At 67.4% G+C, this 55,306-nt stretch carries 41 protein-coding genes, 1 pseudogene and 1 riboswitch (1 of these 43 running past the window's edge); of the genes and pseudogenes, 13 read left to right on the top strand and 29 right to left on the bottom strand.

Going from position 1 to position 55,306, the window contains the following annotated elements; translation table 11 throughout:
- Positions 1-856: 856 nt before the first annotated feature.
- On the top strand, positions 857-2,755 hold the full coding sequence (locus ASE79_RS15475) for a putative bifunctional diguanylate cyclase/phosphodiesterase (protein WP_162237048.1): 1,899 nt from the start codon (positions 857-859) through the stop codon (positions 2,753-2,755).
- A 9-nt stretch (positions 2,756-2,764) separates the two neighbouring features.
- Here the strand turns inward: ASE79_RS15475 and ASE79_RS15470 are convergent, their stop codons facing one another.
- Positions 2,765-3,682: a crotonase/enoyl-CoA hydratase family protein gene (locus ASE79_RS15470; protein WP_082445364.1), complete on the bottom strand. Its 918-nt coding sequence runs from the start codon at positions 3,680-3,682 to the stop codon at positions 2,765-2,767.
- Between the two features lie 142 nt (positions 3,683-3,824).
- Positions 3,825-4,304, bottom strand: coding sequence for a DUF3617 domain-containing protein (locus ASE79_RS15465; protein WP_082445343.1), 480 nt, complete (start codon positions 4,302-4,304; stop codon positions 3,825-3,827).
- A gap of 143 nt (positions 4,305-4,447) precedes the next feature.
- On the opposite strand from ASE79_RS15465, the gene ASE79_RS15460 reads away from it, so the two are divergent.
- Positions 4,448-5,770 carry an MFS transporter gene (locus tag ASE79_RS15460; RefSeq protein WP_235516961.1) on the top strand — a complete coding sequence of 441 codons (1,323 nt, stop codon included), beginning with the start codon at positions 4,448-4,450 and terminating at the stop codon, positions 5,768-5,770.
- Here the strand turns inward: ASE79_RS15460 and ASE79_RS15455 are convergent.
- Positions 5,757-8,021 carry a glycoside hydrolase family 3 N-terminal domain-containing protein gene (locus ASE79_RS15455; RefSeq protein WP_082445363.1) on the bottom strand — a complete coding sequence of 755 codons (2,265 nt, stop codon included), beginning with the start codon at positions 8,019-8,021 and terminating at the stop codon, positions 5,757-5,759. The genes ASE79_RS15460 and ASE79_RS15455 overlap by 14 nt on opposite strands.
- A 200-nt stretch (positions 8,022-8,221) precedes the next feature.
- Between ASE79_RS15455 and ASE79_RS15450 the strand changes: the two genes are divergently transcribed.
- From ASE79_RS15450 to ASE79_RS15440, 3 genes are all read left to right on the top strand, one after another.
- A complete protein-coding gene (locus tag ASE79_RS15450; RefSeq protein WP_056418427.1) occupies positions 8,222-9,280 on the top strand; it encodes a LacI family DNA-binding transcriptional regulator in 1,059 nt (352 codons plus the stop codon).
- Positions 9,277-12,333 carry a TonB-dependent receptor gene (locus tag ASE79_RS15445; RefSeq protein ID WP_235516960.1) on the top strand — a complete coding sequence of 1,019 codons (3,057 nt, stop codon included), beginning with the start codon at positions 9,277-9,279 and terminating at the stop codon, positions 12,331-12,333. Before ASE79_RS15450 ends, ASE79_RS15445 begins: the two co-directional genes overlap by 4 nt.
- 66 nt (positions 12,334-12,399) lie before the next feature.
- Positions 12,400-13,845 carry a glucoamylase family protein gene (locus ASE79_RS15440; RefSeq protein ID WP_056418423.1) on the top strand — a complete coding sequence of 482 codons (1,446 nt, stop codon included), beginning with the start codon at positions 12,400-12,402 and terminating at the stop codon, positions 13,843-13,845.
- Positions 13,846-13,854: 9 nt separating this feature from the next.
- Here the strand turns inward: ASE79_RS15440 and ASE79_RS15435 are convergent, their stop codons facing one another.
- The 3 genes from ASE79_RS15435 to ASE79_RS15430 all read right to left on the bottom strand — a co-directional run bounded on the left by ASE79_RS15435 (position 13,855) and on the right by ASE79_RS15430 (position 16,932).
- Complete coding sequence (locus ASE79_RS15435) at positions 13,855-15,120, bottom strand: NAD(P)/FAD-dependent oxidoreductase (protein WP_056418420.1); 1,266 nt, start codon at positions 15,118-15,120, stop codon at positions 13,855-13,857.
- 167 nt (positions 15,121-15,287) lie between these two features.
- The gene (locus ASE79_RS21060) at positions 15,288-15,449 is read right to left on the bottom strand and encodes a hypothetical protein (RefSeq protein ID WP_156359718.1); all 162 of its coding nucleotides are present in this window, start codon (positions 15,447-15,449) and stop codon (positions 15,288-15,290) included.
- A gap of 100 nt (positions 15,450-15,549) precedes the next feature.
- Positions 15,550-16,932 carry a helix-turn-helix domain-containing protein gene (locus ASE79_RS15430; RefSeq protein ID WP_056418417.1) on the bottom strand — a complete coding sequence of 461 codons (1,383 nt, stop codon included), beginning with the start codon at positions 16,930-16,932 and terminating at the stop codon, positions 15,550-15,552.
- 244 nt (positions 16,933-17,176) lie between these two features.
- Between ASE79_RS15430 and ASE79_RS21460 the strand changes: the two genes are divergently transcribed.
- From ASE79_RS21460 to ASE79_RS15420, 3 genes are all read left to right on the top strand, one after another.
- Positions 17,177-17,341 carry a hypothetical protein gene (locus ASE79_RS21460; RefSeq protein WP_167398800.1) on the top strand — a complete coding sequence of 55 codons (165 nt, stop codon included), beginning with the start codon at positions 17,177-17,179 and terminating at the stop codon, positions 17,339-17,341.
- A 293-nt stretch (positions 17,342-17,634) separates the two neighbouring features.
- Positions 17,635-18,621: a cation diffusion facilitator family transporter gene (locus ASE79_RS15425; RefSeq protein ID WP_056418414.1), complete on the top strand. Its 987-nt coding sequence runs from the start codon at positions 17,635-17,637 to the stop codon at positions 18,619-18,621.
- 56 nt (positions 18,622-18,677) lie between these two features.
- On the top strand, positions 18,678-19,331 hold the full coding sequence (locus ASE79_RS15420) for a hypothetical protein (protein WP_056418411.1): 654 nt from the start codon (positions 18,678-18,680) through the stop codon (positions 19,329-19,331).
- Here ASE79_RS15420 and ASE79_RS15415 read toward each other — a convergent pair.
- Both ASE79_RS15415 and ASE79_RS15410 read right to left on the bottom strand, forming a co-directional pair.
- Positions 19,328-19,975: a DUF4893 domain-containing protein gene (locus ASE79_RS15415; protein ID WP_082445342.1), complete on the bottom strand. Its 648-nt coding sequence runs from the start codon at positions 19,973-19,975 to the stop codon at positions 19,328-19,330. The genes ASE79_RS15420 and ASE79_RS15415 overlap by 4 nt on opposite strands.
- 33 nt (positions 19,976-20,008) lie before the next feature.
- Entirely contained in the window at positions 20,009-20,794 is a 786-nt protein-coding gene (locus tag ASE79_RS15410; protein ID WP_056418647.1) for a 3-hydroxybutyrate dehydrogenase, read from the bottom strand.
- A 104-nt stretch (positions 20,795-20,898) separates the two neighbouring features.
- On the opposite strand from ASE79_RS15410, the gene ASE79_RS15405 reads away from it, so the two are divergent.
- Positions 20,899-21,813, top strand: a complete 915-nt coding sequence (locus ASE79_RS15405; protein WP_056418409.1) for a neutral zinc metallopeptidase — start codon at positions 20,899-20,901, stop codon at positions 21,811-21,813.
- Positions 21,814-21,866: 53 nt separating this feature from the next.
- Here the strand turns inward: ASE79_RS15405 and ASE79_RS15400 are convergent, their stop codons facing one another.
- The 9 genes and pseudogenes from ASE79_RS15400 to ASE79_RS15365 all read right to left on the bottom strand — a co-directional run bounded on the left by ASE79_RS15400 (position 21,867) and on the right by ASE79_RS15365 (position 32,559).
- A complete protein-coding gene (locus ASE79_RS15400; protein ID WP_056418405.1) occupies positions 21,867-22,148 on the bottom strand; it encodes a DUF427 domain-containing protein in 282 nt (93 codons plus the stop codon).
- Positions 22,149-22,159: 11 nt separating this feature from the next.
- Positions 22,160-22,516 carry an ArsC family reductase gene (locus tag ASE79_RS15395; protein ID WP_056418644.1) on the bottom strand — a complete coding sequence of 119 codons (357 nt, stop codon included), beginning with the start codon at positions 22,514-22,516 and terminating at the stop codon, positions 22,160-22,162.
- Between the two features lie 70 nt (positions 22,517-22,586).
- Positions 22,587-23,696 carry a Ca2+-dependent phosphoinositide-specific phospholipase C gene (locus ASE79_RS15390; RefSeq protein WP_056418403.1) on the bottom strand — a complete coding sequence of 370 codons (1,110 nt, stop codon included), beginning with the start codon at positions 23,694-23,696 and terminating at the stop codon, positions 22,587-22,589.
- A complete protein-coding gene (locus ASE79_RS15385) occupies positions 23,696-26,368 on the bottom strand; it encodes a TonB-dependent receptor (RefSeq protein WP_200910391.1) in 2,673 nt (890 codons plus the stop codon). Before ASE79_RS15385 ends, ASE79_RS15390 begins: the two co-directional genes overlap by 1 nt.
- A gap of 133 nt (positions 26,369-26,501) precedes the next feature.
- Positions 26,502-27,176: a hypothetical protein gene (locus ASE79_RS21980; protein ID WP_323755140.1), complete on the bottom strand. Its 675-nt coding sequence runs from the start codon at positions 27,174-27,176 to the stop codon at positions 26,502-26,504.
- Positions 27,165-28,379, bottom strand: a pseudogene (locus ASE79_RS21975) (beta-L-arabinofuranosidase domain-containing protein); the annotation flags it as partial. The gene ASE79_RS21980 and the pseudogene ASE79_RS21975, both read right to left, overlap by 12 nt.
- Before the next feature lie 133 nt (positions 28,380-28,512).
- Positions 28,513-29,103 (bottom strand): nicotinamide riboside transporter PnuC, encoded by a 591-nt coding sequence (gene pnuC, locus ASE79_RS15375; protein WP_056418400.1) that lies wholly within the window; start codon positions 29,101-29,103, stop codon positions 28,513-28,515.
- Positions 29,100-30,254: a phosphotransferase enzyme family protein gene (locus ASE79_RS15370; protein WP_056418397.1), complete on the bottom strand. Its 1,155-nt coding sequence runs from the start codon at positions 30,252-30,254 to the stop codon at positions 29,100-29,102. Before ASE79_RS15370 ends, pnuC begins: the two co-directional genes overlap by 4 nt.
- Before the next feature lies 1 nt (position 30,255).
- The gene (locus ASE79_RS15365) at positions 30,256-32,559 is read right to left on the bottom strand and encodes a TonB-dependent receptor (RefSeq protein ID WP_056418394.1); all 2,304 of its coding nucleotides are present in this window, start codon (positions 32,557-32,559) and stop codon (positions 30,256-30,258) included.
- Between the two features lie 56 nt (positions 32,560-32,615).
- Positions 32,616-32,725: riboswitch (TPP riboswitch) on the bottom strand.
- Positions 32,726-32,849: 124 nt separating this feature from the next.
- Between ASE79_RS15365 and ASE79_RS15360 the strand changes: the two genes are divergently transcribed.
- Positions 32,850-34,064 (top strand): histidine-type phosphatase, encoded by a 1,215-nt coding sequence (locus tag ASE79_RS15360; protein ID WP_056418391.1) that lies wholly within the window; start codon positions 32,850-32,852, stop codon positions 34,062-34,064.
- A gap of 49 nt (positions 34,065-34,113) precedes the next feature.
- Here the strand turns inward: ASE79_RS15360 and ASE79_RS15355 are convergent, their stop codons facing one another.
- The 4 genes from ASE79_RS15355 to ASE79_RS20445 all read right to left on the bottom strand — a co-directional run bounded on the left by ASE79_RS15355 (position 34,114) and on the right by ASE79_RS20445 (position 38,269).
- Positions 34,114-34,335, bottom strand: coding sequence for a hypothetical protein (locus ASE79_RS15355; protein WP_056418389.1), 222 nt, complete (start codon positions 34,333-34,335; stop codon positions 34,114-34,116).
- A 167-nt stretch (positions 34,336-34,502) separates the two neighbouring features.
- On the bottom strand, positions 34,503-37,241 hold the full coding sequence (gene secA, locus ASE79_RS15350) for a preprotein translocase subunit SecA (protein ID WP_056418387.1): 2,739 nt from the start codon (positions 37,239-37,241) through the stop codon (positions 34,503-34,505).
- 98 nt (positions 37,242-37,339) lie between these two features.
- Positions 37,340-37,591, bottom strand: a complete 252-nt coding sequence (locus ASE79_RS15345) for a hypothetical protein (protein ID WP_056418384.1) — start codon at positions 37,589-37,591, stop codon at positions 37,340-37,342.
- 63 nt (positions 37,592-37,654) lie between these two features.
- Positions 37,655-38,269 carry an energy transducer TonB gene (locus ASE79_RS20445; protein ID WP_162237047.1) on the bottom strand — a complete coding sequence of 205 codons (615 nt, stop codon included), beginning with the start codon at positions 38,267-38,269 and terminating at the stop codon, positions 37,655-37,657.
- A gap of 46 nt (positions 38,270-38,315) precedes the next feature.
- Between ASE79_RS20445 and argJ the strand changes: the two genes are divergently transcribed.
- Positions 38,316-39,533 carry a bifunctional glutamate N-acetyltransferase/amino-acid acetyltransferase ArgJ gene (gene argJ / locus ASE79_RS15335; protein ID WP_056418379.1) on the top strand — a complete coding sequence of 406 codons (1,218 nt, stop codon included), beginning with the start codon at positions 38,316-38,318 and terminating at the stop codon, positions 39,531-39,533.
- A 105-nt stretch (positions 39,534-39,638) separates the two neighbouring features.
- Here the strand turns inward: argJ and trxA are convergent, their stop codons facing one another.
- The 7 genes from trxA to ASE79_RS15300 all read right to left on the bottom strand — a co-directional run bounded on the left by trxA (position 39,639) and on the right by ASE79_RS15300 (position 51,067).
- A complete protein-coding gene (trxA, locus tag ASE79_RS15330) occupies positions 39,639-39,962 on the bottom strand; it encodes a thioredoxin TrxA (RefSeq protein ID WP_055877560.1) in 324 nt (107 codons plus the stop codon).
- A 64-nt stretch (positions 39,963-40,026) separates the two neighbouring features.
- Entirely contained in the window at positions 40,027-43,470 is a 3,444-nt protein-coding gene (gene addA, locus ASE79_RS15325; RefSeq protein WP_056418376.1) for a double-strand break repair helicase AddA, read from the bottom strand.
- Positions 43,454-46,414 carry a double-strand break repair protein AddB gene (gene addB / locus ASE79_RS15320; RefSeq protein ID WP_056418373.1) on the bottom strand — a complete coding sequence of 987 codons (2,961 nt, stop codon included), beginning with the start codon at positions 46,412-46,414 and terminating at the stop codon, positions 43,454-43,456. The genes addA and addB overlap by 17 nt, the downstream gene beginning before the upstream one ends.
- Positions 46,407-47,162 carry a nucleotidyltransferase family protein gene (locus ASE79_RS15315; RefSeq protein ID WP_056418370.1) on the bottom strand — a complete coding sequence of 252 codons (756 nt, stop codon included), beginning with the start codon at positions 47,160-47,162 and terminating at the stop codon, positions 46,407-46,409. The genes addB and ASE79_RS15315 overlap by 8 nt, the downstream gene beginning before the upstream one ends.
- Positions 47,159-48,127: an aminoglycoside phosphotransferase family protein gene (locus ASE79_RS15310; RefSeq protein WP_200910396.1), complete on the bottom strand. Its 969-nt coding sequence runs from the start codon at positions 48,125-48,127 to the stop codon at positions 47,159-47,161. The genes ASE79_RS15315 and ASE79_RS15310 overlap by 4 nt, the downstream gene beginning before the upstream one ends.
- Positions 48,124-48,567 carry a tRNA (adenosine(37)-N6)-threonylcarbamoyltransferase complex ATPase subunit type 1 TsaE gene (gene tsaE, locus ASE79_RS15305; RefSeq protein WP_056418365.1) on the bottom strand — a complete coding sequence of 148 codons (444 nt, stop codon included), beginning with the start codon at positions 48,565-48,567 and terminating at the stop codon, positions 48,124-48,126. The genes ASE79_RS15310 and tsaE overlap by 4 nt, the downstream gene beginning before the upstream one ends.
- A 124-nt stretch (positions 48,568-48,691) precedes the next feature.
- On the bottom strand, positions 48,692-51,067 hold the full coding sequence (locus ASE79_RS15300; RefSeq protein WP_082445341.1) for a PAS domain-containing sensor histidine kinase: 2,376 nt from the start codon (positions 51,065-51,067) through the stop codon (positions 48,692-48,694).
- A 313-nt stretch (positions 51,068-51,380) separates the two neighbouring features.
- Here ASE79_RS15300 and ASE79_RS15295 point away from each other — a divergent pair, with 313 nt between their 5' ends.
- Positions 51,381-54,320: a TonB-dependent receptor domain-containing protein gene (locus tag ASE79_RS15295; RefSeq protein WP_162237046.1), complete on the top strand. Its 2,940-nt coding sequence runs from the start codon at positions 51,381-51,383 to the stop codon at positions 54,318-54,320.
- A gap of 213 nt (positions 54,321-54,533) precedes the next feature.
- On the opposite strand, the gene ASE79_RS21895 is transcribed toward ASE79_RS15295, so the two are convergent.
- Positions 54,534-54,656: a hypothetical protein gene (locus tag ASE79_RS21895; RefSeq protein WP_268796170.1), complete on the bottom strand. Its 123-nt coding sequence runs from the start codon at positions 54,654-54,656 to the stop codon at positions 54,534-54,536.
- Positions 54,657-54,874: 218 nt separating this feature from the next.
- Between ASE79_RS21895 and ASE79_RS15290 the strand changes: the two genes are divergently transcribed.
- On the top strand, positions 54,875-55,306 hold the 5' portion of the coding sequence (locus tag ASE79_RS15290) for an acyloxyacyl hydrolase (RefSeq protein ID WP_056418359.1). 207 nt of this gene lie beyond the right edge of the window; the window shows 432 of its 639 coding nt (coding positions 1-432); the start codon lies at positions 54,875-54,877; its stop codon lies beyond the right edge, outside the window.

The following is a 55,306-nucleotide window of genomic DNA, read 5'->3' as shown; positions in this document are numbered from 1 at the left end:
GTCACCATCACGTCGCAGTGGAATTCCACGACACGACAGCTCATCTCAAGGAGCCGCTCTGCACAATATTCTTTACGTATGGATACGTGAAGGACATATGAAAGGCCCCCTTCGAAGTAATACTTCGAAGGAAACCCAGAGCGACTTAGCTTTAAACGATTACCCGAACCCTTGAGGAGCCCGGAAACCGCAAGCCGCCGCCCACATGTCCCTTCATCTAAACCTACAATGTCAAAGAGCCGACAAAAATACCGACACTCGCATAACCTCCCTTGCAGGAAGCTTGGAGAGCTTGGAGCATCTGGTTTTTTGCGACCGCTGCAGAAGCCGGTGAGGCACTCCGCTGCGGTGACACCCCTCTACGGCCACCCCRCASACCCGTCAAACACTTTCTTGCATATTTGTGGCAATTTTTGCCCGCCCACGCGTTCTGCGCCCCCAACCCACCCACGCGGGCGCCAGCCAAGCGCTTGGAATGGCCTAGTCCCGGACCTTGCGCACGGAGTCGGGTCAGCGGTCGTCGACCCGACCGCGCAGATGACGCCATAGCCTTCATGCCCACGACGTATGACGCCTGGCGTTCGCGGTGGAAGCACCGACCCGGAAACGCGGACCGGCGATACGCAAACCTTATGTCTGACCCGTCTGTTCGCGTCCGCCGTTCAGCTTGCCAAAGCGTTCGTGCCGTTATGCGACCGATATCACGGGCCGAGCGTTTGGAATTGCGACCATTTGATCAGCTTTCAGGATTTTGTTTGTTGCTTATACACTTGTGTCGTTCATGGCGGTGGTCATGACTGGTCTGATATCCCGCCTGACGCAGCTCCGGCACTCTGATCACGCTATCGCCGCCTCTGTGCGCGAGACGCTTGTCGGCTCGCTCTACGCGTCCCCGCAATCGCTCGTGATCGGTGCGATCACCTCAAGCGGAATGATGGGCGTGGTCGCGCTCGTCAGCGGCAGTCGATCGATGATCCTGTGCGCGGTGGCGATCCTGATCGTCGCCGGCATCCGGGTTAGCGATGCGATCGGGATATGGCCGAGATCGGCGCGGCGCGGCGCCGCCACCGCCTCGCAGCTTGCCGACAAGGAGATGCTCTATCGGTTCGGCGCGCTGTCCTACTCCGCGCTACTCGGCGTGTTCGGGCTGCTGGCACTGGTCTATACCGACGAGGCGGTGCTCCAGCTGCTCGCGGTAACCACGACGATCGGCTATGCGGCGGGTATCGCGGGACGCAATGCGGGCCGCCCCTGGATCGCGCTGTCGCAATTATGCTTTGCCTCGTTGCCGCTGTCCTTTGGGCTGATCCTGTCGTTCGACCCGCTGAAGATCGCGCTTGCCGTGGTGATCATGCTGTTCGTCGTGGCGATGATGGACATCACGCTGCAGACCTATGGCGTGATCCTGCAGGCGACCACGGTCTCCCGGGAGAAGGTCGCGCTGGCGGAATATCATGCCGCGGTCGCGCGCCGCGACGATCTGACGGGCGTCGCCAACCGTACCGCGTTCCGCGAGCAATTCGAGGCGCGGCTGCGAACGCTGTGCACCGCGGAGCGATGGCTGACGATCCACTGGATCGATCTGGATCGCTTCAAGGAGATCAACGACTCGTTCGGGCATCTTGCGGGCAATGCGCTGCTGGCCGGAGTCGCACGCCGGCTGAACGAGGCGTTCGGCAGCACGGGGATTGTCGCGCGGCTGGGCGGCGACGAGTTCGCGGTTGTCTGCGACGTCGAGCACCGCGACGGCGCGGCCTCGATCGGGCGCAGAATCATCGATCTCGTCGAGCAGCCGGTTCATTATGACGGCCGCCTGCTGCATGTCGGTGCGTCGCTGGGCATCGCGATCGCGCCGGTCGACGGCACCGATGCTGACACGTTGCTCAAGAATGCCGACCTCGCGCTGTACCGTGCGAAGGACAGCGGGCGCGGCCAGATGTGCTTCTACGAACCCCTGATGGACGAAAAGGTCGAGCGCAGCCGCGATCTTGCCAGCGAACTCCAGGGCGCACTGGAACGCGGGGAGTTTCAGCTGGTGTTTCAGCCGATCTTCGACCTTGCGGGCCAGCGCATCCTGTCTTGCGAGGCGCTGTTGCGCTGGACCAATCGCCGCCACGGATCGATCTCGCCGGCCGAATTCATTCCGATCGCCGAAGACAATGGATTGATCGTACCGATCGGCAGCTGGGTCATTCGCGAGGCGTGCCGGACGGCGAGCAGCTGGCCGGCCGATGTGAAGATCGCGGTCAACCTGTCGCCGGTCCAGTTGCGCGCGACCAACCTGCCGATGGTCATCATGAGCGCGCTGGCCTCGAGCGGGCTGGAGGCGGAGCGGCTCGAACTCGAAGTGACCGAGTCTGTGCTGCTCGACGATATCGAGGCATCGCTCGCGGCGCTCGACGCGATCAACCGCCTCCATGTCCGCACGACGCTCGACGATTTTGGCACCGGCTATTCGTCGCTCAGCTATTTGACCAAATTCCCGTTCCAGACGCTCAAGATCGACCGGTCGTTCATCGCCGATCTCGAGCAGAGCCCGGCGTCGGTGGCGATCGTGCAGACGGTCATCGATCTGGCCGCCAAGCTCGGCATGCGGACGGTGGCCGAGGGAATCGAGACGCAAGCGCAGCTCGACCAGTTGCGGCGGACGCGCTGCGATGCGGTGCAGGGCTATCTCCTCGCACGGCCGATGCCGGCGACCATGGTCGCAACCATGCTCGCCGGCGACGGTATCAAAGTACAAGGGCGATCATGACCGCAGCGATCAGGCCGCCTTGTCGAGCAACCTGGTCTGCGCGCCGACCAGCCGCCGCATGAGCTTCAGGTCCGCGTCGCTCAGCCGCAACGCCGCGTCCGCCCACAGGTCGACGACCGCCTGAAGCTCGGACAGGGGCAGCGGGTTGACCGAGCGCGACGCCTCGTAGATCGCGCAGTGCCCGCTGTGACGGCGCCGGTTCTGGCGGATATACGTCTCGACTTCGGCGCGCCCCTGGCCGGGATGGGCGAGCGCGTGGACGATGCCCAGGTCATACAGCTCTTCGGCACTGTACGATCGCCCGCTCAGGATCATGTGCTCCGCCCGCGCCGCACCGAGCCGGCGCGACAGGAAGCAGTGCGCGCCCATCCCGGGGAACAGCCCGAAATTGGTCTCGGGCAGCCCGAATTGCGTGCCGCGCTCGGCAATGACGACGTTGAACGATAACAGCGCTTCGAAGCCGCCGCCGAGCGCATCGCCCTCGACAAGTCCGATCGTGATGATCGGCCGGTCGAGGCTGCGCATGTTGCGATGCAGGATCTCGACGCAGGCCCGACCGTAGCGGACCAGCGCGTCGCGGTCCCCGTTGCGGATATGCGCAGCGAACAGGTCCAGATCGCCACCCAGCGAGAAGACGCCGGGAAACCGCGATCCAAGGACGACATACCGGATCGGCATCGATCCCGACGATTGCGCGGTCACGATATCGTCCTGCCACTGGCGGAATTCGGCGAGCAGCCCCGGGTTGAAGCTCGGGCGGCTGCGTTGGCGCATATACGTCCAGAGCGTGTCGGTGATGGAATCGAACTGGGAGTCGAGGTCGATGGCTTCGAAGGGCCGGCGCGGCGTTGCACGATGTGCTGGCGGCGAATCGCTGTGGATTTCGTGGCGGTCGGCCGGCACGGCGGCGGGGTATTCGAGGGTCATTACGACGTCCTTCTGCACACGCAGCAAAGGTGCTGCGGGCGAAGTCTAGTTTGAACTGAACGCAGGACCGATCACGCGATGCGCGGACGCCGCGAAAACTTCGCCGCGCGCTGATTTCGTTCCGCCCGACCTTGGCCGAGTCCTAGTCGCCGATGCGCGCCGCGCGCTGGTTCAGCACGATCCGCATCCCGCCCTTGGGTGTCGTGCCGGTAACGGTCGCCTGCCCGACGAACCCGGTCGCGTCATAGCTGCCCGCGCGCACGATCTGCATCGGTTCGCCGCGCTTTTGCGGACAGCTCAGCGTCTGCGCGTAGCGTCCGTCGGCAATCCGCTGACTGTCGACCCGGCATCCTGCCTTCGGATCGGGGACGAGCAACGCCTCGACGCCCTGCGCCGCGGGCAGCCGCTTGTGCTCCGCCTTCGACTTGCCGCGCATCATCCGCAGGATGAACCCGGGCGCGCCAGGAACGGCGATATCGGTGACGGTGGAGGTGACGTCCCAGCGTCCGGCGGCCAGCACCGGCCCCGCCGCCATCGCCGCAGACGGCAGCAGGACGAGCGCAACACCAAGTGCCGCAGCACAGGACGGGGCGAGGGATTTGGACGCGGGGGATCGGGGCATGCACTTGTTTATACGCCGATCTTTGCAGGCGCCAGCGCCGAGTGGCGCGGTGTATCGTTGCCTTGGACGTGACAAGCCGCGAGAACGCGCCATGGTTCCGAGTACCCGACGTCCCTCACCTCCTCCCTCCGCTCTCACGGTCCATGTCCATGCGTGACGTGCCGCCCGAAGCGCCTGCCCCGCTGGCCCAGCCCCCCGCCCGCGCCACGCTGGTTCTGTTCAGCGCGGGGGACTTCGCGTTCAATCTCTACTGGCAGGCGATCAGCCTCTATCTGCTGTTCTTCTACATGGATGCGTTGGCGTTGCCGCCCGCCACCGCCGGGCTGATCTTCATGATCGGCGCGATCTGGGATGGTGCCGCCGACTTTCTTGCGGGTGCGGCGGCGGAGCGGATGCGGCTGTCGTATCGGCGGATGGTCGGATGGGGCGCGCTGCCGCTGGGGCTGGCATTCGCCGCGATGTTCGCCGTGCCCGCGGGTGCGGCACTGTGGGCGCTTGCGACGCAGATCCTGTTCCGGACGCTCTACGCGTTCACCAACATACCCTATGCGGCGTGGACGACGCGCGTGGCGCAGACGAGCCGGGACCGGTCGCTGGTGGCCGGGCTTCGCATGGGGTTCGGATCGGCCGCCGCGGCGCTGGTGGCGCTGGCGCTGCCGGGGTTGGCGGAGAAGACCGGCAGCTATGGCGCGGCTAGCGCGCTGCTCGCCATACTGGGCGTGCCGCTGCTCGCGATCATGGCGTGGCGCGTCCCCGAACCGAGCCTCCCTGCCCCGCGCACCGAGGCTCCTGCGATCTTCGCCGGCCTCGTGACGCTCGCGCGCAACCGGGCGTTTGTCGCGCTTAACGTCGCGGCGGCACTGGGTGGCGCCGCGACCGCGCTGACGACGCAGTCGGTGCTCTATTATTTCCGCTACGTGCTGCTCGATACCCCCGGCGGCCCGCGCGCGTTGGCCGGTATGGCGCTCGGCAGCCTCGTCGCGGTGCCGGTCTGGACCGCGCTTGCCCGTGCGCAGGGCGCGCGTGTCGCGTGGATCGGCGCGGGCGCGCTGGCGCTGGCGGTGCCCGCCGTCTTCGCGCTGATCCGCGCCCCCGGCAGCACGGGGACGGTTGCATTCCTGCTGGCGATGCAGGCGGCGTTCGTCGGGTTCGCGCTCGCCGCGTGGACATTGCTGCCCGACGCGGTCGACTGGGACGAAGCGCGGACCGGCAAGCGCGTCGAGGCGCTCGCGTTCGGCACGTTCGCGCTGGTGCAGAAGATCGCGCTGGCCGGCGCGGGGTTTGCGATCGGCGCGATCTACCAGGCGAGCGGGTTCGTCGCGGGCGCCGTGCAGGGCGCGACCAGCCTGCGCGCGATACGGTGGCTGATGCTGGCCTGCCCCGCGGTGCTGATCGCGGCGATGCTGGTGGCGGTGATCGCCATCCCGCTTCGCCGCGATACATTGCTGCGGCTCAGGCGAGCGTAAACGCGCCCGAGACGCCTTCGGCCTGCGCCGAGGGGGCGATCCAGATCTGGAACCGGCCGGGCTCCACCGTCGGCCGCAGATCGCGGCCGACGAACAGCAGGTCGCTGCGGCGGAGCGTGAACGACACGCGCTGGCGCTCGCCGGGCTTCAGCGCGACCTTCCGGAACGCTTTCAGCTCGCGCACCGGGCGGGTGATGCTCGCTGCGAGATCGCGGATGTAGAGCTGCACCACCTCCTCGGCGGGGCGCGTGCCCGTGTTGGCGATCGTCGCGTGTACGGTAAGCGCCCCGTCGCTCGCCATCCGTCCAGTCCCGACATCGAGATCGGTATAGCCGATCGTGCCGTAGGTCAGGCCGTGCCCGAACGCGAACAGCGCGTCGTTGGCGAACTCGCGGTAATGCGCCTTGTATTCGGTGAGCGGGCCCGGCGCATTGGGACGCCCGGTGCTCTTGTGATCATAATGATAGGGCGCCTGCCCGGTGGCATGCGGGAACGAGACCGGCAGGCGCGCCGAGGGGCCTGTCTTGCCGAACAGCACGTCGGCGATCGCGGGGCCGTCCTGCGATCCGAGGAACCAGGTGACGAGGATCGCGGGGACGTCGAGCAAGGCCCCGTGCAGCGCGAGCGCGCGGCCGGTGCGGAGCAGGACGACGATCGGCGTGCCGGTCGCGGCGACCGCGTCGACCAGCGCCATCTGCGCGGGCGGAACGACGATGTCGACGCGCGACTGCGCCTCGCCCGACATGCGCTGGCTTTCGCCGATCGCGAGCACGACGATATCCGCCGCGCGCGCTGCGGCGACCGCGGCGGCAATGCCCCCGGCCAGCGGTTCGTCGATGCCCGAGCCGGGCGAGACGCTGATCAGCGACGGATCGGCGACGGTCCCGCGGACTCCCGTCGCGAGGTCGACCGCCTCGGCGTCGGTGCCATAGACGTTCCATGGACCGATCAGGTCATGCTGCCCCGCCGCGAACGGGCCGATCAGCGCGATCCGCTTGCCCTGGCGCGGCAGAGGCAGGAGACCGCCGTCGTTCTTGAGCATCACGATCGATTTCGCGCCCGCTTCCCGCGCGAGCGCCAGACTCTCGCGCGTGCGGATCCGCGTCTTCTCACGGCGGGGATCGATCCGGCGGAACGGGTCGTCGAACAGCCCGAGCTGGACTTTTAGCGCCAGCACGCGGCGGACCGCCTCGTCGAGCCGCGCCATCGGCACGTCGCCCGACGCGACCAGGTCGGGCAGGTGCTTGAGGTAGAAGCCGCTCTGCATGCTCATGTCGACGCCGGCCATGAAGGCCAGCTTGGTAGCCTCGCGGGCGTCGGCGGCGAACCCGTGCGCGATCAGCTCCTCGTCGCCGGTGTAATCGGACACGACCAGCCCGCCGAACCCCCATTCGCGGCGCAGCACGTCGGTCAGCAGCCAGGGATTGGCGGTCGCGGGCACGCCGTTGATCTCGTTAAACGACGCCATCACGGTCGGCGACCCCGCCGCGAACGCGGACTGGAATGCCGGGAAATAGGTCTCGCGCAGCGTGCGCTCCGAAATGTCGACCGAATTATAGTCGAGCCCAGCTTCCGCCGCGCCATAGGCGGCGAAATGCTTGGCGCAGGACGCGACCGCGTCGGGCGCCGCGAGGCCGCGTTCGCCCTGGAACCCGCGGACTCGCGCCGCGGCCATCATCCGGCCGAGCAGCACGTCCTCGCCCGCCCCCTCGACGCCGCGGCCCCAGCGCGCATCGCGGGCGATGTCGACCATCGGCGCAAAGGTCCAGTCGATCCCCGACGCCGCCGCCTCTGCCCCCGCCGCCCGCGCGGTGCGCCGGGCCAGCTCGGGATCGAAGCTCGCCGCCTCGGCCAGCGGCACCGGAAAGACGGTGCGCAGGCCGTGGATGACGTCGGCGGCGAACAGCAGCGGAATCCGGAGCCTCGACTCGCGCATCGCGCTGGTCTGCATCCGGTGCGCCATGACCGCGCCATTGCCGTTGAACACGCCGCCGAGCCGGCCGGCACGCACGTCGCCAAGCTGACCGTCGAAGCTGGCCGAGCCGCCCGCGGGATTGAGCGACGTGGCAGCCCCCCCTGCCCAGGCCGCCGCCATCAGCGTCAGCTGGCCGGCCTTCTCGATCGCCGTCATCCGGCCGATCAACGCCTCGACCGACGCGGGCAGCGCGGTCGCCGCGCCGCCCGCCTGCTGGAGCAGCGCGCGCGCGGGACTGGCCGCCCAGGCCGTCACCGCCGCCGCGCCCATCATCATCGCGCGCCGCGACACATCCCGTCGTGAATTCGTTGCCACCGTCATCCGCTCACCCTTGTCCATGCCTGTAGCGATCCCCCGAAAGGACGGTCGTCGCAAGGTTCTTGATCACCGCTTCTGGATCATGTAACCGGTTACATCAAGAATAAGATGCCGGTTGCAGTGAGCAACACCGGTGCCAGAGGGGACCCTGACGCTTCATGCCGCACGCCACGATCCGTGATATCGCCCGCGAAGCCGCGGTGTCGGTTGCGACCGTGTCGCGGGCGATGAACGGGCACAGCAACGTCCGCCCCGAACTGCGCGCGCACATCGAAAGCGTCGCGGCGCGGCTCGGCTACGTCCCTCACGCCGCCGCGCGCCACCTCAGTTCGGCGCGGTCGGGTATGATCGGCGTCGTCGTCCCCGATTTGCACGGCGAGTTCTTCTCCGAATTGCTGCGCGGCATGGACCGCGAGGCGTCCGAGCGCGGGCTGTATTGCATGATGATGGTGATGCACGGCGATGCGCAACGCGGCGTCGCGGCGCTGCACGCGATGCGCGGCCGCGTCGACGGGCTGGTCGTGATGGCGCCGCAGGTTTCGGCGGACGAGTTGCTCGCGCATCTGCCGCGCGACATGCCCGCGGTCCTCCTGAACTGCGCGCCGGGACAGCCGGGTCGCGCCGAACTGCGGATCGACAATGTCGCGGGCGCATCGGCGGTGGTCGAGCACCTGATCGCGAGCGGGCGGCGCCGGCTTGTCCATATCGCCGGGCCGGCGGGCAATATCGATGCCGACGAGCGACTTCGCGGCGCGCAGGATGCGTGCGCGCGCGCGGGCCTGTCGCTTCGCGTGCTGCCCGGCGATTTCAGGGAGCCATCGGGCGCCGCCGCCGCCGCGACGCTGATCGCGGAAGGCACCGACATCGACGCGATCTTCGCCGCGAACGACATGATGGCGATCGGCGCGATGATGGCGTTCCGGCGCGCGGGGATCGTCGTCCCCGACCAGATTGCGATTGCGGGCTTCGACGATATTCCGCTGACCCGGCTCATCTCGCCGTCGCTGACATCGGCCAGCATCGACATTGCCAGCTTCGGCGCCAGCGCGGTCGCGCGGCTGGTGAAGGCGATCGCCGGCGAGGACGATGGCAGCATCGAGCAGCGCGTCCCGGTCGTGATGGTGCGCGAGTCCACCGGCCCAGCGCGCACCGACCACACTCTTTCCAACGTCCACAACAACACACCCGAACAATCGGGAAAAGGGGAATATTCATGACCAGGATGATGTTGCGCGCGGCGGTCGTCTCGATGACGGCGCTGTCGAGCGGGCTGCTGTTCGCGCCGACGCCGGCGGTGGCGCAGGTCGGCCAGGCGTCGCTGCGCGGCACGATCACCGCACCCGCCGACAACCCGATCGTCGAGGTGACGGCGGTCGAGATCTCGACCGGCTTGCGGCGCACCGTGCCCGCCGAGGCGAACGGCGCGTACAACTTCGCGTCGCTGCGCGCGGGCACCTATCGCCTCGAGATGAAGCAACGCAACGGCACGCGCAATTCGGACGCGTTCACGCTGCGCGTCGGTCAGGTCGCCGGGCTCGATCTCGACCTGTCGGCGCCAACGGCACCCGCGGCGACCACCGGCGCCGAACCCGCTGCCACGCCCGATGCCGATGCGCCCGCGACGGGCGCGGCCCCCGCCGGCGACGAGATCGTCGTCACCGGCAACCGTATCCGCTCGCTCGCCGGTGGCCAGGTCGGCAGCGTCATTTCGTCGCGGCTGATCGAGCAGCTGCCGCAGAACAACCGCAACTTCCTCGCCTTCGCCGATCTGGCGCCGGGCGTGCGCTTCATCGAGGACGCGAGCGGCGCATCGCGCATCCAGGGCGGCGCGCAGGACAGCCGCACCGTCAACGTCTTCATCGATGGCGTCAGCCAGAAGGATTACGTCCTCAAGAACGGGATCACCGGCCAGGATTCCTCGCCCGGCAACCCGTTCCCGCAGCTCGGCATCGGCGAGTATCAGGTGCTGTCGTCGAACTACAAGGCGGAGTTCGACCAGGTCAGCTCGGTCGCGATCACCGCGGTGACGAAGTCGGGGACGAACGAATTCCACGGCGAGGGCTTTTACGACTTCACCAACCAGAATCTGCGCGACCGTCGCCCGAGCGAGATCTTCCCGACCACGATCCCCAAGGTCGACACCAGCAACAAGCAGTTCGGCGCGGCGCTGGGTGGCCCGATCATCAAGGACAAGGCGCACTTCTTCGCCACCTACGAAGGCAAGCGCATCTCCAGCCCGTACGACGTGCGGCCCGAGAACGGCTATCCGATCTCGTCCATCCCGCAGCAATACCAGGATAATTTCGGCACGTTCGCGCAGCGGTTCAAGCAGGACCTGTATTTCGCCAAGATCGACATCGTGCCGACCGACAATGACCTGATCGAATTGTCGGGCAAGTATCGCAACGAATCCGGCTTGCAGAACGCGACCGGAATCAACGCGGCCAGCACGTCGACGCTGAACAAGGTCGTCGACAAGCGCGGCCTGCTCCGCTGGCAGCATACCGGCGACAAGTGGATCAACGACGCGCGCCTCTCCTACGAGGATGCGCTGTTTGCGCCGACCCCTTCGACCGACGGCAACACGCAGTTCTTCCAGGCCACGCAGCGCATCGGCAACGGCATCCAGCGCACCGACCTGCTCCGCGCCGGTGGCGGCGGCAACTTCCAGACCAAGGGCCAGAAGGGCTGGACGATCCAGGACGATTTCACGTTCACCGGATTCCAGGGGCACACGATCAAGGTCGGCGCCAAGGCCAAGTGGGTCAAGCTCAACACGCTCGAGCAGAACCTGACCAACCCGGAATACACCTATGACGTAAACGCGATCCCGGGCGTCGCGTTCAACGATACGCTCCCGTACAAGCTTCAGTTCGGTGCGACGGGGGCGGCGGGCCAGGCCAATGTCCGGTCGAACAATTTCCAGATCGGTTTCTATGCGCAGGACGACTGGGACGTCACCAGCCACCTGACGCTGAACCTTGGCCTGCGCTGGGATTACGAGCGCACGCCGTCCTATCTGAACTACGTCACGTCGGCCGAGAACATCACGGCGGTATCACCCGAAAACTATCCCAACCTCAACGGCGCCGACTACGACATCAACGACTATATCTCGAACGGCAACAACCGGAAGGCGTTCAAGGGCGCGTGGCAGCCGCGGCTTGGTTTCACCTACCGCTTCGACGATGCAGGTCGCTTCTCGATGTTCGGTGGCTATGGCCGGTCGTATGACCGCAACCAGTTCGACTTCCTCCAGCAGGAAGCCAGCCAGGGCGCGTACCAGGTCCGCACGTTCAACTTCATCGGCAACGACTCGCTCAACCCCTGCGTGCCGAGCCAGACGTGTATCGCGTGGGATCCGGTCTATCTGACCGCGGCGGGACGCCAGCAGCTGGCCAGCACGGCCATTGGCGGCGGGCGCGAGTTCCGTTTCCTCAAGAACGACCTCAAGGTGCCGTATTCGGACCAGTTCAGCCTCGGCCTGCGCGGTCGGTTCTCGCCGGTCGAACTCGAGGTCGGCTATACGCATATCGAGAGCAAGGACGGGTTCGCCTTCCTGCTCGGCAATCGCCGGCCCGACGGATCGTTCTTCTTCAACGATCCTGCCGATCCGGGTGACGTGCCGCAGTCGCCCTTCTCGTTCTCGCCAAACGGCTATGGCTCGATCATCCTTGGCACCAACGGCCTCAAGACCAACTCCGACGCGGTCTATTTCAAGCTGACCAAGACCTATTCGGCAGCGTCGCCGTGGAGCATCGATGCGACCTACACCTACACGCAGGCCGACGAGACGGGGAAGTTCGGCGACACGTACCTGCTCGATTATGCGCAGCTCTCGGATTACCCGATGCTGCGCTCGTCGGGCGTGCCGCGGCACCGGTTCGTGATCGCGGGCAGCGTCGACACGCCGATCGGCGTGACGATCTCGACCAAGTTCCAGATCGAATCGCCCATCTATCTTAAGGCGTTCGTCGACCGGTCCGATCCGTTCTCACGCGAGCTGGTCGGCCGGCAGGCGGATAGCCTCGGCGATCTCTGGGGTCGACGCCAGCTGGACTTCGCGTTCACCAAATACGTCCCGCTCGGCTTCATCACCGATCAGACGCGCGTCCGCATGCGGCTCGATATCCTGAACGTCATGAACGACCGCAACTACACCGACTTCAACAACAGCCCGCTCGATCCGAATTACGGCCAGCGATCGACCTACAGCACGGGCGGCAATGCGCCGCGCACGGTCAAGCTGTCGGCGGGCTTCTCGTTCTAGCATGCTTGCGGGACGCAGCCCGGCTGCGTCCCGCGTCCCTTCGCGTATCAGTAACCAAAGGACGTCATGATCGATCGCAGGCAGTTGCTGGGCCACACGACGCTGGGCCTGGCGGGACTCATGGCCGGTTGTGCCATGCCTTCGCCCATCCGGCTCGGCGGCCCGACCGGCAGTACCGGGACCAGCAGTGGCACCGCGCTGCCGACCGCGCTGCTCACCGATCTCCACCAGCGCAGTTTCCGCTTCTTCTGGGAGACGACTGACCCCGCGACCGGGCTTGCCCCGGATCGCTGGCCGACGCCGTCCTTCGCATCGATCGCCGCGGTCGGGTTCGCGCTGACCGCCTATCCGATCGGCGTGGTCAATGGCTGGATCACGCGCGACGAGGCACGCACGCGGACGCTCGCCACGCTCGAATTCTTCGCCGCGGCGCCGCAGGGCGACAGCAAGAGCGACGACAGCGGCTATAAGGGCCTGTTTTACCATTTCCTCGGCACGACCAAGGGCCACCGGTTCGCGCGCGCGGAACTGTCGACGATCGACACCGCGCTGCTGATCGGCGGCGTGCTGTTCGCGCAGAGCTGGTTCGATTCGGATCACCCGGGCGAACTTCGGATCCGCACGCTCGCGGACCAGCTCTATGCGGCGATCGACTGGGCCTGGATCATGCCGCGCCCGCCGTTCCTGTCGATGGGCTGGCACCCGGAGAGCGGGTTCATCCCGCACGACTGGAACATCTATAACGAGGCGCTGCTGCTGTACGTCTTGGCGCTGGGATCGCCGACGCATGCCTTGCCCGCGGAAACCTGGGACGCGTGGACCGATCGCTTCGACCGGCAGTGGACCGACAAATGGGGCGAGCCCCATATCCATTTCGCGCCGCTGTTCGTCCATCAATACAGCCATTGCTGGATCGATTTCCGCGGCATCCGCGATCGCTACATGGCGAAGAAGGGCATCGATTATTTCGAGAACAGCCGCCGTGCGGTGCGTGCGCAGCGGGCTTATTCGATCGCCAATCCGGGCGGGTGGACGGGCTATGGCCCCGACATCTGGGGCCTGACCGCCTGCGACGGCCCGGGCGACTTCACCACCGATATCGGCGGCCGCAAGCGTGAGTTCTTCAGCTATGCCGCGCGCGGGCCGGACGACCGCGACGACGGCACGCTGGCGCCGACCGCCGCGGCCGCCTCGATCGCGTTCGAGCCCGAGCTGGCGCGGCGCGCGATCGAGACGATGCACAGCCAGTACGGCGCGCAGATCTACGGTAAATACGGCTTTCTCGACTCGTTCAACCCGACGCTGACGACCGCGTCGGCGCCGCTGAAGCATGGCAGCATCGACCCCCGCCTGGGCTGGGTCGACACGGATTATCTCGGGATCGACCAGGGCGCGATCGTCGTCATGATGGAGAATTGGCGGACCGGCCTCGTCTGGTCGACGATGCAGCGCAACCCGCATATCCGCCGCGGCCTGCAACGCGCGGGGTTCACGGGGGGCTGGATGGCCTGAACGCTGACGTCAGCGTTCGACTGCGGGAGTGCCGAGCGTCTTGAGGTCGATCGACAGATCCGCGAGCAGCGCCGGCTCGACCGCGACCGCTCCGGCGACCAGCGCACGACCCTGCACGTAATCGCGGACCCGGTTGACGCAGTCCAGCGCGATGACCCGGCCCTCTTTGAGATACACGACCGAGAAGCTGCGGCTGTCCGGATCGCCGCGCACGACCGCGTGGTCATATCCCGACAATAGCCCGACGGTCTGAAGCTTCAGATCATATTGGTTCGACCAGAACCACGGCACCGCGTGATAGGCCTCGGACGTCCCGGTGAGCAGTTTCGCGACGATCGTCGCCTGATCGTTGGCGTTCTGCACCGATTCCAGGCGGATCACGCGCCCGCCCGCAAACGCATTGGCGTGCGCGGCGCAATCGCCGATCGCCAAGACGTCGGGCAGCGTCGTGCGACACCGATCATCGACACGCACGCCGCCGCCGCTGTCCGCACCGACGCACGCCGCGCCGGCCGCCAGCAGCGGCGCGACCGCGGGGACGATACCGATCCCGACGATCACCATCTGGCACGCCAAGACCTCGCCATCGCCGAGACGGACGCCGCTGACCACGCCGGCGGCGTCCTCGACTCCCGCCACCGCGACACCCGTCCGGATCTCGACGCCGTGCGCGCGGTGCTCCGCCTCGTAGAATCGCGAGAGCGCCTCGCCCGTGACGCGCGACAGCACGCGGTCCTGCGCCTCCAGCACCGTGACCTGCTTGCCGAGCTTGGTGAGCACGGCCGCCGCCTCGAGCCCGATATACCCGCCACCGATCACGACGACCCGATCGACCGTGGGCATCTCCGCGATCATCCGATCGACATCGGCGCGCGTGCGGACACTGTGTACGCCGGTGAGCGCAGGCGGCATGCACGAGAGGCGCCGCGGCACGCCGCCGGTCGCCCAGATCAGCGTGCCATAGTCGATGGCGTGCCCCGTGGCGGTCGTCACCCGATGCGCGGCGGGGTCGACCGCGACGACGGCGCACCCCGGCAGCAGCGTGATCAGGCGATCGTTCCAGAACGAAGCCGGGCGCAGCAGGGTACGCTCGAACGGCTTGTCCCCCGCCAGATACTCCTTCGACAAGGGCGGGCGCTCATAAGGCAATGACGCCTCGTCGCCGAGCAGCGCGATCGTCCCCTCGAACCCGCGCTGCCGCAACGCGATCGCCGCCTGCGCGCCGGCATGGCCCGCACCGACGATCAGCACGTCGTACCGATCAGGCTGCGGCATGCGCTATCCTTGCGAAAGCGTAGCGTCGCGTCGTACGTTCAAAGGCGGGCCGAAAAGCAACCATCATCGCCATGGGCTATTGCGAAGCCATGGGCCCGTCAACGCACGCCGCACCACGGCGCCCGCCGGCAGTCGCGACCGACCGCCGGCCGCGCCGACCATCCCGCCTAGTCGATGATCTCATGCAGGTGGCGCGCGGCGCGTCGCCGCTTGTCTCGCTTCTTGGGAAACAGCTTTTCGAGCATGATCAGCGTCGTCGCGATGACAACAAACATAGTGATCAGGAAGATCGCCGAGTCCGATGTCCAGTCTATGTTGATCAGGCGCATGTTCTTTGCTTACCATTTCTGCATCGCGAGCCGAAGATATAGCGGAAAGGGGGCACCGCGCCAACCGATGCTTCGCGCGATACGGGCCTGCCGCCCGGTATCAGTCGCCGGCGAACGTCAGCGCCGATGTCCGCCGCTCGCGTTCGTTGATCAGCAGCGCGCGGCCGGCGGGGGCGATCGAGCGCTGCGGGCAGTCGTTGCGGAAACAGGCGCGACAGCCAAGGCCGATCGGCATCGCCCGCCCCGCCAGATCGAACCCGCTCGCCGCCGCCAGTTCGCCCGCCTGCGACGCCGCGACGCCCAGGCCGATCGCGAATTCGGCATGGACCGCGCCGTAGCGGCTGCCCTGCGGCGTCACGGTGCGCGCCATCGTCAGCCAGCGCGCGCCGTCCTCGAGTTCGACGAGCTGGACGACCAGGCTGCCGGGCCGGTCGAACGCGTGATGCAGCCGCCACAAGGGGCAGCGCCCGTCGGCCTCGACCAGCGCGGCGCCGCTCGCGCCGGGATAGCGCTTCGACGCCTGCCCCGCGCGGTCGATCCGGATCATGAAGAAGGGCAGACCGCGCGCGCCGACTCGTTGAAGCGTCGTCAGCCGGTGCGCGACCTGCTCGAACCCTGCGCCGAACCGGCGTTGCAGCAGCTCGATGTCGTAGCCGGTCGTCTCGCAGCCGCGCAGGAACCGCGCATAGGGCATCATCAGCGCGGCGGCGAAATAGCCGAGCAGGTGGCGGCGATACAGCCGTTCGGCGGCGCGATCGGTGAAGCCCGCGCCTTTCGCCAGCGCGTCGATCTCCGCCTTCGCCTCGATCTGCCCGAGCTGGAACGCGACCGCGAAGGTTCGCGAGGCGGGGTCGAGCATCTCGCTCAGCTGCAACTGGCGCGCATGCAGATCGAGCCGGCGCAACATATCGGGCAGCACGTCGGCGGGCAGGACCCGGATCGTCAGGCCGTGCTTGGCGCGCAACCGCTCGGCGATCGCGCCGTACAGGTCGCCCGCGCCCAGCCGCAATTCATCCGCCAGCGCCTCGGCCGCCGCGTCGAGATCGGCGAAATGGTTGCGCCAACGCTCGATCTCGCGGCGGACGAGAGTCACCGGGTCGTCGCCCGCCTCGACCACCGCGCCGCCGTCGATCCGGTCAAACACGCGCGCGAAGGCCGCGGCGCCGCCGGGCGCGCTGGCGAGCCATTCCTCGACCTCGTTGCGGTCGATCTCGAGATCCGCGAACATCGGGTCCGCCAGCCGCCGGCGCAGCGCGTCGGCGCCACCACCGGGTTCGGCCGCGGTCAGCGAGCGCGGATCGAAGTCGAAGCTTTCCGCCAGCTTGATCAGCAACGTCGCCGAGACAGGCCGCTGGTTGCGCTCGACGAGGTTGAGATAGCTCGGGCTGATCGCGAGCCGGTCGGCCATCGCCGCCTGCGTGAGCCCCGCCCCGCGCCGCAACCGCCGGATCGCATGCCCCGCCAGCAATTTCCGTTCCGCCATCGCAAAGCCTCCTGTCACGATGTTTACAGTTCGACACGCGATATACAAGGAGGGTGGACATCGCGACGCTGGTGCAGTGCGATGCCGCCTTCCAACCCCGCGGCATCGCCCGCTATTGATCGTGCATCGCCTCTCTCGGCACACCGATACTGTAAAGAGAGAGACAAAGTGATCTTGCCGGTGCCTTGGAGGCAACCGCGCGAGCCCTGCCGATCCACCGGCCCTATATCGAAGGAGGCAAGCCATGCAGACGACCACCGAACAACCCCGCGCCCGCGCCGTCTTCTCCACCAACGATTTCGCGCTGATGAAGGAAGTGCTCGGCGAGATGATCAGCAAGACCTCGATCGACGACGCCCGGCTGATGCGGATGAGTGCGCTGTACCACCGCCTCGGCCGGCTTGGCTGACCGTTTCACACCGTTTCCTGGGGAGGAAAGAGGTCCTCCGGTGGTTCGTCCACCGGCGGGCTTTCTCGTTTTCCGGCAGGGCGCCCTGCCCGCCTCTTCCGTCATCCTGACGCAAGTCAGGCCCCAGGGTTACGAGCGCCAGCGTTTGTGGCTCTGGGTCCTGACTTTCGTCAGGATGACGGGGGGGTAAAGCGATCGACCCGAATGATCGTGATCTTCGCGCCCGACCACGTACCCCAACCCGTTACGAAACCGCCCCTTTCCAACCGGGCCCTCTCGTGTAGGACGGCGCGATGGCCAAGACACTGACCGCTCGCATCAAGGACGACATCGTCCTGTACGGCGCCCTCGCCGCCAATCTCGGGATCGGCGTGGCGAAATTCGTCGCCGCCGGGCTGACCGGATCGTCGTCGATGCTCACCGAAGGATTTCACTCGGTGGTCGACAGCGGCAACCAGGTGCTGCTGCTCTACGGCCAGAAAAAGGCCAAGCGCCCCGCCGACGAGGCGCACCCGTTCGGCTATGGCCGCGAGCTGTATTTCTGGGCGTTCGTCGTCGCGCTCCTGATCTTCGCGATCGGCGCGGGCGTCTCGATCTTCGAAGGCTGGCGGCATATCCAGGAGCCCGAACCGCTGACCAGCCCGACGATCAACTATGTCGTGCTGGCGATCTCGTTCGCGCTCGAGGGCAGCAGCTGGACGATCGCGGTCCGCGAGTTTGCGAAGGCCAAGGGCGACATGGGCTGGTGGGACGCGATCCACCGGTCGAAGGATCCCGCGGGCTTCATCGTGCTGTTCGAGGATTCGGCGGCGCTGGCAGGGCTGGTGATCGCCGGGATCGGCATCTGGGCGAGCCACGCCTTCAACGAGCCGCGGATCGACGGCGCCGCCTCGATCGCGATCGGCGTGATCCTCGCGCTCGTCGCAGTGCTGCTCGCGCGTGAATCGAAGGGCTTGCTGATCGGGGAGCGCGCGGATCCCGCAATCATCGCCACGATCCGCCGGATCGTCGCGGCGCATCCGGCGATCATCTCGGTCAACCATGTCCGCACGATCCATACCGCGCCCGACAGCATCTTCGCCGCGATCAGCGCGGATTTCGACGATGCGGTGACGATGGGCAATGGCGAGACGATGATCGAGACGATGGAGGACGAACTCCGCGCCGCGGTACCGACGCTGTCGTCCATCTATATCCGCCCCGAGAAGCGCGAAAACGCGACGCTCGCCCCGGTGACGACGGCGACGGGCGCTGCCGGCAAAACTACCACGCCAAGCTGATCCAAATCAGACGCATCCTACTGGCAAGATTGAAGATTCGGCGATAGCATCCGCGCATGAAACCGCTCCTACGCCTGATCGCCCTGCTCTGCCTTTGCGTCGGATACGCGCTGCCCGCGCAAGCGGCGGTGACGATCACATTCTGGAGCCACGAGCTCGGCAACAGCTTCCCGCACGCGTTCTTCACGTTGCGCGGCGTGCCCGATGCGGGCGGTGCACCGGTCGATGCGAATTTCGGCTTCACCGCGAAGTCGGTTTCACCCGCGTTGCTGATGGGCCCGGTCGCGGGGAAGCTCGACATCGCCCGGCCGACGTACATTGCGGGCAGCGACGCGCAGTTCTCGGTCGTGATGACCGACGCGCAATATACTGCGGTGCTGCAGCTCGTCGACGCGTGGAGCGAGGGGAAACCCGACAGCGTCTATCGGCTCGGCGACCATAATTGCGTGCATTTCGTCAAGGAGGCGGCGCGACTGGTCGGCTTGACCGCGCTCGATCAGCCCAAGCTGATGAAGAAGCCGCGATCCTATCTGAAGGCGGTCCTCGCCGACAATGCCGGGCGGGTCACCCCCGTCGAGATGCACGGCAAGGCCTATCTCGCGAGCCTGGGCCCCGTCGCACCGGCAATCGCGGCGGCGCAGGCCCCGTCGACCGTGCCCGGCATCGTGACGACGACCGCCACGCCACCGGTGCCGGTCACCACGCGCTAATCCGCGGGGACGAGCTCGACCACGTCGAGCACCGATTCGAAGCGCGGATAGGGTAGCACGACTCGCCAGCGCCGCTCGGCGATCCGCTCGATCAGCCCCGCCATGTCGCGGTTCGCATCGCGGCCATACGACATCGGCCGCTTTTCATCGCCGAGTTGCATCGTCCCGAGGAAGATCGCGCGCGCATCGGTGTCGGGATAGATCGTGCCGACCGGACGCTGCGACCCGTCGAGCTTGGTCAGACTGACCACCGACTCGCCTTGCGCCGTACCGATCCGGCAGGCGAACCAGCCCGACGCCATGAAGGTCGGGCCGATTCCCGAGCGCGCGCCGAGCTTGAACGTCCGGCACCGATAGGCACCCTCCGGCGGCAGCGGATCGACGAGCGAGCGATCGGGGTTGAACAGCACCGGATCGCGCGCGATCTCGCGTGGGTCGACCTGCGGCAGCGCCGCGACCCACGCCGCGCGCCAGCCGCGCAGCCGGCCACGATCCGCCTCGGTCGCGGCGCGCCGCCAGTTCATGTCGCGGTCGCGACTATCGCGAGCGGAAGCAGGCGCGGCCCCGACCGACCCGATGGCCACGGCGATCGATCCGTACGTCACGAGCCTCTTGCCCGCTACAGTCTTCAGCCAGGTCCGCATCGTCGCTGATCCTCTGTACAAAAACGCGGATATTCAGGCGGCCGTCCAGCCGCCGTCCATCGACAGGTTCGCGCCGGTGATCGCCTTGGCCTCGTCGCGGCACAGGAACAGCGCGAACGCCGCGACCTGCTCGGGCGTGACGAATGCCTTGGTCGGTTGCGCTGCGAGCAGCACGTCGTTCATCACCTGATCGCGAGTGAGGCCGCGCGCCGCCATCGTGTTGGGGATCTGGTTCTCGACCAGCGGCGTCCAGACATAGCCGGGCGAGATGCAGTTGACGGTGATGCCGTCGGTCGCGGTCTCGAGCGCGATCGTCTTGGTCAGCCCGGCGATCGCGTGCTTGGCCATGACATAGGCGGACTTGTTCGGGCTCGCGACCAGCGAATGCGCGGACGCGGTCGAGATGATCCGTCCCCAGCCCGCCGCGCGCATGTGCGGCACCGCCGCGCGCATCATGTGCCACGCCGAGGACAGGTTGATCGCGATGATCGCGTCGAACCGGTCGATCGGGAAGTCGGCAATCCCGGCGACATGCTGGATGCCGGCGTTGTTAACGACGATGTCGACGCTGCCGGTTTCCGACGCGGCGCGCGCGACCATCGCGGCGATCTCGTCGGGCTTCGTCATGTCGGCCGGATCGTACAGCGCCGCCGCACCGCTGGTCCGCGCGAGCGCCGCGCGATCGGCCTCGATCGCCGCTGCATCGCCGAAGCCGTTGAGCACCACCGCGGCGCCCTCGGCCGCGAACGCCCTGGCATAGGCCAGTCCGATCCCCGAGGTGGATCCGGTGATGACCGCGGTCTTGCCCTTCAGGAACATGCGCACTCCCCCCATCGCTTTGGCGCAGCTGATCGTGCTGCCGTGCAACTCTAGCGCCACCTTGCGCATTTCGTTCCCAAGCAGAAACGAAAAGGGGCATTTTCATGCGGCTCGACGATTACGATCCGAATATCAACGTCGAGGACCAGCGCGGCTCGGGCGGCGGCGGCGGCGGCTTTGGCGGTGGCGGCGGGCTGCTGATGGGGCTGTTGCCGATGATCGGGAGCCGCTTCGGGTGCGGCGGCATCGTCGTCGTGCTGATCCTGATGGCGGTGTTCGGCGGCATGGGCGGGCTCGGCGGCCTGCTCGGTGGCGGCCAGTCCTCCGCCCCGACCACGCAGAGCGGCTCGCCGCGCGCGGGCACCAACACGACATCGAGCTGCAACCTGACGCCCGAGAGCAAGGCCGCGTGCAACGCGTTCAGCTCGGCCGACAACACCTGGGAGGCGATCTTCCAGAAGAACGGCCAGCGTTTCGAAGCACCCAAGCTCGTCTTCTTCGACGGCAACGGCCAATCGGGTTGCGGCGCGGCGCAGTCGGCGATGGGGCCGTTTTATTGCCCGACCGACCAGGGCATCTATCTCGACACGAGCTTCTTCAACGAGCTCTCGACCCGCTTCAAGGCTAATGGCGACTTCGCGCAGGACTATGTGATCGCGCACGAGTTCGGCCATCATATCCAGAAGCTGCTTGGTACCAACGCACAGGTCCAGCAGGCGCAGCGCCAGGCCAGCGAGACCGAGGGCAATGCGCTGTCGGTGAAGCTTGAACTCCAGGCGGATTGCTATGCGGGCGTCTGGGCGGCGGCGAACCGGTCGCGGCTCGAGGCAGGCGATATCGAGGAGGGCATGACCGCCGCGCAGGCGATCGGCGACGATACGCTGCAGAAGCAATCGCAGGGCCGCGTGGTGCCCGACAGCTTCACGCACGGCTCGTCGGCGCAACGCCAGTCGTGGTTGAAGCGCGGGCTGGACAGTGGCGACCCTGCGCAGTGCGACACGTTCTCGGGCGCGGTCTGATCTGAGCCGACGATCCTCCCTCGAGTGGGGAGGATCGCCGGCCCGATAGCGGCCTAGGCGACCGTCACGCCCTTCCAGAACGCATAGCGTCCCTCGATCTCCGCCGCGGCGGATTTCGGCGTGGGATAATACCAGACCGCATCGACGTTGCGCTTTCCGTCGACGACCAGCGTCTTGTAACTCGCGACGCCCTTCCACGGGCAGTTCGAGTGAGTCGCGCTATCCTCCAGCAGCGCCGCATCGATGCTGTCCGCGGGGAAATAATGATTGCCCTCGACGACGACCGTATCGTCCGACCGGGCGATCTCGTGGCCATTCCATGTAGCGACAGGCATTCCAATCTCCTTCAAGCGTGACCCAGCCCCGCTGCGTCATACCGCTCGGGCGTGAAGCCTACCAGCAGCGTCTCCCCCGCTTCGAGCACCGGGCGCTTGATCATCGACGGCTGCGCCAGCATCAGCGCGACCGCACGATCGGCGTCCAGATCGATGCGCTCGGACTCGGGCAGCTTGCGGAACGTCGTGCCGCTGCGGTTGAGCACCACCTCCCAGCCGGCAATGCCAACCCAACGCCGCAGCCGATCCTCGGCGACGCCCTCTTTCTTGTAGTCATGAAAGACGTACGCGACGCCGTGCGCGTCGAGCCAGCTGCGCGCCTTCTTCATCGTGTCGCAGTTCGGAATTCCGTACAGTTCGACCGTCACGCGTTCATCCTCCATGATCGCCGACGCTTAGACGGTCATCGGAGGGGTGGCGAGAGCGCGGCAGCGGCAGTCAGGGTGCGACCGAGCACGGCGTCGCAACGAGCACCGGGTTGCACCGCGCCATCGCACCACCGGGCAGCGTGACCGCGAAGCCGAACGCCTGCGGATCGGGTGCGCCCGGATAATAATCGGTGCTGACCGCCTGCGCGCCGCTGTCCGCCGCCGCCTTCGCCTTGGTCAGGTCGTGCGTGCGCGCTTCGACGGTGTTGGCATCGGTCCGCGTCCGGACGATCACGCCGGCCTTCACCCAGGCGCGGATCCTGGCGGCGTCGACCAGCGGATCCTGGACGATCTGGATCGCGCTTTCGGGCTCGCCATCGGGATACCAGCCGAACATCGCGCGCCCGCGCAGCGATGGATGCCCCGCACGATAGACATTCGAGACCGCGGGACGGACGTCGAACAGGACGTAGATCCGCCCCCGTGCGGCCTCCAGCGTCGGCCATCCGGACTCGTGGACTGCGGCGGACAGCGTTGCCGCCCTGCCCCGGACCTCGTCCGGAACGATCAGCCGCCGCCCCGGTATCGCCTGCCGGATCTCGCGGTCCAGCGAGTCGAGCAGCGCTCCATCGTCGAGCGGCAACGGCGCCGCGACCTGCGCCGAGGCCTGCGTATCGGCGGCGTTGATCGTGATCATGATCGGCAAGTGCCGCGGATGTGCGCGCGACCACGCATCGACCACGCCGAGGCACCGCCGCAGCGTGACGCAGGTCGAGATGTAATCGATGTCGGGGACGTGGAACACCTTGTACCCCGGTCGCAGCATCGCCGCCCGGTCGAACGCGGTCGTCTCGCCTGCCGCCTGCGCGAGCCGTTCGCCCTTCGGATCGGCATAGCGCCCGCCCTTGGGATCGGCGAAGATGTCGATCTCGATCTGCCGCACGCCGCGGTCGAGCTGCGCGTCCAGCGGCAGATGATAATAATCGAGCGCCGCCGCGGTCTTCGGATCGCGCCGCCTGAGCTCGGCCATCACCGCATCCGGGATCCTGGCCTTGAAGCTGTTGTGCGAACCGACGACCTGGACGTCGTTCATCCGGGCCGGGGCGCGATCGGGTTTGGCGGCCTGGGTCGAGCCGCCGATCGACAGCGCGGCGAGCAGCGCGAGACGTGCGAACCGCATCAGAATTCCGCCCGCACGCCGAACAACACGGTCCGCCCCCAATAGTTGATCTCGCCGAACCGCACGTCCTTGTCGTTATAGGTGTAGAGATGCGCGCCCGACAGGTTGATCGCCTCCAGGCTGACCGTCACCCGATCGCTCGCCTTGACCGAGATGTTGCCGTCGAGCGATCCGAACGGCGCGGTATAGACCGGCGCCTGCGTCGTGCTGCCGGTGCCCGACAGATACCGGTCGCGCCACACATAGGACAGCCGGGTCGAGATCGGCCCCTTCTCGTAGAAGCCGGTGATGTTGGCGCTGTTCTTCGACAGCCCGATCAGCTCGTCGCGGATCGGCCGCGCGCCCGCCGTGTAGCTCGCCTTGACCGAGGTGTGCGTATAGGACGCCTGCACACCGAGCCCGTCGAACGGTGCGGGCAGGAAGGTGAGCACCTGGTTATACGCCGCCTCGACGCCGTAGACCTTCGCGTCGCCGCCGTTCACCTGCGTCGACAGCAGCACCGTGCCGCGACCGGGGATGTCGATATTGACGTTCTGCTGCGTGATGTAATCGTCCATCGCCTTGTAGAACACCGCACCCGTCAGCGACCCCGCGCGGTTGAAATACCATTCGAGCGATCCGTCGAACTGCGTGGCGAGGAACGGCACCAGCTGCGGGTTGCCGCCGCTCGCGGTCGGCGCGTCGGTCGACACGGTGATCCGCGGTGCGCTGTCGGTGACGTTGGGGCGCGTGAGCACCCGGCTCGCGGCGAGGCGCCCGACCAAGTCGTGCGTCAGCTCGGCGCGCAGGTTGAAGCTCGGCAGCCAGTTGTTGAACGTCTTGGGAAAGCTGGCCGGCGTCGCGACATTGCCCGTCGTCAGTGTGCCGCTCGCGACCTGATCGGTATGGACGTAGCGCACGCCGATATTGCCCGTGACCGGCACCGCGCCGACGTCGAAGCCGTAATCGGCGCGGGCATAGGCGCCCCAGATCTTCTCCTTCACGACGAACGACGAGCGGAGGTCGCCCGCGGTCAGCGGCGATCCCTGGACCGCAGGCGTGAAGAACGCGTCGAGATAGGCCTGCGTCACGGGGACGAGGAACTGGCGCACCGTGTTACCCGCCACGCCTTTCAGGAAGTCGTCGTACGGCAGCTGTTCATAGGCGCCCGCCCCCAGCGACGAGAGCGGCGTGTTGGCGGCCGGGGTGACGTTGAAATCGCGCCGGAAATAGTCGCGCTTGCGCCAGTGATATTCGCCCCCCGCCGCCAGCTTGGTGACGAACCCGACGAAATCACGCGACAGATCGGCACGCGTATAGAAGTCCCAGTCCTTGCTGTCCTTGGGCGCGATATTGAACTGGTATAGCTGGTAATTGGCAGGATTGGTCGCGTCGACCGGCGTCGTGAAGGTCGGGATCGTCTTGTACCCGGCCGATCCGTCATAGGTGAGCGGCGCGAAGAACATCGCGCGGCTGCGTACCGTGCCCTCGTTGTAGTTCGGGTGATAGCTGTGCGCGCTCGACCAGTTCACCGCGCCCGACGCATGCCAGGCATCCGAATCCCAGGTCTGCCGCAGCCCGATGTTGAGCAGGTCGTGGCGATTGAGGCTGTACTCGCGCGACGCCATGAAACGCACATCGTTGATCGTCGCAGCGACCACCGTATCGCCGTCGAGCTTGACGCTGCCGGGGACGATCACCGGGCGATGCCCCGCGACGCTCGCATCGTCGGGATAGATGTCGAGGCCGAATTCGTCATAGGCGACGTCGAGCCGGGTCGCGAGAATGTCGAGCGTCGTCTCGAACTCGGCGTTCGGCTTCCACTGCGCGGACACCATGCCCGAGATGCGCTTGCGATCCTCCGTCTCGATCGTCGGCCGCGTGCGAGTCGGCGTGTAGAGACCGGCGGCGAGCCCGCCCGAGGCGGGGGCGGTGAACTTGTTGAGGTTCCACCCGAAGTTTAGGAAGCGATCGTTGCGGACCGCCTTCTGCCAATATTGCGCGCCCGCCAGGATGCCGAACGTGCCGCTCGCGTTGGTCGCGCTGGTGATGACCGTCGCGTTGGGCTTCACCTTGTCGGTCTGGCTCGTATAGGTGCCGCGCAGGTTGAGCGTCGTCTTGTTGCCGACGTCGAGCGGGTGGAATGTCTTGACGTCGATATTGCCGCCCAGCGCGCCCTCGGTCATGTTCGCGGTCGGCGTCTTGACGACGTCGATGCTCGAGGTGAACTCGGCGGGCAGCATCTCGAACCGGAACTGGCGACCGTTCGCGCCGCCATTCTCGATCAGGTCGTTCAGCGCGACCGTGCTGCCGTTGAGCAACGTGCTCTGGAACTGCGGCCCCAGCCCGCGCACGCTGACATACAGCCCCTCGCCGCGCGGTCGCGTGATCGTCACGCCCGGGATCATCTGCAGTGCCTCCGCGACGTTCTGCGTCGGGAACTTGCCGATGTCGGTCGAGCTGATCGAGTCGACGCCGTACGCCGCGAGACGCTTGGTCTCGGTCGCGGCGCGCAGGCTGCGGGCGTAGCTGCCCGTGACGACGATCTCGCCGGTCTCGTCGGTGGTCGCGGTCGTAGCGGGAGCGGACGTCGCTGGGGTCGTTGTAGGGCGATCCTGCGCCTGCACGGCGATGCCGCCGGATGTCAGAACAAGCGAAACCGAGGCCAGCAACAGACCTTTACCCATATGCATCGATGATATTCCCCGGTGGCAACGCCGCCACTCCCGGCGCCACTAGGTCTCATCCGCGTCATTTGGACGAACGTTCCAAGACAGTCGGGTTACGTAGCGTAATATTGTGATCCAGCCGGTCCGCCGCGGGAGATCAAGTCGCCGCGGGCGCGACGTCCCAATAGGTCGCATAGCGGTCATGCGCGATGCGGTGATACGGGATCAGCCGCACCGGCTGTCCGCTGGCAGAGGGGATGGTGAACTCGAGCGGCCGGTCGCCTGCGCGGATCGCGCCGGCCAGCGTCTCCGGATCGCCCGCCAGCTTGGGCGCCGCGAACGGCTCCGCATTATACTCGCCATATTTGCGTTCGTTGACGATGATGTCCGCACCCGGCGCCAGCCCGTCCCGCCCGAACGCGCCCGCCAGCACCAGCGGCCCCACCGTGAACGCCACGATGTTGGGCGCCCCCGGCAGGCGCTCGGCGACCGGATGCATGTCCAGGCGGAGTTCCACCACATCGTCGTTCCGCCAGACGCGCGCGATATCGAGGTAACGGCCGGGCGCGGTCGACCGCAGCACCTCGACCCCGTTGACCAGCACGATCGCCGCACGGCTCCAGCCGGGATGCCGCAGCTTGAGCACGATGTCGGTCGGCCGCTTCACCGTCCAGCGCAGCCGCGTCACGGGCTCATCGGGGAACGTCGTCGTCTGCGTCAGCACCGCGTCGCGCTCCCTCCACCGGACGGCCGAGGGCACGAACGCGTTGACGTACAGCGCGCGATCGTCGTGGAAATAGATCGAGTCGCGATATTTGACGTGGTTCTCCATCCCCGTGCCGGTGCAGCACCAGAACGCCGTCTCGGGGGTGTGGTACAGCTTCATATAGCCGGGCCGCGCGCCCTGGAAATAGGTCGCCATGCCCGTATCCGGATCCTGCGACGCGAGGATGCCGTTATACAGCGTCCGCTCGTAGTAATCGGCATAGTGCGCCTGCGGATCGTGCAGGAACAGCGCGCGCGTGAGCTTGAGCATGTTGTGCTGGCAGCAGGTCTCGGATCCCTTCGCCGAGAAGACGTGGCTGGCAAACTCCGCGACCGGAAAGAAATGCTCGTTGTCGCCGTGCCCGCCGGTCGCGAACGACCGGGTCAGCGCCACCGTCTTCCAGAAGAACGCGGCGGCATCGCGATAGTCCGCCTTTCCCGTAATCTCCCACACGCGCTGGAAGCCGATGATCTTGGGGACCTGCGTATTGGCGTGCAGCCCGTCGAGATGATCGCGGCTCCGCGCCAGCGGCGCGAGGATCGCCTTGTGCGAAAACCGCTCCGCCATGACGGCATAGTCGGCGCTGCCGGTCATCGCGTACAGGTCCGCGAACACCTCGTTCATGCCGCCATGCTCGGTATCGAGCATCGACTCGAACTGCGCCGCGTCGAGCGGCCGGCTCGCGACCACCGCCCAGTCGGCGAGCCGCAGCAGGACGGTGCGCGCGGTGTCGCTGTCCGCCAGCAGCGTGGCATCGCGCAGACCCGCAAAGACCTTGTGCAGCGTGTACCAGGGAACCCCGGTGATCGGCGCGCCGCGCAGATGCGCCGCCACCACGGCCGGCCCGTCGGGAAACGCACAGACCAGCCCGCTACCCGACGCCGCCTGGCACGCGGCGAGCTAGCGCGCGATATGCTCGATCCTCGCCTTGAACCGCCGGTCCCCCGTCGAGCGATAGGCGAGCGCACAGGCGGACAGATAATGGCCGAGCGTATGCCCCTGGCAGTTGATGTCCGCCCAGACCGGATCCGACTCCCAGCCGCCATAGACGCTGGCCTTGGGCGGCAACCCGGCATTCACGCGAAAATTGTGCAGCATCCGGTCGGGTTCGAGCGAGAGCAGATAGGCTGACGTCTTGCGCTCCGCCTGCAGGAACGGCCCCTCGCCCAGCGTCACGTCGGCCAGGTCGAAGGGCTTGAGCGCCGCGACCGGGATCCGCGGGGCAGCGTCGGGCGCTGCGGCATAGGTTCCCGCAGACCCGGCCAGCATGCCCGTGAGCAACGCCGCCTTGCCAACGCCGGTCAGGACATGACGACGCGAGGGGCCGCACTGGCAAGGGTCGGTCATCGCGGCATCCTCTTCGACGTCTTATATTTGTCGGAGTCGAGCATGCTCGCCGCTGTCAGGCAACCGTGTCGCCAGCCCCTGTTCGCCCGGCATCGATCGATGCGCGTCGCCATTGCCGATAGCCGATCACCGCCAGCACGATCATCGCCGCATACAGCCCCGCGGTGAGCGCGAGCCCTTTGACCAGGAACATCCCGACATACAGCGTATCGACGCCGATCCACAGCAGCCAGCTCTCGGCATGCCGGCGCGCGGTCCAATATTGCGCGACGAGACTGCAGCTGCTGAGCCCCGCATCCATCCAGGGCAGCGCGGCATCGGTATAGTGGCTGGTGAACCAGCCGATGGCCACCGCCCCCGCCGCGCCCGCCGCCAGTCCCAGCAGCGCCCGCATCGGCCGCAGCGGCGCGACGACGACCTCGCCCGCATCGTCCTTGCCGCGCGCCCAGGCGATCCAGCCATAGAGGATGGCGATCCCGAACAGCGCCTGCAGCACCATGTCGGCGTAGAGCCGGACGTCGAGGAACAGCTTGAAGTACAGCGCGCAGGCGACGAGGCTGACCGGCCAGCACAGCATCCGCCGCGATGCCGTCAGCCAGATTCCGGCGAAACTGACGACGACGGCGACGATCTCGAACGGCGTCATGCGCGCTCGATCCCGCGCAGGAAGCGCCGCCCGGGGGGTGCGAAGAACCAGTCGGCATGCGCGATCAGATAGCCATCCCACGCCATCGCAGCCGAGGCCGGATCGGCGACGACGGCAGTGAAATAATCGACCTCCGACAGCGCGAATTCGAGATGGACGAGCGGCAGCAGCCGGACGATCGCGTCGATATCGGCCCGCCCCAGCGGCACGATCGTCGCATAGCCGTCGAGCAGCGACAGCGCCGACACGGGATCGCCGATCGCATCGTCGTTGCCCTGCCCCAGGTCCAGCCAGCGGATCGCGGTCCGCTCGATCGCGGTCGCGATGTCGTGGGCCGCGGTCGTGCGATCCGCGAGCCCGAAGTCGATCGCGGTCCGCACCGTCCCGTCGTCGCTCCAGAGCAGATTGGACGGATGCCAGTCGTTGTGCGTCCAGAGCGGCGGTTGCTGCGCCATCAGCGCCGGCAGGTCCGCGCCCGCCTGATCAAACAGCCTCGCACACGCCGCCTGCCACGGCCGACCCGCGAGAAACGCGCGCACTGCCGGCCGCGCGGCGACATAGGCGCTCATCGCCGCGATGGAGTCCGCCGCCGGAACGATGCCGAAGCTTGCGACCAGTGGCTGCTGGCGACGCGCCGGTGCATCGAAACCGCGAGCCGCCATGTGCAATTCCGCGAGTGCCACGCCGGCCGCATGCGCGTGATCGCGCGACAGGAACGGCGTCCACGACAGCCGGTCGCGGTACAGGTCCGCGCCGGGCGACTGGCGATGCAGTTCGTACGACCAGTCGCCAACCTTCACGGCGCTCGCCCCGTCGGCCGCGCGCAGGACGTCGGGCACCGACAGCCCCGATGCGGCAAGGTGGGCGATGAACGCATGCTCCTCGCCCAGCCCCTCGCGCGTGCGGACGTGATGATGGTGACGCTTGAGCAGGAAAGGCCCGCGCGTTGTCTGGACCAGCGTGGCGGCGGAAAACGGCCGCGGCGAATGCCAGTGCAGCCCGGTCACCGCCCCCGCCGCCGGAAAGCGCGCGAGCACCGCAGCGGCCTCGTCCGGCGTGATCGCCGGCCAGGTGGGCGCCTCCCACTCCGTGCCCATGCCGTGGACTCGGTGGTCTTCGGGCTCAGGGACGCGCGCGGGGTTCGCTACCATCTCAGAACGCCCGCGAGATCGTCGCCATCACCGCCGCGCCGCTGCCGACATAATAAGCGGGCGCGGTGCCGACGATGACGGTGCCGTTGCGCCCGATCGTGTCCTGCGCGTTGGTGCTGACCGACTGTACGCCGGCGAGGACGTGCGGATCGGTGACGTTGATCGCGTTGACTCGCAGGTCGGTGCGCTTGCCGTCGAGCCAGTCCGCCAGGTGCATGCCGACCGACAGATCGAGCGTCGCATAGCCCTTGATCCGCTCGTCGTTCATGAAGCTCGCATATTGCGCACCGATAGTTTTCGACGCGACGCTGCCGAAGAACCGGCCGTCGTCATAGGTGCCGCCCGCGCCGAACTGGACGGTCGGGCTGGACACCGCGCGGCGGCCGCGGGTCGGCAGGAAGTCCGCACCGACGGGCAGATCGTCGTCGATCCGCGCACGCAGATATTCGCCCGACAAATAGAGACTGACCCCCGCCGCCGGGCGGTAATCGATCTCCGCATCCACCCCGTACGAGGTCTGCCCGCCGGCGTTGATCGTCGTGTTGACCTGCGCCCCGCCATTATCGATCACCGTCGCAAGCTGTCGGTTGCGGAACTTGTAGTGGAAGCCGGTCACCGAGGCGGAGAGCTGCTCGCCGATGAAGCGATAGCCGATCTCCTGCGAGACCGAATATTCGTTCTTGAGGTCGTTGGTCCCCTGCACCACGACCGCGCCGCCATAATAGCTGTTGTAGAGCGTGAATTCGTTGGGCGTGCGGAAGTTGGTGGTAATGTTGGCGAACAGCTGCTGGCGATCGTCGAGCCGGTAGTGGATCGCGGCGCGGGGCAGCGCGGCGAAGCTGTCCTTGCGCACCGCGTCCTGCGGTCCGGGCAGATAGGTCCGGCCGTTGCGCAGCACGCTCACGCCCTTGAACCCCGCCTCGATCGTCAGCCGCGGCGTCAGCGCGATGCTGTCGGCGAGGAAGACGCTCTTGGTCACCGTGACGGTACGCTGGTTCTCATAGGCGAGCAGGCGGCCGTCGGCGGTGCGGATCGCCTTTGCGCGGTACCCCCATCGGTCGGTCGGCTGCCCCTCGGCATCGATCGACGTGTAGGACTGCGTGACGCGGTCGGTGCCGTAATCGAACCAGAGGCCAGCGGTGAGCGTGTGAACGCCTGTCTTCAGCGTGAGCTTGGCGACGGTGCCCGCGCGCATCTGGTCGCCGGTATAGTTGCCGAGCACGGTCGCGACGCCATCGACCGCGCCGGGCAGCGCGATCGGCTGGGCCAGTGCCTCGGTGCCGAGGAAATTCCCCTCCGTGGTCAGCTGAGTCCCATAAGGCGCGTTGCCATAGCCGAACTGGAGATAGCTGGTGGTGTCGAACGCGAGCCGGTCGCTCAGCGCGAGATGCACCGGTGCCGAGGCGTAGAGGTTGCGGAACGGCGCGCGGTACAGCCGCCAGTAGTTGGTGTTCCCAGCGGTGTAGCGCGCATCATAGTTGAACCCGCGCCCCTGCGCGGTCCACTCGGCGAGCGTCGGGCTGGGATAGCTCGACGTGTTCGCGTCGTTATACGACAGCGCGAGGCTGGCCCGGTTGCCCGCGCCCCACTCGTTCAGGATCTTGGCGTCGATGTGCTGGCGCGTGTCGAAGCCCGGCCCCCGCCAGTTGTCCGCGCGGGTGTTCGAATAGGACAGGAAGGCCTTCAGCCCGGTTTGCCCGATCGTACCGCTGTCGACGCGAACGAAGCCGCGCCGCGCCGCATAGCTGCCGAGCGACAGGTCGACGAGCGCACCGGGGCGCGCTTTCGGATCGTCGAGCGCGAGCGACAACAGCCCGCCCGCGCCACCCAGCGTCGGCGAATCGATGTCCACCGAGCCTTGCGCGATCGAGATGCGCTTCAAATTCTCGGGGTCGGCAAACTGCGAGGGATAGGCGTAATAATAGCCGATGTCGTTCTGCGGCGCGCCTTCCATCAGCACGCCGATCTCGTCCTGGCCGAGACCGCGCAGCGTCAGGCTGGAGCTGGTCGACAGGCCGTAGGGATCGCTCGACGCGACATTCGCGCCGGGCAGCAACGTGACGAGCTGGAACGCATTGAGCGTCGGCGCCTGCTTGACGATGAAGTCGGCGGAGATCGCACTCTGCGCGCGCGGCACTTTCTGGTCGGGCAGAAACCCGGCCGAATCCTGCTTGCCGACCACCCGGATCTCGGCGGGTTCGACCGGGTCGGGCGCGACCTGCGCCGCGGCCGACGAGGCGACGAACGCCGCCGACAGCATCAATGCGATGCGCGCCGACCGCCTGCGGTCGCAAGAGGCCGACATCACGAGCGAAAACCGATACTGAAAAACGTCACGTCCACTCCAATCGGAGGGACGACGGGCCAGCCGCAGACCCTCCCTACGCCGGTATCAGCCGGATCAGGTTCAGCGGGTCATGGGCTGCAGCCCACCTCTCAGCCGCGCATCAGCGGCCCCCCGGGGATGCGCGGCGCTTAAGTGGTTGGACAAGCGATGGGAAGCGCTATCGCGACGACGGTGTCACGCCAGTGACACCCGCGGTGCCTAGGGGGCGATCGGCGTGCGCCGCCCTCTATCGAACCAGGACCCGTATAATGCCCGCTCTCCCTCCCGTATCGGCCGCGTTCCGTGCCGCCATCGGCCTGTCGCTGTCGATCATTCCGGCCGTGACTCAGGCGCGCACGCTACCGCGCGACCTGCGGCTCGAGCGGGTCGTGATGCTGATGCGGCACGGCGTGCGCGCGCCGCTGGCGGGCGAAGTGCCCGACTCCACGCGGACCGCGCAACCCTGGCCGACCTGGCCGGTCCCCGAAGGACAGGTGACCCCGCACGGCGCCGCCGCGATGCGGTTGCTCGGGCGGCATGACCGTCGCTGGCTCGCCCCGCTCGGGCTCGCCCGCTGCCCGGTGCCGGGCTCGATCCGGATATGGACCAACACCGCCAGCCGGACGATCGCGAGCGGAGAGGCCTATGTGCAGGGGTTCGCCCCGGGCTGTCACGTCGCGGTCGGCCACCGCCCCGTCGGCCAGACCGACCCGATCTTCGAGCCGCTGTCTGCGCGCGCGACCGCGTTCGTGCCCCGCGAGGCGATCGCCTCGATCGATCGCCATACCGGCGGGATGGACGCGCTCGTCGCCCGCCATCGCCCGGCACTCGCGCGGATCGACACCGTGCTCGGCTGTGAGGCTGGCGTGTGCAGCCCGGTTACGCCTGCGACCGTTAGCGCATCGGCCGATGGGCACGGCATCGATCTGTCGGGCCCGATCCGCGCCGCGTCGGGGACCGCGCAGGTCCTGCTGCTCGAAGAGGCCGAGGGCATGCCCCGCCGCCAGGTCGGATGGGGCCGCGCCAATCCCGCGACGATCGCGCAGGTCGGTGCGGTGCACGCCGCATTGTTCGATGTGTTCACGCGCTCGCCCTACATGGCGGCGCATCAGGCCTCGGTTCTCGGCCAGCGGATCATCGAAACGCTCACCGCGCGGAGCGCCCCGCGCCTCGACGTGATGGTCGGCCACGATACCAATGTAACGGCGCTGGCCGCCGCGCTGCACGTCGATCTCGATGCGCCGGGCTTTGCCCGCAACGACATCGCACCCGGCGGCGCGCTGGTGGTCGAGCGGTTGCGCGACACGCGATCGGGGGAGCGGTTCGTCCGGCTATATTACCGCGTGCAACCGCTGGCCGCGATCCGCGTGTTGAAGGCCGACGTCGTCGTGACGCCGCTCACTATTTCAGGCTGTGCGTCGCCCTGCCGGCTCGACCGCTTCGTCACGCTGCTGCGGTCGAGGATCGCCGTACCGCGCCCATAGGATGGCGTGATCACGGCGATCCACTGACACGACTTAAGGAGATGCTCGCTCAGCCGTGAGTGCGTGCGCGTGCCTTCTCCGCCTTGGCCTGCTTGGCATAATGGTGATGCGCGACGGCACACCCGACCGCGGCGCCCATCACCGCATGCCCCTTGCCGACGAAATGGCCGCCGACGCCGCCCGCCGCCGCGCCGCGGATACAGCCCTTGGCCAGCACGGGAGACGCGCTCATGGCCAGCAACGGAAGAGCAACCAGCGTAAGATACCGCATGCCTAAGTCCTTTATCGACGAGATCAGGACTTAGAAAACACGGTCAACTTGCTCACGTTCCGTGAGATTTCGTTCATGTTCTCCGGCATCGCATCCAGCCGATCCGGGAGGCAAAGCCTCGGCCCGCCCGGAACGCCCATGCGTCCGAGCAGGCCGGGTTCAACCGATCACACCGCGCCGTGGCACTGCTTGTACTTGCGGCCCGACCCGCACGGGCATGGCGCGTTGCGGCTGACCACGCCTTCCCAATTCGCCGGATCCTCGCCGATATCGGCCTCCTGCGGCTGCGGGATCTGGAGCGGCGGCATCGTCGACGTGATGTGGCCGCGCGTGCCCGCATCGAAGTCGTTCGAATTGTCCTCGCCCGTGAACGGGTCGAAATGCGTCGTGATGAAATCGGGCAGTTCGGGCAGGCCGACCGGCGCCTGCATCTGGAACTGCGCATGCGCGATCGTCTTGGTCACGTCCTCGCGGATCGTCTCGAGCATCCGCTGGAACAGCGAGAACGCCTCCTGCTTATACTCGTTGATCGGCGTCTTCTGCGCGTACGCACGCAGATGAACCACCTGGCGCAGCGCGTCGAGCGTCGCCAGATGCTCCTTCCAGTGATGGTCGAGATTCTGCAGCAGGATCGACTTCTCGACCGACGTCCACGTCTCCGCATCCAGATCCGCGGCCTTCGTCGCGATCGCCTCGTCCGCCATCGCGCGGACTCGCTCCTCGATCACCTCGGGGTCGACCGATTCCTCGAGCAGCCACGCGTCGATCGGCGGCTCGAGGTTCATCACCTCGGCAAGCCGCGCCTTCATCCCCGCCACGTCCCACTGCTCGGGATACGAGTTGGGCGGGCATGCATCGCCGATGATCACGTTGACCGTCTCCGCGCGCATGTCGGTCACCACGTCGCCGACCGTCTCGGCATCCATGATGTCCGCGCGCTGCTCGTAGATGACCTTGCGCTGCTCGTTCATCACGTCATCATATTCGACGACCTGCTTGCGGATGTCGTAGTTGCGCGCCTCGACCTTCTTCTGCGCGGTCTCGATCGCCTTGCTCAGCCACTTGCTGCCGATCGCCTCGCCGTCCTCGATATTGTTGCGCATCATCTTGGCGAACAGCGTGTCCGGCCCGAAGATACGCAGCAGATCGTCGTCGAGGCTGAGATAGAAGCGCGACAGGCCCGGATCGCCCTGACGCCCAGAGCGCCCGCGCAGCTGGTTGTCGATACGCCGGCTCTCGTGCCGCTCGGTGCCGAGCACGAACAGGCCGCCCGCGGCGAGCACCGCCTGCTTCTCGGCCTCGATCTCGATCTCGATCCGCGCCGCCTCGGCGGCATATTCCGGCGTCCCCTCGACGAGCTCCGGATGCTCGTCGAGCATGCGGAATTCGAGGTTGCCGCCGAGTTTAATGTCGGTGCCGCGGCCCGCCATGTTGGTCGCGATCGTCACCGCGGACTTGCGCCCGGCCTGCGCGACGATGTGCGCCTCCATCTCGTGGAAGCGCGCGTTCAGCACCTTGTGCTCGACCTGCTCGCCGACCAGGAACTCGCTCAGCAGCTCGGACTTCTCGATCGACACCGTGCCGACCAGCACCGGCTGGCCGAGATCGGCGTGATGCTTGATCTTCTTGGCGATCGCCGCGAACTTGTCCTTGGTGTCCTTGTAGAACTCGTCTTCCTCGTCGACGCGCTTGACCGTGACGTTGGTCGGGATGCTGACGACGTTGATCTTGTAAATGTCGTAGAATTCGGCCGCCTCGGTCGCGGCCGTGCCGGTCATGCCGCCGATCTTGGGATACATGCGGAAATAGTTCTGGAACGTGATCGAGGCCATCGTCTGGTTCTCGGGCTCGATCTGGACGCCCTCCTTCGCCTCGACCGCCTGGTGCAGGCCGTCCGACCAGCGCCGGCCGTCCATCATGCGGCCGGTGAACTCGTCGATGATGATGACCTTGCCGTCCTTGACGATGTAGTCGATGTCCGACTTGAACATCACGATCGCGCGCAGCGCCTGGTTGAGGTGGTGCACGACCTGCGTGTTCTCGAAGTCGTACAGGTTCTGCCCCTCGAGCAGCCCCGCCGCCTCGAGCATCCGCTCGACCTTCTCGGTGCCGTCCTCGGTGAGGATGATCGTCTTCTGCTTCTCGTCCTTGTCGTAGTCGGCGGGATCGAGCTGCTTCACGACCGCGTCGACCTGCATGTACAGCTCGGACTTGTCGTCGGTCGGGCCGGAGATGATGAGCGGCGTACGCGCCTCGTCGATCAGCACCGAATCGACCTCGTCGACCACCGCGAAGTTGAAGGGGCGCTGCGTCATCGCGCTGCGCTCATACTTCATGTTATCGCGGAGATAGTCGAACCCGAACTCGTTGTTCGTCCCGTAGGTGATGTCCGCGGCGTAGGCGGCACGGCGCTCCTCGTCGGACAGGTTCGGGATGATGACGCCGATCGTCATGCCGAGGAAGGTATAGACCTGCCCCATCCACTCGGCATCGCGCGCGGCGAGGTAGTCGTTGACGGTGACGACGTGGACGCCGTCGCCGGGCAGCGCATTGAGATAGGTCGCGAGCGTGGCGACGAGCGTCTTGCCCTCGCCGGTGCGCATCTCGGCGATCTCGCCGCGGTGGAGGACGATGCCGCCGACCATCTGCACGTCGTAATGGCGCTGGCCGAGCACGCGCTTGGCGGCTTCACGGACGGTCGCGAACGCCTCGGGGAGCAGGTCGTCGAGCTTCTCGCCCTCGGCGAGACGCGCGCGGAACTTGACCGTCTGGCCCGAGAGTTCGTCATCCGACATCGCCTGAAGTGACGGCTCGAACGAGGCGATCTTGGCGAGGATCGGGTTGAGCGACTTGACGTACCGGTCGTTGGACGAACCGAACAGCGATTTGGCGAGGCCACCGAACATGGGCAGAATTCCTGGATATGAGACGCGGCGGCACGCTTTGCGCCCGCACGCGGAAGAATAGGGAGCGGCCCGCAGGCCAAGGGATCACACGCCCGACGCTATTCGCGCCGACGGTCCGCCCAGATCGGGGTGTTGCCGAGGTCGATGGTGCGCAAGGTCGCCGACACGGCAATTTCCGCCAGCGAGGCGAGCGCCGCAACCGGCCGCACCGCGACCTTCGCCACGGCGACTACGGCCGCCTGCGCGCAGATGCTGCCCTGCGCCACCGCCTGCGCCGACTGTCCACGCACGCCCGGCACCGCGCCGGTCAGCGCAGACAGAAGGGCGGAAAGGAGAAGCAGCAGGTTCATGCGTCCCGATCCATTATGGCAATGCTGTTGAGACGTCCATCCTGTAGATCGACTTAAAGCCGCTCAGTCGGCGGGCTTGGCAACGGCCGAGTAGCGGTAATGTACAATGGTCCGAGATGGCTGGCCATTACGGACATAATTGCTGTACGTCGGCGATCCTGGAACAAGCTTCATGCAGGGGTCCGGCTGCGCCGCATCGGATTTCGTGATGACGCGGCAGCTCACGATATTGCCATCCGTCCCGATAACGCTCTCGAATTCCGTCACCTGTTCGAACTTGCCCGACGTCAGGTCGATCGGCGGCGCGGAGTCAGGAACCAGCCAGCTGACAGGCATATGATAGGTGCCAGCGGTCGGTCGGCCTTTCATGTCCGTCGCGGGGTTGAACCGTCCGCGTTCCATGACGATCTCGCACGTCTTCAGATCGAGGCTGGTGGTGCCACTCGACTCGCTGACTTTGCACGATATGACTTTTCCGTCGGAGCCGACGTCGACGTCTGCGACGACCCGTCCAGATCGATTGGCTCGAACAGCCTCAGGCGGATAATCATCAGCCGTTATCCACGTACCCGGGTTGCCGATCGGAACCGGCATCATCGGCCGCTGCGCCGCGGTTGCAGTGGTTACCGAGCAAATTGCGAAAGCTGCCCCAACCAATCGCTTGCCTGTCAATGTCATGTTGCTACCCCGCTGCCCGACCCAGAAGTAACCTAGGCGATCCTGCATGTCATCACCGCTCGCGCTCCCCTTCCCGTCAGCACCCGCCATTGCCGGGGTGACCGCATATGTGGCCCGCGCAAGATACAAGGCGTGGGACCGGTGCGACCTGACCTTCGTGACGCTCGATCCGGGCACCGTCGTCGCGGGGGTGCTGACGACGAGCAAATGCCCGTCGCCCGAGGTGGAATGGTGCCGCGCGGCGCTGACGCTCGGGCAGGCGCGCGCGCTGGTGGTGAATGCGGGCAATTCGAACGCGTTTACCGGGTCGCGTGGCCGGGCGGCGGTCGAGGCGATCGCGGCGCGGACCGCGGCGCATCTCGGGTGCCAGCCTTCGGACGTGTTCGTGTCCTCGACCGGGGTGATCGGTGTGCCGCTGCCGATCGACAAGGCCGAAGCCGGGCTGGATGCCGCATTCGCCGCCGAACCCTGCGGCTGGGAGGATGCCGCCGCGACGATCATGACGACCGACACCTTCACCAAGGGCGCGGTGACGACTGCGGTGATCGGCGACCGCACGGTCACGCTGGTCGGCATCATCAAGGGCTCGGGGATGATCGCGCCGGATATGGCGACGATGCTCGGCTTCATCTTCACCGACGCCGCGGTCGAGCCGGAGTTCCTCCAAGCCGCGCTGTCGAAGGCGAACGCGCCGAGCTTCTCGTGCATTACCGTCGACAGCGATACCTCGACCAGCGACACGGTGCTGGCGTTCGCGACCGGTAAGGCGGGTAATGCGGTGCTAGCGGACGATGACAGCGTCGGCGCGGATGCGTTCCGGGCGGCGCTGGCGGACCTCTGCCATCAGCTCGCGATGCTCGTCGTCCGCGACGGCGAGGGCGCGCAGAAGCTGATCGAAATCCAGGTTACGGGCGCCGAGAGCGACCGCAGCGCGCACCGCATCGCGATGAGCATCGCCAACTCGCCGCTGGTGAAGACCGCGATCGCGGGCGAGGACGCGAACTGGGGGCGCGTCGTCATGGCGGTCGGCAAGGCCGGCGAGCCCGCCGATCGGGATACGCTATCGATCCGGTTCGGGAATACGCAGGTCGCGGAAGGTGGCCTGGCGCTGAGCGGCTATGACGAAGCGCCGGTTGCGGCGCATCTGAAGGGCCAGGAGGTCGAAATCGGCGTCGATCTTGCGCTCGGCGACGGCCGGGCCACCGTGTGGACCTGCGACCTGACGCACGGCTATATCTCGATCAACGCGGACTATCGCAGCTGAAACCCCCGTCCGTCACCCCAGCGAAAGCTGGGGTATCCCGGTTGGCTAGGGTGCGGCCCGAACCGGGAGATCCCAGCTGTCGCTGGGATGACGGAAGGCTTCAGTTCAGGCGAGCTCACCCTCGAGCCAGGCCTTCAACCGGCCCTTGGGCTCGGCGCCGACCTTGGTCGCTGCCGGTGCGCCGCCCTTGAACAGGATCATCGTCGGGATACCACGGACGCCGTACTTGCCCGGCGCGTCGGGGTTCTCGTCGATGTTGAGCTTGGCGATCGTCACCTTCTCGCCCAGTTCTTCCGAGATTTCCTCGAGCGAGGGTCCGATCATCTTGCACGGGCCGCACCATTCCGCCCAGAAATCGACGAGCACGGGCCCGTCCGCGTTCAGGACGTCTGCATCGAAGCTGGCATCGGTAATCTGCTTGGTCGCCATCGTGAATTCTCCTTCGTTGAACGCAATCTAGGGTCGCGCGCGTGTTCGCTCAACCACCGAGGCGCTAGCTTTGCTCCGCGGGCCGATAGTGCGGCTTGTTCGCGGCCAGCGTCGCATCGCTGAGCACGATCAGTCGCGGCCCGGCCGTGTACAGCAACGCCGCCTCGACGATCCGCCCCGGAAAGATCACGCCCAGCGCCTCGGCATAGGCCGCCATCTGTTTCAGATGATAGTCGGGCACGTCGTCTAGCCCGCCCGGCGCGCGCCGCCCGGTCTTGAAGTCGACGACGCGGATGCGGTCGGCCTCGATCAGCAGGCGATCGACCGTCCCCGACACGACGATGCCGTTCGGCAAGGTCGCGGCGATCGGCGCCTCGGCGAGCGTATCCGCACCGAACAGCTCGGCAAAGCGCGGATCGTCGAGCACCGTGACGACGCTGCGCACGATGTCCCCGCGCGCCGCGGCATCATCGACCCCGCCCGCCTTCGCCAGCCAGCGATCGGCCGCGGCGACGCGATCGGAGGCAGCAACCGCCGGCAGCCGCTCGAACAGCGCATGGATCAGCCGGCCCCGCTCCGCCGCGACTCGCATCGCAGGCGTAGGCGGCGGATCGGAGACGGCATCATCGCCCAGCGCGGACGGCGACAAGGGGCGCGGCGGACGCGCCTCGAGCGGCGCGGGTTCGTGCGCCCAGGCCGGGAGGTGCGCATCGGCCGGACGTTCGGCCAATGCCGATGCCTTGGCGCTCACCGCGGGCTGCGGATCGACCCCGACGAAACGCCGTTCCTCGCCGCTGCCCTCCTCGGAGGGCGGCACGGCAAGCGCGGTCAGCGCACGATCGGCCGCCGCGTACCAGCTATTCTCCGGCGGCACGCCCTTCGCGCGAGTTCCGAGCGCTCCCGCGATCACCAGCCGCTCTTCAGCGCGCGTCGCCGCGACGTAGAACAGCCGCCAATGCTCCTCGAGTTCGCGCTGCTCGGCCGCGGACACGACCGCATCGAGCGGCCCGCCGCGCTCGTTCGATCGCGGGCGGAACACCGGGATCGGCGCAGCGCCGGGCTCGGGCGCCCATTTCAGGATCGATCGCGGTGCCGCCGACGGATCCGCGGTCGCATCCGCGAGGATCACCAACGGCGCCTGCAGGCCCTTCGCGCCATGCGCGGTCATCACGCGCACCGCATCGAGCGGCGCGGACGGATCGCGGACGATCTCGACATCGCCGCGATCGAACCAGTCGAGGAAGCGCTGCAACGACGGCGTCGTCGTGCTTTCGAACGTCAGCGCGGCGTTGAGCAGCTCCTCGATCGGATCGCGCGCCTCGGTCCCCAGCCGCCGGATCAGCTTCCGGCGTCCGTCGAGCGGCCCCGACAGGAGCTCCTCCAGGAACTGATACGGCGTGGCGATATCGGCGCGCGCGAGCATCGCGAGCAACGGCGCGAGCCGCGCAGGCGACTGCGTGCGTTGCAGATGCCGCCAGAGCGGCCCGGCCTCGCGCGGTGCCGCCGCCATCAGCTCGTCCTGCGTCCACCCGATCAACGGCGACACGAGCAACGCCGCGACGCTTAAATCGTCCTCGGGCTGCAGCACGAAGCGGATCGTCGCGAGCAGATCCTGCACCGCCAGCGGCGCGTTCAGCCGCAGCCGATCGACCCCCGCCACCGGCACGCCCTCGGCATAAAGCCGCGCGACGATCAGCGAGGCGAGGTCGCCGCGCCGCTTGACCAGGATCATTACATCCTCGGGGCGAAGCCTGCGCCCCTTGCTCTCGAGCATCAGCCCCGTGTCGGGCGCGAGCCAGCGTTTCACCGCGCGCGCGATGTCGCTGGCGAGTTTCCGCACCGCGTCGTCGACCCAGCCTTCCTCGTCATCCTCGCTGCCGCCCGCCGAGACCGGCGGCCACAACGTCACGGTGCCCGGCCCGGCCACTTCGCTGGCGTGCCGCTCGACCGCGCCCGCGATGCCGAGACCCGGCTCGCCGATCGCGTCGATCGCGGCATCGACGAACTCCAGCACGGTCCGCGTCGAGCGGAACGAATGCCGCAGCGACAACCGCGCGAGGGGCAGCCCGCGCTCCTCCTCGGGCCAGTCGTCGTCGCCCAACGCCTCGGTCGCACGCCCGCCGAAATACTGCTCGGCCGCCTGGAAATTGAGCGGGTCGGTCCCCTGGAACCCGAAGATCGCCTGCTTGTAATCGCCGACCGTGAACAGCGTCCGCGTCGACGGTGCATAGATGCCGCGGCCGACGAAGAACTCGTCCGCCAGCGCGCGCACGATCCGCCACTGATGGCCGTTGGTGTCCTGCGCCTCGTCGATCAGCAGATGCTCGGTCGCCTGGTCGAGCTTGTAGCGCACCCATTCGCCGATCCCCGGCTGGTCGAGCAACGCCACCGTCGTCGCGATCAAATCGTCGAAATCGACCGCGCCTGCGCGCCGCTTGGCCTGCGCATAGCCGCGCGCATAGTCGCGCCCGACCTCAAGCCCGTCGCCGAGCAGGTCGCAATAGATCGCGCGCTGCACCATCGACAGCACGTCGGTGCACGCCTCGCCCAGATCGCGCGCGAGCACTTCGTAATCGGGATCGGCATCGATCAGCTTCTTCGACGCTTTCCGCGGCTCGCCCTTGCCCGTCAGCACGACGCCAGCGAGCTCGGACAGGGTCGCCGCACGATCCTCGGAGTCGAGCCAACGCTGCACCGTTGCCGCCGCCGCGAGGCCCGTGGCCGTCCCCCAGGCACGATTGGCCGCCGCGATCCGCTCGATCGCGTTCAGATCCAGCGCATCGCACCACTCCGCGATCGCCTCGTCGATATCGCCCGACGGCAGGCCGAGTTCGCGGCGCAGCCACGGCTGGATCCCGACCGGCAGCGCCTCCAGAGCGGGCAACGCGCGCGCGCACGCCAGCAGGAACGCCTCCGCCCCGCCCTCGCCCATCCGCAGGCTCAGCCGCCCGACGATCTCGACCGGACGCTCGCGCCCCTCGCGCTCGGCATCCGACAACAGGCTCGCCAGCGCCTCGCGCGCGAGCCCCGCCTCTTCGCGCGCCTCGAGCGGGCGGAACCCCGGCGTCAGCCCGGCCTCGACCGGGAACGCGGCGAGCAACCCCTGGCAGAAGCCGTGGATCGTCTGGATGCGCAAGCCTCCGCCCGGCGCGTCGAGCACCTTCGCGAAGAGGGTGCGTGCGCGATCCTGCAACACCTGAACCGGGCTCTCGCCAAGCGCGATCAGATCCGCCCCCAGCGCCGGCGCGGGCATCCGCACCCACGCGGCGAGACGCCCGTTGATCCGCTGCGCCATCTCCGCCGCGCCCGCCTTGGTGAAGGTCAGGCACAGGATCGCGCCGGGATCGACGCCGCGCAGCAGCAGCCGGAACACGCGTGCCGCGAGCACCTGCGTCTTGCCGGTGCCCGCCGACGCCGACAGCCAGACGTGCGACGACGGGTCGCTCGCATTGGCCTGCGCCCCCCTCAGCCGGGGCAGCGTGGCGAGCGCATCACCGCTCACGGCCATACCATTCGTCGCGTCGCATCAGTTGGTCATACTCGGCATAGGGGGCATATTCGGGGACGAGCTTGGCGGTGAACGCGGCGCTGCCCGTGAGCCATTCGCCGACGACTTCGGTGAAGTTGTGTGCGGCGATAGAGGTGAATTCGGCGGTCGGGATCTTGTCGCGCTTGCCCTCGGGATCGACCGGGCTCTCGATATAGCCGAACGCATCGCGCTTCTTGCCGAGCGACCAATATTCGAACGCGCCCGCGGTGCCCGAGACGTCGGCGAACCCGCCGCGCTCGGCGATCAGCCCGAGCAGGCCGAGCTGCAGGCTGTAGCCGGCGCGCACCGCGGTCGGCGATGGCGGCTTGCCGGTCTTGTAGTCGATCACCGCGAGGCGACCATCGGCGAGCCGGTCGATCCGGTCGTAGCGCCCCGACAAGGTCACCCCGGCGATCTCGATCTTGCCCTTGCCCTCGGCGCTGGCCACGCTGCGGCCGTCTTCACCCTGCGCGACGATCGCGCCCGCGATCCAGTCGATCGCCTCGAGCAGCCGCGGCTGCCACAGCGCGCGCATCATCGGATGCGTCCGCTCGTCGTCGAGCATCGCCTTCGCGCGCAGCCGCAGCGTGTCGACGGTGCAGCCGTCCTGCTTCCACCATTGTTCGAGAATATCGTGCACCGCGGTACCGCGCCACGCCGCGCTCGGATCGGCATCGACCGGATCGAGCGGCATCAGCCCGAGCACGCGCCGCGCGTAGAAGGCGTAAGGGTCGGCCTTCAGGCGATCGACTTCGGTGACGGAAATCGCCCTGGGCCGCAGCAGCGCGGGCGGCGAAGGTGCGGGACGATCCGCGGGCAGATGCTCGCCCGGATCGTCGAGCGCACGCGTCCAGCCCTCCAGCGCCGACGCGCGCTCGAACCGGTCGCCCGCCAGCGCCTGCAACCGAAGCCAGAGCCGTGACGCCAGCGCCGGCGACTTCGCATCGCGCCGCGCGCGCGTCACGACTGCGCGCGGGGCACCCAGCGCCTGCGCGAAATCATGCGCCGCGGTGCCGACACGCCGTTCGAGACCCGGCAGGCCAAGCTCCATGCGGATGCGTGGTGCCAACCACGGATCGGGCGCGGGACGTCCCGGCCACACGCCTTCGTTCAGCCCGCCCAGCACCATAACGTCGGCGGTCTGCAACCGCGCCTCGATCAGGCCATAGATCGCCAGCCGCGGATGCCCGCCCGGCGCGGGCCGCACCGCGACCTCGTCGAGCAGCGTGCGCAGCAATTGCGGCACCTCGCGCGGATCGACCCGAGGCGGTCCGGCGGGTGCTTCGGCTTCCAGATCGGCAAGGAACTCCGCCGCGGCACGGCCCGCAAGTCCCGACCAGAGATTGTCGCCGCACAGCGCCTGCGCCGTCTCGCGCAGGCAGGCGAGCACCGAGGCCAAGGGCTGCGGTCCCTGATCGAACGCGCCGGCCAAGGGAGTCAGCAGCGGCTGGACGTCCGCCCACCATGTCGCAGCCGTGCCCTTGCGCTCCTCCAGATGGCCGGCGATCCCGTCGAGCCCGGCAGCCGGTCGCGGCCCGCGCAACCGTCGGTCGAGCGCGCGCGCCCCGTCGAGCCACAGCAAGCGATCCTCGCCGCTGCGCACCAGCGGATGCTTGAGCAACGCCAGCAACGCGAGCGGCGAGAAGCGCTGCGCCGCCGCCTCGGCGAGCGCAAGCAACAACGTCCCCGGCGGCAGGATCGACAGAGGTCGCCCTGCGCTGTCGTCGATGCCGATGCCCCAGCGCCCGAGATGCGCCGCCACCCGCCGCGCCAGCGCGCGGTCGGGCGTGACCAGCGCCGCGGTCCGCTCGGGCACCTCCAGCGCCTCGCGCAACACGAGCGCAATCGCCTGCGCCTCTTCCGCGGGCGTCGCGAGTTCGGCGGCCGTCACGCCCTTCAAGCGGCGATCCTCCGCCGCGATCTGCGTCCACTTGCCGGTGAAATCCGCAGGCGCCAGCGCGTTGGCGATCGCCCGGCCGCGCGCGGCATCGGCGTCGTGCCCGCCGCCCTCGCGCCACGTCTGCACCTCGCCGCGCGCGACGCCCATGCGCAGGAGCATCAGCTTGGCATCGAACTGCGGATGCGTCTCGATCGAGCGCCGCGTGAGCCCGGTCACGGGGTGCGGATCATGCGGGCCGAGCGCGTCCCATTCCTCGTCGGGCAGCGCGAGGTCGAGCCCGGCGAACACCACCATCCCGTGCGGCATGTCGGCGATGCAGCGGAGCAGCCGCGCGACCGCGGGTGCGGAATCGGTCACGCCCGCCGCACACACGATCCCGGCAGGCGGCGCGTTCCGCCAGCGCTGCGCGAGGCGGTCGAGCAACGCCGAGCGCCGCGTCGCCGCATCGATCCGCTCGAGCCGCGCGAGTTCGCCCGGCCAGCGTTGCAGCACGATCTCGAACGTCGCCAGCGCGCGACGCCAATGCTCGGTGAGTTCGGGGCCCAGCTCGATATCGCGCAACTTGGTCGGCGGGACTTCCTCGACCAGCAACTGATCGAGCGTCCGCGCGAGTTCGCCCGCGAGCCGCACCGCTTCGGCCGCATCGACAGGATGCCCCTCTCGCGCGCGCTCTTCGGACACCAGCCGCGCGAGGATCATGCGGCGCTGATAGGGCGGCACCGCGGGCAGCGGCGGATCGATATCGTCCGCCGGATCGAGCGCGGCGCCGACCGCCTCGCCCATCTCCGGATCGCCCAGCGCCACCAGCCGCGGCAGAACGAGCCCGCCGCCGCTCGCACGCACGAACGCCTCGGTCACCGCCTTCACCGCGCGGTTGTTCGGCAGCACGACCAGCGCGCGCGCCAGTGCCAGCGGATCGCGCCTCGCCTGCCGCATCAGCCCGGCGACCAGCGCATCGGCAAACGCCCGGTGCGCGGGGATCGTGTACAGCGTCGGACGACCCGCCGTGGCGCTATCAGCCATCCGCGAGGATCGCCTCGGTCCGCGGAATCGCGGCGGGCGTCCCGACATCGAACCACAGGCCCTGATGGACCTGCCCATAAGCGCGGCCCGCCGCGATCGCGCGATCCCAGAACAGGTTGGTCGAGAACGGCCCCTCCGGCCAGTCGGCGATCAGCCGCGGGTGGAGGATCTGGATGCCGGTATAGGCGAACGGCGCGAGCCGGCCCGACTTACGCCGCCCGCTGATCCGCCCATCGGCAGCGAGATAGAAATCGCCCGGCCCGCGGTGATTATGCGCGCGTGCGAGCGGCACCATCAGCAGCAGCGCATCCATCTTGGCATCGTCCCAGCGCGACGCGAGCAGCTTGATCGCGTCGACCGGTCCGTCGATCCACAGATTGTCGCTGTTGACCACCAGCACCGGCGCCTGACCGAGCAGGTCGCGCGCCTGCACCAGCCCGCCGCCCGTCTCCATCAGCATCTTGCGCTCGTCGGAGATCACGACGTCGATCCCGTCGAACCGGTCGGTGACGTGCGCCTCCAGCGTATCCGCGAGGTAATGCACGTTGACGACGGCGCGCTTGATGCCCGCCGCCTGCAACCGCGCGAAGACGTGGTCGATCAGCGGCTTGCCTGCCACCTTGACCAGGGGCTTGGGCCGCGTCGCGGTCAGCGGCCGCATCCGCTTGCCTAGGCCCGCCGCCATGACCATCGCCGTCTCGGGGACGGTGCCACGCGGGACGGGGCGGATCGTCTGCTGGCGGCTCATGCCGACAGGACCAGCGGATCGCCGCGCAACGCGGGCGGTACGTTGGCTGCGAACCACGCCGCGACCGGCGCCATCACCGGCTGTGCGAGGTCGCGCTCCAGATACGCCCAGACACGCGGGCACATCGTCGGGTAATGCGGCTTGCCATCGCGCTGCCATAGCCGCGTGAAGATGCCGAGGATCTTGGCGTTCCGCTGCGCGCCGAGCACGTGATACGCGTCCATGAACGCCGCATCGGCACCGGTCGCGGCGCGATACCGCTCGAGCATCGCCGCCTCGACCGTCGGATCGACCGTCCGCCGCGCATCCTGCAACAGCGACACCAGGTCGTAGGCTGGATGCCCGGCGAGCGCGTCCTGGAAATCGAGCAGCCCCAGCGACCGTTCCGGCCCGACCAGCATCAAATTCTCGGCATGATAATCGCGCAGCACGGTGACGGGCTTGTCGGCGATGGCGTGATCGAACACCGCCTCCCACGCCGCGTCCCAGCCGGCGAGATCGGGCGCGATCCCGACCGCCGGGCAATACCATTCGACGAACAGCCCCGCCTCGCGCTTCAGCACCGCGCGATCATAGAGGGGCACCGGTCCAGCCGGCTCAGCGCGCAACCGAACGAGCAGGTCGATCGCCGGCGCGTACAGCGACAGCTCCTCCTCCGGCGCCGCATCGACCGCCTCACGCAACCGATCGTCACCAAAATCCTCGATCAGCACGAGCCCCTGGTCGAGATCGCACGCCAGGATCGCCGGTGCCGAGAAGTCGCGCTCGACGAGCCATTCGGCCACCGCAATGAACGGCCGGGGGTCCTCATGCGGCGGCGGCGCATCCATCAGGATCGCGCGACGCTCACCAAGCACCGCGCGAAAATAGCGTCGGAACGACGCATCGCCCGCGACCGGAAGGATCTTCGCCCCTCCCCAGCCATGAGCGTCGAGAAAAGCGGCGGCGCCGGGCGGCGGGGTCATGTCGGCCATCGCGACCTCCAAGCTTCCGGCACGCCGATAGTCAAGCCGCGCGTGCCGTCCGGCTCGATCGTCAGGCTCAGCCGAAGCGCATCGGGCCAATAGTCCGGCCCCGCGCGCTCGGGCCATTCGACCAGCAGCAGCGAATCATAGCGTGCGTCGTCGAGCGCGAGTTCCTCTATCTCTGCCGGGTCGTCGATCCGGTACAAGTCGACGTGCATGACGGGAAAGCGCACCTCAGGCGGCTCGTAAGGCTGGACGATCGCAAAACTGGGCGACGGCGCCTCACCGACGAGCCCAAGTGCAGAAAGCAGCCCGCGCGCAACGCTGGTCTTCCCCGCACCGAGCGTACCCTGGAGCGTGATGACGTCGCCGGGCCGCGCGCGCGCGGCGAGCAGAGCGCCGAATGCCTCGGTGGCTTGGGGATCGGGTAAAAGGATCATGCGAACGAGCCCTCTCCCCCTCGGGGAGAGGGTTGGGTGAGGAGCTGTTCGAGGCGCAGCACTGCTTGGCCGCCCCTCACCCCGACCCTCTCCCCGCAGGGGAGAGGGAGCAGAAGTTGCGCGCTCATCGCCGAGGCAATTCGACGGTGATCAGCGTGCCCGCCCCCGGCTCGGACACCAGCTCGATCGTCCCGCCATGCGCCTCCACGAACTGCTTGGCCAACGGCAGGCCCAGCCCCAGCGCCCGGTCGCCCATCGGCTTGGACTCGGCAAACCGGTCGAACGCGTGCGCAACAGCCTCCGCATCCATCCCGACCCCGTCGTCGGACACCACGATCCGCGCCGAGGTCGCATTGCCGTCGGTATGCAGCAGCACGCGCCCGCCATCCTGCGTCGCCGCGACCGCGTGGCGCAGCAGATGCTCGACGACCTCCTTCAACCGCTTCGGATTGCCGTTCACCCGCCCGGTCGACCGCGCCACCTCGACCGCGAAGTCGAGCTTGCGCCGTTTTGCGGACGGCAGGATCGTCTCCGCCGCCGCGCGGACGGTAGTCGCGAGATCGACGTCGCTCCGATCGGTCTCCTCGCGATCGCTCTCCGCGCGCGTCAGGTCGAGCACGTCGTCGACCAGCAACCCGAGCCGCTCGACCGATTCGAGGATCGCGCCGACATAGCCCTCGGCCTGCGGCGTCATCGCCCCCGCATAGCCGCCGTGCAGCATCTCCGCGAACCCGCTGATCGAGGTGAGCGGCGTGCGCAATTCATAGCTCATGTTCGCCACGAACGCGGTCTTGACCTTGTCCGCCGCCTCCAGCGCGTTCGCCCGGTCGCGCAACGCCTGCTCCGCACGCCGGCTGTCGGTGATGTCGAGCATCGTGAACAGCGCGTTGCCATCGGGCAGCGGCACGCCGGCGAACTCGAAATGCCGCCCGTCGGCAAACGCCACGCGCCCGCCGCGCTGCTGCCGCTCGACCGTCGCCGAGCGCACCAGGTCGGGGATCAGCGCCGACCGGTTGGGCGTCAGAAGCTTGCCGCCCGCCGCCTCGGCAAACGCATCGACGCGCGGGTGCGACGCCAGGAACTCCTCCTCCAGCCCCCACAACAGCCGGAACCGGTTGTTCCACAACTGCAACCGCCCGTCCGCCGCGAAGACGCCGAGCGCCTCGAACAGATTGTCGAACGTCGCGGTGCGCACGCGCAGCAGCGTGTCGCGCGCGCTGGCGAGCTGGACCTGCTCGGTCCGGTCCTCGAAGATCAGCAGCAGGCCGCCATCGGGCAAGGGCTGCGCGACCACGCGAAGATGCGTGCCGCCGCGCAGGTGCCAATTCTCCTCCATCGCGCCGCCGCTCTGCCCGCCGGCCTGCGACGAGCCGGTCTGCATGAACCAGTCGCGCCGCTCCGCCTTCCAGCTCGGAAAGTCGCGGACTTCGGGCAGGCGGTTCGCCTCGCGCATACGCTCTAGCACGCGGTCGAATTCGGGCCGGTCGGCGAGCCATTCGCTCCGCATCGCAAACATCCGGCGGAACGGCTGGTTGCAGAAGACCAGCGACCGGTCCCCGCCGAACTGCGCGACGCCTGCCGACAGCCGGTCGAGCATCGCGCGCTGCGCCTCGGCAAACCGCTTGGCGCCCGATCGCGCCTGCTCGAGCTCCTCGATATCGATCGCGAACCCGGCAACGCCGCCGCTCGGCAACGGCACGTCGTAGATCTGCAGCGACCGGCGCGCGCCGTCGATCGTCGCGGGCAGGACCTGCTGGTGCGGCCGCCCCTGCTCGCGCGCGACCGCGGCCCCGGCCAGCGGCCCGCCACGCCCCGACCCCTCGACCAGTTCGAGGCCGCGCGCGACCACGTCGGCCGCATCGCGACCCTCGACCGCGTCGACATAGGCCGTGTTCACCATCGCCAGCCGCAAATCGGTCGCGCGGTACCACATCGGCATCGGCGCGGCCTCGATCAGCCCGGTCAGCGAGTCGTACGCGGACCCGAGCCGTTCGGTCTCCGCGGCCAGCCGGGCGATCTCCGCCTCGCTGTCGGTCGCATCGAACGCCCAGAGCAGCACCGCGCCGCTCGCGCCCATCTCGCCCGCCGCACGCGCGCCGCGAAACGTGATCGCGCGCGTCGAGCCGACCAGCCGCACCGAACGCACGAACGCCCGCCCCGACCGCTGCGCCGCGGTAATGTCGGCGATCAGCCGCGCGGCATCCTCGGGCGAGAGCCCCGTCCCGCCGGTGGCCAGCTCGCCGATCGACCGCGGCGGCGCATCGAGCCCGAGCCAGTCCGCCATCCGCTGCGTCATCTCGATCCGCCCGCCCGAGCGGATCACCGTCACGATCGCCGGCGACCCGTCGAGCACCGCGCGCAGATGCGCATTGGCCTCGACCGCCTCCGCCGCAGCCCCGCGTGCGCGTAAGCCGAGAAACACCAGCACGCCCCCTGCAACCACGAACGCGAGCAGGAGTGCACCCGCCAGCAGACCCGTACCGGCCCCCAGGACCATCATCGTTCAAGCATGCGCGCGACCATCCCGCCATCTAGGCCAACCCCGTGCCGATAGGGAAGAGGATGCGGCGCATTCGCGGAGGTGATGATGGCGCCGGTGCCCGGCTGGCCGAGGCTGGGGCTAATCGACATCACGCCACGATACCTCGGCGTGCACGCGCGGCGGCGGCTACCCCCACCCTGTTGCAGAATTGTGTCACCATGGGGCGAAAGCGACAACATTAGTGACCATTCGTCGCATTGCGCTTTCCAAATCAACCGCGGAACGGTCTGGGGCCGCATCATCGTACGCGTTAATGACGAAGGAATGGCGTTTGCCTCGGACTCTGCTTCTCACTGCAACAATTCTCGCTGCTGGCGCACTCGCCGTACCGGCATCTGCGCAGGACGTTCCTGCTGCGGCCCCCGCCGCGACACAGGATCAGGCCACGGTCGCCCCGGCCGCAGAAGCGCCGGCAACCGATGACACGATCGTCGTGACCGGCTCGCGCATCCGTCGTCCCGATCTCGAATCCGCCTCGCCGGTCGCGGTGGTCGATTCCCAGCAGATCCAGTCGCAGGGCATCGTCAACACCCAGGACCTGCTGCAGAAGCTGCCGCAGGTCGGCATTCCCGGCCTCAGCCGCACGAACAGCAACTTCGCGACCTCGGGTAACGGCATCGCGACGATCAACCTGCGCAACCTCGGCGATTCTCGAACGCTGGTGCTCGTCAACGGCCGTCGCTTTGTACCGGGCGTCGCAGGAACCTCGGTGGTCGACGTCAACAACATCCCCGCCGATTTCGTCGAGCGGATCGAAGTCGTCACCGGCGGCGCGTCGGCAATCTACGGATCCGATGCCATTGCCGGCGTCGTCAACTACGTGACGAAGACCGACATGCAAGGCATCATCGCCCGCGCGCAATATGGCCTCACCAGCCGCGGCGACAACCCGAACTACACCGCCAGCATTACCGGCGGCACGAAGTTCGGCGAGGACGATCGCGGGTCGATCATCGTCAACGGGACCTATTCGAAGGATCTCGGCCTGCTGTCGCGCAAGCGCGGTATCTCGGCTGAAGACTGCTCGGCAGCGGGTTGCGGCCCGCAGTCGTACAGCTCCTATTCCGCGCAGGGCCGCTTCCAGTTCCGGAACGGCGCCAACGAGTCGACGAACGCCGGCGGCTATGCCAGCAACCTGTTCTCGTTTAACCCGGACAATTCGGTCGTCGCCGGCGGTGGCACGGGGTTCAACCGCAATTCGGTGCGCCGCATCTCGACGCCGGTCGAACGCTATCTCGCAGCCGGCGCCGCGCAGTACAAGTTCAGCGACTCGGTCACGGCCTTCCTCGAGGGCACCTACGCCAAGACGAAGTCCAGCTCGCAGCTCGAGGCGCTCGCACTCGATTCGCAGCTCGATACCGGCGTCGGCTACGGGATCGACAATCCGTACATCCCTGCATCGATCCGCCAGCAGATCACCGCGCGCAACAGCGATGGCATCGCATCGAACGACGTGACCTCGATCGACTTCCGTCGTCGCCAGAACGAGGTGTTCAGCCGCAGCAATACGAACGATCGCGACACCTTCCGCATCGCCGGCGGCTTCCGCGGCGATATTAGCCCCAAATGGCGGTACGAAGTGTCGGGCGTCTATGGCCAGCTGAAGGACAGCACCAGCAGCCAGGACATCGACATCACGAAGTACGCGAACGCGCTCGACGCGGTCACGGACGCCACAGGTACGATCGTCTGCCGCGATGCCACAGCCCGCGCAGCCGGCTGCGCCCCGATCAACCTGTTCGGGTACAACACAGCGAGCGCCGCCGCATCGAACTATGTCCAGTCCGACGTGCCACGCTCGGTCGAGATCAAGAATACGCAGTTCGTCGCCAACGCCAGCCTCAACGGTTCGCTCCTGACGCTGCCCTATGGCGATGTTCAGGTCGCTCTTGGCGCTGAGTATCGCCGCGAGAAGAGCAGCGAGAATTGGGACGCGCTGACCAACGCAGGTCTGAATTCGGGCAACCAGACGCCCGATACGGTCGGCAAGTTCAACGTGAAGGAGCTGTTCGGCGAGATCGACATTCCGATCCTGAAGAACGTGCCGTTCGTTAATTCGCTGAGCCTGCAGGGTGCTGCGCGCTATTCGGACTACTCGACGATCGGTACCGTGTTCAGCTGGAACGCCGGCGGTGAATATTCGCCGGTCCAGGGCCTGCGTTTCCGCGGCAACTATGCCATTGCGAACCGCGCGCCGAACATCAACGAACTGTTCTCGTCCGCGTCGGAGACCTTCCCGCCCGGCATCCAGGATCCGTGCGACGGCGTCACCGCCGCATCGGCCGGGACTTATGCCAATGCCTGCCGTCAGATCCCGGCTATCGCCGCTGCGGTGCGCAACGGCGGGACGTTCCAGTACACGCTGGCGGATATTCAGAGCATCAACGGCTTTGACGGCGGCAATCGCAACCTGCAGGAGGAGAAGGGCAAAACCCTGACGCTCGGCGCAGTGATCGCGCCGGATCAAGTCCGAGGCTTCAGCCTGACGGTCGATTATTTCGACATCAAGCTGAGCAACGCGATCGGCATCATCCCCCGCTCGACGTCGATCCAGCAGTGCCTGCTGACCAGCGAGCCGCAGTTCTGCAACAACGTCATCCGCTACGACAACACCGGCTACATCAAGACGGTGAATGCGCAGAACATCAACATCTCCGACACCAAGACCCGCGGCATCGATGTCAACGCACGTTATGGTCGTGCACTCGGCCTGACGACGGACGATCGTCTCGACGTCAGCGTTCTGTACACGCACACGCTCCGCTATCAGACGCAGTCCGATCCCGCCGCCCCGGTCAACAGCGGCGTCGGTAACCTGGAATACGGTGCGGCATTCCGCGACAAGGTCAATGCGACGGCCAGCTACCGCACGGGTCCGTTCAGCGTGAACTGGACCACGACGTATCTCAGCCCGATGCTCGATACCCCGCGTGACGAGTTCGCTGAAACCTCGGAAGGCCTTTCGCCCGAGATCGCGGCGCATAACGAGATCGCGTCGCGCTTCTATCACGACGTGCAGGTTCGTGCGCGCGTCGGCGAGGAGAGCAAGCAGATGGAGATGTTCTTTGGCGTCACCAACCTGTTCGATCGCAAGCCGCCGAAGCTCGAAGACAACGTCTTCTACGGCTCGATCACCGGCACCACGACCGCAGCGGACGTCTACGATCCGATCGGCCGCCGCTTCTATGTCGGCGCTCAGTTGAGGTTCTAGTAACCGACCATCTTCAGACGATCAGGCGGGCGGGGCAGGCAACTGCCTCGCCCGTTTGCGTTTAGGGTGGCCGCGCTAGGGGTGCGATAGCCTTGGATCGAAGATCGCTCGCTAGCGTCTACCGTAGCCAATTTGACAAAGCCTAACCGCTCATCCGCCGGCCGGCAGGATACTTGTGCTTTGGGTGAATGCCCGTGCGCCATTCCGGACCGTTCAAAATGTCGCCGCTACAATGCCGCCCGGTGGCCGCATCATCGCGACCTTCAACAGCGTTGCGGATCGCATGTCGAACGGCGTGACCTGATACGCGACGAGCAGGGCGGCGCTTGTCAGCATGACCAGGGGCTTGGCGCTCGACCTCGGACTTCGTTCGCCTCAACTCCATCTCGGCCGGTGCGCACCTCCGCCTGGAAAGCGCAAACTCCATCCAAAATGATATTCTTTTTGCCGGACCGAAGCTGGGCGCCACGTCGCGCCTATAAAGATTTCAAGCCAGCCAATTGGCAAGGGATCTCACATGAACCGATTAAAAAAAAGGCGCGTTGGGCGCAGCGATGGCGCTCGCCTCCACTTCGGCGACGGCACAGGATTATTCGGACGTTCCCGCCTTTTTGGCGGGGTCCGAGATCGCCGTCGGGGTGCTCGAACATGCCGCCAACTTCCATCCGCTGTCGGGCAGGATGACGCTCGACATGCCCACGCGCAGGATCGGTGAGATCTACGGCGCCGAGAAGGAAAACTGCACGGCCGACGTCCAGTTCACGTACCGGAGCCCGCCGCTGCATTTCTTCTTGAAGCCGCGACTCACCGCCAAGGTCCAGGTCAGCACCGGCGGCCGCACCAACTTTGCCAGCTTTGGCGAGGAGTGGCGGCAGGACACGCTCCACGGCTGGCTCTACGGTCAGGCCGGCATCGGGGTCACCGTTCATGACGGTTATAGCTTCACCCCCGAACCATACGCGCGCGACCTGACGGCCAGCGAGGTC

It is taken from the genome of Sphingomonas sp. Leaf28 (assembly GCF_001421685.1).
GTDB classification, from domain to species: domain Bacteria; phylum Pseudomonadota; class Alphaproteobacteria; order Sphingomonadales; family Sphingomonadaceae; genus Sphingomonas; species Sphingomonas aurantiaca.
Note: the sequence above shows the minus strand (reverse complement) of the source record. Positions and strands in the feature narration are given on the sequence as shown.

Bases quoted from the DNA above. Each gene is read 5' to 3' on its own strand.
- ASE79_RS21980 (WP_323755140.1), bottom strand. From the start codon at position 27,176: ATGGAGAACCACGTCAAATATCGCGACTCGATCTATTTCCACGACGAT.
- ASE79_RS15360 (WP_056418391.1), top strand. From the start codon at position 32,850: ATGCCCGCTCTCCCTCCCGTATCGGCCGCGTTCCGTGCCGCCATCGGC.
- ASE79_RS15470 (WP_082445364.1), bottom strand. From the start codon at position 3,682: ATGACCCTCGAATACCCCGCCGCCGTGCCGGCCGACCGCCACGAAATC.
- trxA (WP_055877560.1), bottom strand. From the start codon at position 39,962: ATGGCGACCAAGCAGATTACCGATGCCAGCTTCGATGCAGACGTCCTG.
- addA (WP_056418376.1), bottom strand. From the start codon at position 43,470: ATGGCCGTGAGCGGTGATGCGCTCGCCACGCTGCCCCGGCTGAGGGGG.
- ASE79_RS15425 (WP_056418414.1), top strand. From the start codon at position 17,635: ATGGCCAAGACACTGACCGCTCGCATCAAGGACGACATCGTCCTGTAC.
- argJ (WP_056418379.1), top strand. From the start codon at position 38,316: ATGTCATCACCGCTCGCGCTCCCCTTCCCGTCAGCACCCGCCATTGCC.
- ASE79_RS15460 (WP_235516961.1), top strand. From the start codon at position 4,448: ATGTCCATGCGTGACGTGCCGCCCGAAGCGCCTGCCCCGCTGGCCCAG.
- ASE79_RS15420 (WP_056418411.1), top strand. From the start codon at position 18,678: ATGAAACCGCTCCTACGCCTGATCGCCCTGCTCTGCCTTTGCGTCGGA.
- pnuC (WP_056418400.1), bottom strand. From the start codon at position 29,103: ATGACGCCGTTCGAGATCGTCGCCGTCGTCGTCAGTTTCGCCGGAATC.
- ASE79_RS15400 (WP_056418405.1), bottom strand. From the start codon at position 22,148: ATGCCTGTCGCTACATGGAATGGCCACGAGATCGCCCGGTCGGACGAT.
- ASE79_RS15390 (WP_056418403.1), bottom strand. From the start codon at position 23,696: ATGCGGTTCGCACGTCTCGCGCTGCTCGCCGCGCTGTCGATCGGCGGC.
- ASE79_RS21060 (WP_156359718.1), bottom strand. From the start codon at position 15,449: ATGCGCCTGATCAACATAGACTGGACATCGGACTCGGCGATCTTCCTG.
- ASE79_RS15405 (WP_056418409.1), top strand. From the start codon at position 20,899: ATGCGGCTCGACGATTACGATCCGAATATCAACGTCGAGGACCAGCGC.
- ASE79_RS15345 (WP_056418384.1), bottom strand. From the start codon at position 37,591: ATGAACCTGCTGCTTCTCCTTTCCGCCCTTCTGTCTGCGCTGACCGGC.
- ASE79_RS15315 (WP_056418370.1), bottom strand. From the start codon at position 47,162: ATGAGCCGCCAGCAGACGATCCGCCCCGTCCCGCGTGGCACCGTCCCC.
- tsaE (WP_056418365.1), bottom strand. From the start codon at position 48,567: ATGATCCTTTTACCCGATCCCCAAGCCACCGAGGCATTCGGCGCTCTG.
- ASE79_RS15370 (WP_056418397.1), bottom strand. From the start codon at position 30,254: ATGGTAGCGAACCCCGCGCGCGTCCCTGAGCCCGAAGACCACCGAGTC.
- secA (WP_056418387.1), bottom strand. From the start codon at position 37,241: ATGTTCGGTGGCCTCGCCAAATCGCTGTTCGGTTCGTCCAACGACCGG.
- ASE79_RS20445 (WP_162237047.1), bottom strand. From the start codon at position 38,269: ATGACATTGACAGGCAAGCGATTGGTTGGGGCAGCTTTCGCAATTTGC.
- ASE79_RS15445 (WP_235516960.1), top strand. From the start codon at position 9,277: ATGACCAGGATGATGTTGCGCGCGGCGGTCGTCTCGATGACGGCGCTG.
- ASE79_RS15355 (WP_056418389.1), bottom strand. From the start codon at position 34,335: ATGCGGTATCTTACGCTGGTTGCTCTTCCGTTGCTGGCCATGAGCGCG.
- ASE79_RS15310 (WP_200910396.1), bottom strand. From the start codon at position 48,127: ATGACCCCGCCGCCCGGCGCCGCCGCTTTTCTCGACGCTCATGGCTGG.
- ASE79_RS15430 (WP_056418417.1), bottom strand. From the start codon at position 16,932: ATGGCGGAACGGAAATTGCTGGCGGGGCATGCGATCCGGCGGTTGCGG.
- ASE79_RS15435 (WP_056418420.1), bottom strand. From the start codon at position 15,120: ATGCCGCAGCCTGATCGGTACGACGTGCTGATCGTCGGTGCGGGCCAT.
- ASE79_RS15410 (WP_056418647.1), bottom strand. From the start codon at position 20,794: ATGTTCCTGAAGGGCAAGACCGCGGTCATCACCGGATCCACCTCGGGG.
- ASE79_RS15415 (WP_082445342.1), bottom strand. From the start codon at position 19,975: ATGCGGACCTGGCTGAAGACTGTAGCGGGCAAGAGGCTCGTGACGTAC.
- ASE79_RS21895 (WP_268796170.1), bottom strand. From the start codon at position 54,656: ATGCTGACAAGCGCCGCCCTGCTCGTCGCGTATCAGGTCACGCCGTTC.
- ASE79_RS15455 (WP_082445363.1), bottom strand. From the start codon at position 8,021: ATGATGATGGGCGCGGCGGCGGTGACGGCCTGGGCGGCCAGTCCCGCG.
- addB (WP_056418373.1), bottom strand. From the start codon at position 46,414: ATGGCTGATAGCGCCACGGCGGGTCGTCCGACGCTGTACACGATCCCC.
- ASE79_RS15450 (WP_056418427.1), top strand. From the start codon at position 8,222: ATGCCGCACGCCACGATCCGTGATATCGCCCGCGAAGCCGCGGTGTCG.
- ASE79_RS15300 (WP_082445341.1), bottom strand. From the start codon at position 51,067: ATGATGGTCCTGGGGGCCGGTACGGGTCTGCTGGCGGGTGCACTCCTG.
- ASE79_RS15385 (WP_200910391.1), bottom strand. From the start codon at position 26,368: ATGCATATGGGTAAAGGTCTGTTGCTGGCCTCGGTTTCGCTTGTTCTG.
- ASE79_RS15465 (WP_082445343.1), bottom strand. From the start codon at position 4,304: ATGCCCCGATCCCCCGCGTCCAAATCCCTCGCCCCGTCCTGTGCTGCG.
- ASE79_RS15365 (WP_056418394.1), bottom strand. From the start codon at position 32,559: ATGTCGGCCTCTTGCGACCGCAGGCGGTCGGCGCGCATCGCATTGATG.
- ASE79_RS21460 (WP_167398800.1), top strand. From the start codon at position 17,177: ATGCAGACGACCACCGAACAACCCCGCGCCCGCGCCGTCTTCTCCACC.
- ASE79_RS15440 (WP_056418423.1), top strand. From the start codon at position 12,400: ATGATCGATCGCAGGCAGTTGCTGGGCCACACGACGCTGGGCCTGGCG.